Genomic DNA, 57671 nt, shown 5'->3' on the forward strand with positions numbered 1-57671 from the left:
GAGCCCGAGACATTCTCGAGCTTCTTGGCATTAACAACAAATTCCCGCGAAACCTGAAAGGCTAAAAGTCAATACCGAACTATTTCGCGGGAGTTTGGGTTTAGAAGTTCCAGTTTGCTCTTGCCATCAGGCCTGCATCGAGCTTGCCGTCACCTGTTGCTGCCGAAGCAGCAAGACTGCCTTCGAAGCGTCCTTTTTCCACAGAGACTGCCATGGTTCCGAAACCGTTCCAGCGGCGGAAATTTTTCTGGGAAATATCTTCTTTTGCCTCAGTTCCAACCGCAAACAAACGGGACTCCTTAGACAGCTTGCCGACTTTGACTGATCCGCCTAACTCTCCTTTAAGGCGGATTTTTGTGTCCGCCGCAGAAGAAACCATCCAGCTTCCTCTCAGACTCAACGGCACCTCTGCGAACACCTGAGCCTTATTCTTCAGCCTAAAGGCATCCTGAGAGCCGATAGATGTTTTCTCGGTTGCTTTCGGGAACACCCAAAGCTGCGGAGCTGCCGCGATCGAGAGTTCTTCTGTCAATGCATAGGCAACATCTCCTCCGACGTTAAATAACGTCTCCGGAACGCGCGTCTTCAGTTTGTCCATCTGCATCGAACCGGGCAAGGAAGAGGTAATTTTTCCTCTGGAGTGTCCGACGCCGCCGTTCAATGCAACGGAGATCTTCTCAAATCTCTTGCCGACAGAGAGAGACAGGCCAAAAATATTTTGTTTGCCGGACGCGTCCAAAACATTATGTCTGCTCTTTGAGGAAACGTGACCGCCGTCAAAAGATACAGACCAGCTTAAACCTGCCGCATTTTTCCCGGCGGCCCCTATTCGCACGGTTTCAGAGGTCGCACGGTACCTTGAAGAGCCGAGGTAGTCGCCAAGGTTATTTGAGAAGAACAAACCGCCTCCGACATCGCCAAACAGATAGATTCCAGACTCCCTCGTTTCCATAACGTTATGGAGCTCCCCGAGCGTCTTCTTCGTGCTTTCTCCTCGCACACGAAGCGTATTTAATCGAGTACCCAGCAGGGAGCCTAACTGCGTCGCTTCCTTAATCAGTTTATGAGACTGCTGAGGGTTGAAGTAGGCTTCGTTGTCCACGCGAGCAAAGAATTTTTGAGCCACATTCAAAGAGTCGACTGTAAAACCTTCCGGGTTGCCGTAGAGCCAGCCCTGAAGCTCCGGATAGACAAAGTTCTGAGAATTGATTTCTCCGCGCTTAATGAACCAACCTTCTCCTGCCACGTTTTCCAGTTTCAGGGAGAGATTAGCGTTAAGCGACACGAGGTTCACATCGGATCTTCCGTTGATTTCTGAAACAGTCGTATCCGTCAGCTGATTGGTTCCGAATGGATCCACTACAAAGATCGAGCTATTCGGCCGGAAGGAGAGAGAACCGTCTGAGACAGAAGTAAACGCAGGTACATCCGCACGACCGCGCATCAGCAACGCACTGCCCTCCCCAAACACGACACCGGCGTTTCCTGCTCTAGCAGCCGCATTACCAAGACGAATAATGTTCCCATTACCCAGAACCTGAGTTTCATTTACGACCAGAACAGCCTTTGAAGGATTACCAAATTGCTCCAGAATGGACAAAGTCTCAGAAGTTCCGTAGCCGTTCCCATCGCCTGATGCATCGTCTCCGAGAATCAGCACGCCTCCGTTAGCGACCTGAATCTGATTATCCTTTCCTTCCCATTTCTTAAGATACAAAGACGCCTTTTGCTGAGGCTCGGAACCGCCCTCGATGGAAATGACAGAAGCAAAAATTTCGGCCTGATCAAATTGTGCCTGACCGCCTTTTGTAAGGCTGAAGGTTGTCTGAGACAAACCTTTATTTTTTGTTCCAAGAGTTAAGGTACCTGCCTTCAGAGAACCTGCCACAATTGCTTCGGCATTCTGAACGACCAGCGTGTTAGAGGTAAGGGCGCCGGCAATATTCATCGATCCGCCAGTCACTTCAAGAGATTTTCCGCTCAGGACTTCTGCTCCGGCTGCAACGTTCAGCTTACCAGCCGTTTGATGGAAGGAGGCCTGAAGTTCGGTGTGAGAAAGTTCTTTGAAGTTGGTTTCGCCTTTATTAACGATCAGGGCATTTTCAAAGGTTAAAACCGAGCCGGAAAAATTCAGCTTGCTGTCCCCTTCAACGTAAACCGCAGCCGTTAAGTGTGCTTTTCCGGTCTTTCCTCTGCTTTCCTCTGTTATACCGTGAATCGTTAAGCTCGAAGAATCCGTTAAAACGACGGTCTGGATCTTCTCATCAATTGCAGCAACCGGTCCAGGAGCGTAGAGGGCAACATCCGAACGGTTGAGTGTTAATTGGTTTGTTTTATCAGACGTCAGCGAGCCAATACGGATTGTTTGGTCAGTCAGTTCTGTGCTGTCTTCCAAATCTAATCGCACGGAGGCCAGAGCTATATTCGGCTTATCTAGCAGACCATAGTGATTCTTAAGGGTAACTTTGTGAATGTACCCGCTGCTCTCGTCGATAAACACCTCTCCGGTAAAGATCAACTCGGCGCCCTTATAAGCATCGGAGGCTTTGTTGAGATACTCAAGAGAAGCTTTTTCATCGGTCAGAGTTATCTTTGAGAAAGGTTTGGACCATTTTTCAGTTATTTCTCCGGCTAACAATGTGCCGCCCACCGACATGTCGGATACAAAGTCTTTGGCAGATACCGTGAAAATATTTTTCGATTCTGAAGTGAGTTGAACAACTGAAAGATTCCAATTCGCCGGATTTAACTGTGTTTCAGAAACGATTTCAAGAGCTCCGCCTATCTGCTGATAAGATCCTCCGAAGCCGCTGAGATCCCCTTTTAAATAAACGTCTGCGCCATCAGCTATGACCTTTCCATTTCCTGTGAAAACTTTCCCGGCTTCAACATGAAACGAGGAAGATGCCTTCAGCACTAGCACTGCTGAGGATTCGAGATTGAAGGCCGTTCCAAGCGTCTTGAACGAAGAAGGGCCGCTCAATTGAAGGAGAGACTCATCGGCTCCCCGTGTGTTTCCTCCGACTTGAACCAGCAAAGCAGGAGTTTGACTGAAGTCTTTGACAGTAAGTTGGTCCAAAAAGTGAAGAGCCGTGCCCTCTGCAATACTTATTGCGAGAGATCCTGTGTCGTTCAACCTCTGAATTTCTAGATTAACGGCCTTCTCAAAATTTACTTGAAACTGGCTGTCAGGTATTGTCCAAATCCCTAGAACACGAGAGCCTTCGCGATTTGCATCCAATATTCTTAGGTCAAGTTCCCGATTTATCGTAATTGATTCTGGATTAGAAATTGACGCATGGATGGAGCTAAAAGTCAGGAGAGCTGATTCTGTCCCTGTATTGATAAAACCGTACTGTAGTTTTGGAAGAGCGGTAGACGCATCCTCTATCAGTCTGTCTGCAATATTCCACTCCATGTTTGTGAGGGCCGGTCTTCCCTCAGAAAATGCGAGAAGGAATTCATCGATCTCTTCGTCAGTGCTTTCCTCTGTCCACCAAGTCAGATCTTCCAATTCCCAAAAGTTAAACTTTTCAGGTTTGGTATTGGCCGCTTCTGCGGCTGCAAAATGGCAAATAGAAAAAAGAACTGCACCGGCAACAGACCGATGCAGCATGTCCGAAATATTTTTTCGCGGCATGTAGCTGCTCCGTATAGAGTCAGCCCCGCGTTCAATCTATATCGGGTTGTCGATGTTCACAAAGCTGACATTTAATTGTGGAAAACGAGAAGCTAACCATTGCGATAGTGCTCGAATCCCTAATGTCTCACTTGCGTGATGGCCGACCGCGAAATACGGAACCCCTAATTCCCTTGCTTCCAGAACTGTGCGCTCACTAATCTCGCCGCTCAGGTAGGCCTGAGCGCCTGCGTCTGCCGCTTTTTCGAGATAGTCTTGTGCCGCACCACTGCAAAAAGCAACTCTTCGTATTGAAGGGGGAGAGTCTACGGGCAAAACATAAGGCACCCTCCCGAGAACCTCGGTTAGTTTGTCAGTGAGTTTTTCAATTGTTACAGGTGAGTCAAACTCTCCCTGCAAGACAAGGGGCTCGTCCGGAAGAGGCGTTACATCTTTTATTTTTAGCAAGCGCCCGAGCTCGTGGTTATTACCTACCTTTTCATTGGCATCAAGAGGTAAGTGATAGGCAATGAGGTTAATATCGTGCTCAAGAAGCTTCTTAATTCGGACTCTTTTTATTCCGGTAATTCTCGGATTTTCATTCTTCCAGAAATAGCCGTGGTGAACAATAATTGTGTCTGCCCCCCTCTTCACGGCCTCATTGATGAGAGCCTCTGAGGCCGAGACGCCGCAGACGATATCCTTGACCTCTTTTTTGCCCTGGATCTGCAGTCCGTTGGGGCAGTAGTCTCGAAATTTTTCCGGCTCCAACAGTTCGTTGAGCGCCTCTAGAAGTTTTTGGATTTTCATCGAATTCTTCCCATATAAAGACTGCCGGGAATCCCGGCAGTCTTAAATATCACAAATAGCTTACGGCATGACTAAACCGCTGCCGCCGGCACCTTCAGGAGGCGTGAAGCCGGGCTGACCCGGAACCACAATCTTGCTTGCGGCTGCGCGGCGCAGTTCCTGCAGCTCTTTCATGGTCTTTTCAACGCCGGCCTTAGCGGCTTCGCGATAATTTGCGACAGCGGCTGCCAAGTTGTCGGCTTCGATATCAAAGGAGATCGGAAGAGCGCCCATCTGAGTCATGATCTGAGCTTCGCCGGTGTAAATAACCTTGCGGCTCTCGTCCACTTTGCCATCTGCTGTTACAGGCACCAGGCAGCGAATCACACCGATCTTTCTGTCGGTGTAAATTTCTTCGCGGAAAAGGTTGGCCGCATCCATCTGCTCCTGGCCCTTTTCGGCTTCAGTCTTAACTTCTTCAGTCATTTATCTATTACTCCTCAAATTTTGTTCTGTGTATTCTGACTCGAGATTTGACTCCGGATTTGCAAAGAGGCTCAAACAGAGCCTCTTTCCCGTAATCATCTGTAAACCATGACGGGAATCTTGGAATGAGTCAGAACTTTTTGAGTTTCACTGCCTAAAAGCACGGCTGCAAAGCCCTGTCTGCCGTGAGAGGCCATGAAAATCAAATCGCAGTTGTATTCATTGGCGGCGTCAATAATCGCTTCGGCCGGAGAGAAGGATTTGAAAGCCACAACTTCGCAGTTGATGTCTTTTTTCTCAACCAGTTCTCGAGCGATTTCCAGTCGTTCCTGAGCCATTTCCTTAACTCTGGAATCGTATTGATCAATACTTTCAGGTCTGTACTCAGAGAGATTGGTATAGCTGTAAGGCTCAATAACAGTAATGATGACAATAGAGGAACCCAGAGCCTTGGCAAAATCGGCCGCAGCTTCAAGCGCTTTATCAGAGAGTTCGGATCCGTCTGTCGGAACCAAAATACGGTTATACATAGCTGACCGTCCTTTTAAGAATTTTATTTGCCCATAAGTGTAATAGGATTTGTTACATTCCGTTAAGTTTTATTTAGTGTCGATCCCCGTAATGTGGTTGATCGCGACAGAGGCGGCGGCCAAGCCCAAAGCTGCTGTTACTACAACGGAAGATCCATAGCCGGCACAAGATAGGCCGGCGCCGACGTCACACACTCCTTCCGGACGTTTAACGGGGTCTGCGGTGTAAACACAAGGAATGCCGAACTTCTCAATTCTCTTTCCTGCTTTTAGTTTAGGAAACCCGTATTTTTTGCGAAGGTCGTAACGCATTCGGGATAAAAGAGGATCTCCGGTCGTTCGGGCTAAATCCTCGTGAATAATGTTCATGGCACTCGTCTTGCCACCGGCCGCGCCGCACGCAACCATGTATTGCTTTCTTTTTTTACAGACGGCCGCCATAGCTGCTTTAACTTTAACGTTGTCAATGCAGTCAAGAATGATGGCGTCTTCCGGCAGAAGCGATTCTGCGGTTTCTACTTCGATGAAATCTTCAATCTTCCTGCAGTCGCAGAGCGGATTGATCGCGTGGATTCTTTCTGCCGTCGCATCGACTTTCGGTTTACCATAAACCCCTGTCATCGCCTGCAACTGACGGTTCGTGTTGCTCTCTGCGACATTATCTAAGTCCACCAGCGTGATGCGGCCAACGGCCGTACGAGCTAAAGCTTCCGCTGCCCAAGAACCCACGCCTCCTAAACCGACCACACAGACATGAGCATTTTTTAAGCGTTCGGCACCGGCTTTGGTGTAGAGTTTTGCAACGCCGCCAAAGCGTCTTTCGTAATCGAGCGGATATTTGTTCTCTTCAGCCATTTTCAACTTCTATTCGTCAGACATCGTCCTCAAAAGAAACTTCGTCTTGCCCTAATGTTTCTTTGATAACTCTTTTAATTACAGATGGGATAATTCATAATGTCAACAAAGCTCGTGAAAGAAAAACAAGCTTACTAACAATGATTATCGGAGGTTAAATGAAGATTTTAGTTCCCATCGACGGAAGCGAGTTCAGTAAACACTCAATTGAATTTGTCACTTCACGTGCAACTCTCTTAGGACACAACCCTGAAATCGAACTGCTGAGCGTGCAAGCCCCCGTTCCCGCAAGAGCCTCCAAATTAATCGGCAATGGCTCCCTGAGCGGTTATTACGACGAGGAAGCCAACGTCATTCTTGAACCTGCAATCGAAGCACTGAAAGCCGCAGGCGTCAAAGCTACCGCCCGCTATGCTGTCGGCGAAGCCGCTCCGACAATCGCAAAAGTTGCTGAAGAATCCGGCGCCGATCTGATCATCATGGGTTCTCATGGCCGCTCTGCCTTGAAGGGCCTCCTGCTTGGTTCGGTTACCAATTCCGTCTTGGCGCTCTGCGACAAATCCGTCCTGATCCTGCGCAACAAACCGGCGCCCACTAATGACTCTCTGAAGGTCGGCGTTGCGATCGACGGCTCCAAGTACGGTGAAGCCGCTGTCGAACACATTCTTAAGAACCACGATATTTTCGGCGACCATCCGACGTTCTATCTGATGAACGTCGTCAGTGACTACGCCGGTGTCGTTATGCCGGATATGGCCGGTATGGCGCTCCCGACAATGAATGAATCCGAAGTTCGCGCCATGCAGCAGGAATCTTTTGATGAAGCCGTCGGTCCGAGCCGTAAAGCTTTCCAAGACAAAGGCTTCAAGACAGAAGAAATCTGCCTGGTCGGCAATCCCGGCGACGAAATCGCAGCTTTCGCTAAGAATGAAGGTTTAGATCTCATCGTCATGGGAACACGCGGCTACGGCGCTTTCAAAGCCGCCGTCCTCGGTTCGACCGCTACGCGTATTGCCGCGATCAGTGACACGCCTCTGTTGGTAATTCAGGCAAACTAACGCCGACGGACGTTTAGAACAAACCACACTTACTCAAGGGCGTCCATCGAGGCGCCCTTGTTCATTATAAAAATGACAAAAATCCTCAAAATCGTCGCCTTCATGGCCCTCCTGCACTGCGGTTTTACTTCTTCGCGCGTTATTTCCACCCTTTATGCCCTGCATTACGGGCAGCCTGCGTGGATGGTCGGCGTGATTTTGAGTACTTATGCGGCGATTCCGGCACTGATCTCAATTCATGTCGGGAAATTCATCGATAAAATCGGGGTTCGTATCCCGATCACGGTTTCTTTCCTGATGATCTCGGCGGCGTGCCTGATGCCGATTCTTTTCCCGTATGAGCAGTTTGGCTTTTGGCCTATCATCGTGACGTCTTTGCTTGCGGGTACAGGATTTGTTTTTACGCTCATCAGCGGCCAGGGCTTAATCGGACATCTCTCAAATAATAAAAATCGGGCAACGGCTTTTACCTATCAATCCATCGCCTTTTCAATTTCGGGGTCAACCGGACCGGTTGTAGCCGGCTACCTGATCGATCACGGAAGCTACTATTGGGCGTTCGGCGGCGCGCTGACTTTTGCGCTCCTCGGCGGCGGAATCTTTCTGCTCCAGGCACGCGGCCTACCCTCGGCCTTTAACAAATCTCAGGCTAAAGATAATCGGCATCACAGTGCCTTTGAATTATTCAAAGATGAGAAAGTCAGAAACGTTCTGCTTGCGTCTGCCTTCGTTTCTATGGCTTGGGATCTTCAGGCCTTCATGATTCCGGTTTACGGCACCGAAATCGGATTAGACGCCGTCGCCATCGGCTGGCTGTTAAGTACATTCTCCATCTGCACGTTTGCCGTCCGAGTTTTCATGCCGATCCTTTCTCAGATGTTCAAAGAATGGTCCATCATTATTTTCGTGATGATCTCAGCCGGTCTGACTTATATTGTTTTTCCTTTTACGACATCGCTCACGCTTCTCTTCCTACTTTGCGGATGGCTCGGCGCCTCTCTCGGAGCTTCTCAGCCGAACGTTCTCTCGCTGCTCCATCAGGTAACTCCTGACGGCCGCGTAGGCGAAGCGATCGGAATCCGAACCATGCTGATGAACGCCAGCCATGCGATTTTGCCCCTGCTCTTCGGTTTCGGCGGTTCGGTGATCGGAGCCGCATCGGCATTTTGGGCAACCGGGGCCTTAATGGTCGGAGCCGGTGCAAAAATCGGCTACTCCGTTAGAAATATGCGCGACCCCGCTGAGAAACTCGTGGAAGACAAGGCAATTGAGCAGGAAGAGAATATCGACTTCAAAAAAAATGACAAATAATCCCGTAGTTATTGCAAGGGGTAACATCAATAAAGTAATTACTTATGGTTATTTTTCCGTAGAATAATTACAATAAGGTAGAAGCTGCGAAAAACCCTGTTTCGATAGAGACAGCGGATTCGATTACACATTACAACAGCAAATAACACAAGCCGATTACGATTAAGTTGCCGGCGGGAGGGTAATTTTGAACACTGGGGAGACAACCGTTCTCGTTGTGGAGCCGGATCTTGACACACAGCGAGTTTATCGTCAGCGTCTTATTCATGATCCTGACATTAAACTGATTGGCATTTGTTCAAGCATTGCCTCTGCGACTGCATTGCTTGCTCAAACAAACTGCGACATCCTGTTCACGGAACTCAACCTTCCGGACGGGGACGGCTTGGATTTTATCCGCCGCGCCTCCGAAGATCTCGCGGTTCAAAATATCGTTGCCGTCACTTCCAAAAACTCAGCTGCCGATATTGCTGCTGCCGTCGAAAACGGCGCTGTCGGCTATATCACGAAGCAGGACTCCGACCTTCACGATGTCGGAAACTACATCCGCATTCTGCGTGCGCATGGAAGTCCGATCAGCCCAACCGCAGCGAGGGTCTTAGTTGATGCCCTACGCCGGAAGCCGGCCGTCAAGCCGGTCGTTTCCGTTGCGGCAAGTCGGCCTGCCGTTGCAAATCCCTTGTCACCAAGAGAAACCGAAGTTCTCAATCTTCTTGCCCGAGGCATGAGCTTCGCAGAGATCAGTTCGGTCTTAAACATCTCTTGTCACACGGTCACGGCGCACATCAAGAAGATTTACCGCAAGCTTCAAGTACATTCCCGAGGGGAAGCGGTTTACGAAGCCGCCCAGCTTGGAATTCTTCCGTCCATGTAAGACAAAAGCCGAAGGCTCGCACCTTCGGCTTTTTCTTTCAGCTGGTTTTCTATTTCTTCAGAACCCAGTCGCCGCTCTTGCCGCCGTGCTTTTCCAGCAAACGGATGTCGGTCATGCACATTCCGCGGTCTACAGCTTTAAGCATGTCGTAGATGGTCAGAAGGCCGACTTGGACAGCCGTTAGGGCTTCCATTTCAACGCCGGTTCTGCCTTTGGTTTCACAGGTCGCCACACAGCGCACTTTGCTTTCTTCCGGATAGAGTTCAAAGTCAACGTTCACATGCGTTAGGGCAATCGGATGGCAAAGAGGAATCAGATCCGGTGTCTTCTTCGAACCCATGATGGCAGCAATACGTGCAACCGCCAGAACGTCTCCTTTCTTAGCGTTCCCCTTTTCCACCAGGGCAAAAGTCTCCGGATGCATGCTGATCCAGCCCTCGGCGATACCGATGCGATGGGTTTGATCTTTATCGGCAATATCCACCATATGGGCTTCGCCCGCCTGGTTGAAATGAGTCAACTCGGACATATAAATACCTTTTTAGAATTAGTTACAGCAAAAAACAGGATTACTGTTATATTTTTCCTTACTGCTTGAATGATAAATATTATTGGATAAAAACGGAATGACTTTGAAACCGCTGCTCTCTCTGTGTCTCTCCTGTATTCTGGCTGCTGCGCCGATCGCGGGAACCTATGCACAGAACTACAATCTGCCGAACCTCGGTGCGGCAGGTGGTTCGGCCCTGTCTCCGATGCAGGAACGTCAGCTCGGCGAAGAGATCATGGTCGAAGTTCGCTCCGATCCTACCTATCTGAATGACCCGGAGACCATCGACTACTTGATGCGTCTCGGCTACAAACTCGTCTCTGCCGGTCCGGGTTCCAGCTATTCCTTCTTCTTTTTCCCGATTCGTGATCCTTCCATCAACGCGTTTGCGCTTCCCGGAGGTTTCATTGCCGTTCATACAGGACTTGTCACTGCAGCATCCAGCGAAAGCGAGCTCGCTTCCGTTCTTTCTCACGAAATCGGACACGTTGCGCAGCGCCATATTGCCCGAATGATTGAAAACCAAAAAGGCAATTGGGCTGCAACCCTAGGCTCTCTGCTGGTCGCCATTTTGGCGGCACGCGCCGGTTCGGCAGACGGCGCTGCAGCCTCGGTCATCGGCACCCAGGCCGCTCTTGCTCAGAATTATTTATCCTTCTCCCGCGACGCCGAACGCGAAGCAGACCGTGTGGGCTTTAATTCCTTAGTCCGTGCCGGTTTCGATCCGAAAGGCATGGAAAACTTCTTTGAACGCCTGGACTTCAATAACCGCGCTTATGAAGGCTCGCGCGCCGCACCGGCTTACCTGCGCACGCACCCGCTGACCATTGATCGTATGAGCGAAGCTCAGAACCGTTCCCGCATGGCCGGCAAAAGAAATCACAAAGACTCTCTGGACTTCTTTCTCATTCGTGCGCGTCTTCGCGTTCTTCAATCCAACCGTTATCAGGGCTGGTCGGATGCTGCGGACTACTTTAGAAATGAACTGAAAACTGCTACCGGTTATCAGGCGATCGGAGCCCACTACGGTTTAGCTGTAGCAGCTCAAAAAATGAAGAATAAAGCTGAGGCACTCAAGCAGATTGAAATCGCGCAAAAGATGGCCGGAGGAAACTCTGCCATCATCAACAAACTGCACTCGAATCTCGTGTTTGAATCTTCTCCGGCCAACCGAGCACGGGGACTGCAGCTTGCAAAGAGCGCTCAGCAAAAAGCACCTTTGTCCACAATGCTTGTCCTTAATTACGGCGATCTGCTGCTCAGGGACAAGAAATACAACGATCTTTTGAACTTCCTGCGCAAACAGCACGCGTTATCTAAGTCGACGGTGGAGTATCAGTCTTTCCTCGGGCAGGCCTATGAAGCATTGGGCAAAGTCAGCCAAAGTCACCAGGCGATCGGAGAAATGTACGCCCTGCAAGGTCAGCGCGTCGCCGCCATCCAGCAGCTCTCGCTTGCTCAAAAGGCCAATGACGGTGACTTCTACACCATGAGCGAAATTGACGCCCGCCTCAGAGAACTTCGTCGAGACGAAGACTTTGATCGTAAGCATTCCAATTAGTCAGAAAGCGGACCTTGCTAATCACGGAGGTCCGGCCTCTAAGGCGCCTCGTTGTCAAAAGTTACTTTTTTCGGGCTTAAAGCGCGCTCATTTAGTGAGAAAATTATCAGAATTAACTTTTTAAGACCTAAGGTTATAAATTGACTGAAGAAATAAAGATGAACAATCCGATTGAAACCGATGCCGTCATCATCGGCACCGGTCCCGTCGGACTTTTCCAGGTTTTTGAATTGGGCCTTCTGGAAATGAAAGCCCATGTTTTGGATTCTTTAAACCATCCGGGCGGTCAGTGCGTTGAGCTCTACCCCGACAAACCGATCTATGACATTCCGGCAGTTCCTGTCTGCACCGCCAAGGAGCTGACGGAAAACCTGCTCAAGCAAATTGAACCGTTCAAACCGACTTTCCACTACGGCGAAGAGGCTCAGGTTCTTAAAAAACTTGATGACGGACGTCTCTACGTTAAAACCTCCAAAGGCACCGAATTCTTAGCTAAGGCTGTCTTCATTGCAGCCGGTGTGGGCAGCTTCCAGTCTCGCACGCTCAAAGTTCCGCACATTGAACAGTTTGAAGGCAAACAGCTCCATTACCGCGTCAAAAATCCTGAAATTTTTGAAGGTAAGAACATCGTCATTTGCGGGGGCGGAGACTCAGCCCTTGACTGGTGTCTCAATCTTGTCGGTAAGGCCGAAAGCGTTGTTTTGGTTCACCGCAGAGAAGGTTTCAGAGCCGCTCCGGCATCTGTCAGCAAGATGAAAGAGCTTTGCGACAACTGGGAAATGCAGTTTGAAGTCGGTCAGGTCACGGGCTTCACAGAAGAAAACGGCCAAATGACCGAAGTTAAAGTCACCGGCGCCGACGGCGTTACCCGCCGTATTCCGGCCGAACATCTGCTGGTTTTCTTCGGCCTGCAGCCTAAACTCGGACCGATTGCAGATTGGGGCCTGACGCTCGAAAGAAAACAGATCGTTGTGGACACTGCCCGTTTCGAAACCAACATCCCTGGCGTCTTCGCTGTCGGCGACATCAACATTTATCCGGGTAAAAAGAAACTGATCCTTTCCGGTTTCCATGAATGCGCTTTGGCTGCTTTTGCCGCTTCCGAATATGTGTATCCGGAAAAACGCGTTCTCCTGCAGTACACGACCACGAGCCCGAAACTGCACAAAGTGCTCGGCGTTGAGACACCGCATTTTGACTAATTTCTCGGTTTACCGGATCTCGTAAAAACGAAAATCCGCCGAAAGCCCTGAGCTGACGGCGGATTTTCGTTTTTCGACCTTATTAGGTATCAGACACCTTAATGGAAGGCATCTTCGCGCTGTAGTCTTTGTTCTTCTTAGAGACTGCAACGGCTAATTTACGTGCAATTTCCCTGTAGGCTTGTGCGACTTTTCCGTCGGGATCTGAAATCACGATCGGTTCGCCCTTGTCCATGCTCAGACGAATGTTGATATCAAGCGGGAGTTCGCCTAAAAGTTCAACGCCGTACTGCTCAGCCATCTTGGCTGCGCCGCCTTCGCCGAAGATATGTTCTTCATGACCGCACTTCGAGCAAATATGGGTTGCCATATTTTCAATGATGCCAAGGATCGGAACATTCACTTTTTCGAACATCACGAGACCCTTGCGGGCATCCATCAAAGCGATGTCCTGAGGAGTCGTCACTACCACAGCACCGGTCAAAGGCACTTCCTGAGAAAGAGACAGCTGAATGTCGCCGGTTCCCGGGGGCATATCGACGATGAGGTAATCCAGGTCTTTCCAGTTGGTCTGTTTCAGAAGCTGCTGAAGCGCGGAAACTGCCAGCGGACCTCTCCAAATCATCGGCTGATCCGGATCGATAAGCACGCCAACGGAGGCAACCTGCAGGCCGTGAGCAATCATCGGCTCAAGAGTCTTACCGTCAACGGAATAAGGTTTATCGGTAATGCCAAGCATGGTCGGCTGGCTCGGACCGTAGACGTCGGCATCCAGCAAGCCGACTTTAGCGCCTTCCTGCTGAAGAGCGAGTGCTAAGTTGGCAGACACTGTGCTCTTTCCGACGCCGCCCTTGCCGCTGGAGACGGCAATGATGTTGCGGACGGAATCAAAAACCTTAACGCCTCTCTGAACTTCATGGGCGATGATGTTTTGGCTGATTTTGACATCGGCGGGAATACCGGCCTCGACCAGTTTGGCACGGACCATCTCTTCAATGACGGGGCCCTGTGTTTTGGCCGGGTAATCTAATTCGATTTGGACGGTTGTTTTTCCGTCTTCTGTAGTAACTTTCTTCAGAGCCTTAGAAGAAACTAAATCTTTGCCCGTGTTCGGGTCAATGACGCCAGAGAGAACCTCTCTGATTTTTTCCTGCATTGTGTTCTCCTTACTGTTGGACTCGGCAGGCGTGAAAGCCCCTTTCCAAGTTTGTCCTAGGATATCAGATACTTCGTAACTCCTGCTTACGAGTTCCTGATCCGCTAAAATTATTTCTTTTCAAAAGCATTCTAGAAAAAGTCATGACTAATCGCACTATCTTCTTGACGACGGCACTGCCGTACGCCAATGGAAATTTCCATTTCGGACACATCATGGAATACATCCAGGCCGACATTTGGGTCCGTCATCAGCGGATGTGCGGATCAACCGTTCACTTTGTCGGCGCAGATGATGCCCACGGTGCTCCGATCATGATCTCAGCTCAGAAAAAAGGCGTCACGCCTCAGGAATACGTGGCCGAAATCTCTGCCGGCCGCGCCAAGTACCTCAACGGATTCTTCATCCGTTTCGACCACTGGCACTCTACGGACAGCAAAGAAAATACTGAGCTGGCCCAAGACATCTACAAGCGCCTGAAAAAAGCCGGCCTGATTTATTCCAAGGAAATCGAACAGTATTACGACCCGGTCCGCGAGATGTTCCTTGCCGACCGTTTCATTAAAGGCACCTGCCCCAAGTGCGGCGCACCTGACCAGTACGGCGACTCCTGCGAAGTCTGTGCTTCCGTTTATCGCCCGACCGACTTGATTAACCCTTACTCCGCTCTGTCCGGAAGCAAGCTTGAACTGCGCAAGTCCAAACACTTTTTCTTCAAACTGTCCGATCCCAACTGCGTAGAATTCCTGCGTCAGTGGACCCGCGGCACTGCCCCGGACGGTACCCCTCGCCTGCAGTCTCAGATCGTCGCTAAAACAGCAGAATGGCTGGGTAAGGACGGAGACTTGAGCGACTGGGACATCTCTCGTGACGCCCCTTACTTCGGCATTGAAATTCCCGATGAACCGGGCAAGTTCTTCTATGTTTGGCTGGACGCCCCGATCGGCTACCTCGCCAGTCTGAAAGCCTACTGCGAATCCAAGGGCATCAATTTCGAAGCCCTGCTTGAGACCTCCACAACCGAACAGATTCACATCATCGGTAAGGACATCGCTTACTTCCATACGCTTTTCTGGCCTGCCATGCTGCACTTCTCCGGCAAACCTTTCCGTGTACCGGACCATGTCTGGGCGCACGGCTTCGTTACCGTAGACGGTCAAAAGATGAGTAAGAGCCGCGGCACCGGTCTTGATCCTCTGGTTTATCTTGAACTCGGCATGGATCCGGAATGGCTGCGCTACTACTTCGCCTACAAGCTCAATTCCAAGGTCGAAGACGTAGACTTTAGCTCCGCCGACTTCATTTCCCGCACTAATTCCGACTTGGTCGGCAAGTACGTCAACATTGCCAGCCGTTCTGCAGGCTTCCTTGTGAAGCGCTTCGAAGGCCGCGTCCTGGACCAGGCCATTGCGGAAAGCAGCCTGATTTCCGAAATCAAGGCCGCCGCTTCTGATATCAACGCTTCTTTCGAAGGATGTGAATACGGCAAGGCTCTTCGCGCCGTCATGGAGCTTGCCAACAAAGTCAATGAATTCGTTGATCAGAAACAGCCCTGGGAATTGGCCAAGCAGCCTGAAAAGGCCGCTGAACTGCACGCCGTCTGCTCCGTGACGCTTGAAGCCTTCCGTCTGCTGACGCTGTTCCTGAAACCGGTTCTCCCCCGCACTGCTGAAAATGTCGAAACTTTCCTCAACTGCGGTGAACTGACCTGGAAGTCCGTTGACAGTGCTTTGTCTTCCGACAAACCGATCAACCCCTTCAAGCACCTCATGAAGCGCGTTGAAGAAAAACAGGTTCAGCAGCTCTTTGAACTGAGCTCCAAGGCTGCCAAGGCAGCTTCCGAACCTGCCAAGGAAGAGAAGAAGGCAGAGGCCGAATCTGAAGAATTCGTATTCGAACCTTTAGCTCCGAATATCGCTTTTGATGACTTCGCCAAGGTTGACCTCAGAATCGGCAAGATCCTGGACTGCAAGAAAGTTGAAAAGAGCCGCAAGCTCCTTCAGCTTACGATTGATATCGGTGAAAAAGAACCACGCAACATCTTCTCCGGCATCGCCGCTTACTACAAACCGGAAGATCTGATCGGCAAGCTCACCGTGGTTGTCGCCAACTTAGAGCCGCGCAAGATGATGGGCAGTTTCTCTCAGGGCATGCTGCTTTCCGCCTCCGACGGAGCAGACACACCTTCGGGTCTTTATCTGCTTGAACCGTTCCCGGGTGCTAAGCCGGGTATGCGTCTGCACTAATCACGATCTTTAGTAAAACCCTCGGTCCGAACGCCGAGGGTTCTTTTTTTCAGCTACAGATAAACCTTTATTTTTGGAAAATAGTTGAAGCTTTACGCTCAAATGTGAGATATTGGGAGGATAATCTAGGCACTTAGCTTCAGAACCCAAGTTCTAAATAAGTTTATTTTTGCCTCGGCAGCCTTACTGCCGTAAGTTATCCACTGTATTCGATCCAAGATAAATGAGCGCGAGATCTCACATCGTAGAGGCCCTGCATCGTTTCCCGTTAGCACGATTCGAGCCAGCCTCTCTTTGCATTTTAAAAAATTATTCTTTCTCCACTTTCACAAGTGACCTCTCCGCAGGCCTCACTGTCGGTGTTGTGGCACTTCCTCTTGCGATGGCTTTTGCCATTGCTTCCGGCATGACGCCGGAATCCGGTATTTACACCGCCATCATTGCCGGATTTTTAATTTCTCTTTTAGGCGGATGCAAAGTTCAGATCGGCGGTCCGGCCGGCGCCTTCATTGTTATCGTTTACGGCATTATTGCTCAGTACGGCGTCGGCAACCTGCTCATCGCAACCTTTTTCTCGGGCATATTCCTATTCCTAATGGGGCTCTTTAAGATCGGGAGCTTCATTCGATTTATTCCGGTCTCGATCGTCATCGGCTTTACCAACGGTATCGCCGTACTCATCGGTCTTTCTCAGATCAAGGACTTCCTAGGCCTGAACATTGCCAAGATGCCTGCTGACTTTTTCCATCAGATCGAGACACTAGCCGGCGCTATCAATACCGTCAACCCTTACGCTGTCGGTTTAGGTCTTGCCTCCTTGATCATCGTCTTCGTCTGGCCTCGTTCCTGGACTATCGGCGGTGCGCCGTGGAGAAGATGGCTCGCCAGGATCCCGAGTACCGTTGTCGTACTGATCGTCATGACAGCACTGGTCTCTTTCTTTAACCTTCCCGTAGAAACCATCGGTTCAAAATTCGGCGGTATCCCGCAAGGACTCCCAAAATTCCAAATTCCTGACATTAGCTGGGGTAACGTAAAGCAGTTGCTCGGACCGGCCATCACATTGGCTCTTCTAGGATCTATCGAATCTTTGCTTTGCGCCCGTGTTGCCGACGCAATGACGGACGAACGCCATGACCCTAATCAGGAACTGATGGGCCAAGGCATCGCTAACTGTATCGTGCCTTTCTTCGGCGGACTGCCTTCTACAGGCACCATTGCTCGTACCGTCACCAACATCAAGAGCGGTGCCGTCACGCCTATGGCAGGCATGATCCACAGCCTGACCCTGCTTGTCATTATTCTTGTGGCCGCTCCGTTAGCAATGAACGTTCCGCTCTGTGCGCTTTCTGCCATCCTCCTGTTCATGGCCTTTAACATGGGCAACTGGCATGAATTTATTCGCCTGAGACAGTTCACCATGTCCTACAAGGCCACCTTGCTGGTGACATTCTTCCTGACGGTGATTTTCGATCTGACGGTTGCTGTTGAAATCGGCCTGCTCACTGCCGCAGTGTTCTTCCTCTATCGCATGAACACGCTCACTCGTGTAATCCCCAAGACACTGCCCTTTGATGCGCCGAAGCAAATCGAAGCGTGGGCCATGGAAGGTGCGCTTTTCTTCGGCTCGGTTTCCAAGCTGGAAATCGTCACAGACCCCAAACACATCACCGCGCCTGATGCACCTGATGTGGTTATTTTCGATTTCACTGATTTGCTCTCGATCGACAACAGTGCCCTCGACATTATTGAATCCTTCCAGCGGAACCTGGTGAAACACGGCAAGATTTTGATTGTCGTCGGCGCCAGTGAACACCCGCTTCGCCAGATGAGACGCTTAGGACTCGCTCAGCGGCTCGATAAATATATGTGCCCGGATATGGAAACAGCGCTTCAACTAGCCCGTGAAGCAATCTATAAAAAAGAAGAGCCTGACCCGAGTCCGAGAGAAGAAATCCGGATCATTGAACGAAAGTAGCTCGACTGCCAACAGAGCCCGTCCGAAAACGACGGGCCTTTTTTTGCGCCTAATCGCCCTGAATACGATATTGTCTGGACAAGAAGTCTTCTGTCGTGGTATACGTCTAAAAAACATTACAAAACATTACCCTCGGAGGGAAGAATGGGAAACGTATCCAATGAATGGTTGGCAGCAATCAGCACGGGACGCGACTACAGTATCGACGAAAAGAAAAGAGGCTGTGCTGTCCCTGTTACGCCTTGGCTGCATCCGCCCGTCGGTAAAAGACTCCGGGACTTGATTACCAAGCTTGGAACTGTTCGGGAATTGGAGCGGCAGGAGATTCTTTATCCGCAGGGCAGAAAAATTTCCGATATCGTTCTCGTTCAGCAGGGCGTGACAGCCCGCAACTTCGGCAATGCGGTTTCCGGCCCGAAAGCGGCTGCAATCTCCACTCCGGGCCACTTCGCCTGCGGAAATCTTAATTTTTTGACACGCCGACCTTCTCTCGGAACCTACTTCGCCTTGACAAAGGCCCAAGTCGTCGTATGCCCCAAGGATCTTTTACTGCCCGTCCTTACGACGGATCCGGAGCTATTTGCCTATACCATTCGATTACTAGAAAGCTGCACGCTCTCAGACCGTGTGGGTTTCGCACTGATGGCCTTCGCCCCCGTTGATCTTCGCCTAAAGGCTTTTGTCGTCACCTGGGCTATTCATTACGGCAAACTCACTGCCGACGGCTTGATCAAATGCCCTATTCCTCTGACACGGAACAACCGTTGTCTCGTCGCCAACGCCTCCCCTGTGTCCACAGACAATGCGTTAAAACGATGGAAAGAAGAAGGAGCCTGGATTCGGGACGGAGACTTCGTCACGTTCCCTGCCGCCTTCGTCGATGATGCTTACCAATGGATGCGCTCGGCCGAGGAAAGCAGCGAATACACATATCCAAATTCCTTCAGAGAACTCTTAGAAGCACTTCCTCCGCTAACCAATCCTTGGTATTAGTTTCCGGCTTTTTCTCTTGCCTCATTGGCCTCTAAGCCAAACGCTTCATGCGTTTTCATTAGTTTTTTCAAACTAAAAGCTGAGCCTTTGTCATTTTTTATATCCTCGTAAACCCTTTAACTATCCACCAAAGCCTTTGGGTAGTTAAGAAAATCTTCAGTTTTTAAACTTTTCTTATCGGTTATGAAGAGCCGACAACATCATCAAGGAGGATTTTTAAAATGACATTCACCCGCAGAACCTTCATGGAAACCACTTGCGCTCTGAGCGCCGGACTTGTTTTCGGAAGCGTTGCCCATGCCTCAACCAAAGTTCCTGAAAAATGGGACGAAACCTGCAGTCTTCTCGTTATCGGTACAGGCTTTGCCGGCCTGGGCGCTGCCCTTGAAAGCCACTATCTCGGTATGAAAGACATTCTTGTTGTTGACAAGATGCCTTCCGCCGGCGGCAACTCCATCATCAACGGGGGTGCCATCGCAGCTGCCGGAACAGATATGCAGGAAAAAGCCGGTATCAAAGACAATGCCGATCTTCTCTACTCCGACATTCTGAAAGCCGGCGGCGGTCTCGCCCATAAAGAACTCGCCAGAAGAATTGCAGACGAATCCGTCTCCAACTACAAGTGGCTTCGTGACGAAGTCGGCGTCAAGTTCAAAGCCGTCACTTATCACGGCGGTCACTCTGTTCCCCGCAGCCACGCTGTGATGGAAAACACCGGCGCCGGTTTCATCAATCCGATGCTCGCAAAATGCAAGGAATTCGGCATCAAAATTCAGCTGAGAACGATTGTGGATGACCTGATCGTCAACGATAGGGGCTGCGTCGTCGGTGTTAAAGCCCGCGTCAACCATCGCTTCAATCGTCCCGACAGCGGAAAAGTTGTCTACATTCGCGCAACCAAAGGTGTGCTGATTGCTTCCGGCGGCTTCAGCCAGAACGTCAAGATGCGCACCAGTCATGATCCGCGCTTAACCGATGCTTTCGGATCCACCAACCATCCCGGTGCAACCGGCGAAATGATTCAGGAAGCTCAGGCTTTAGGTGCCAATACCATCCACATGGACTGGATCCAGCTGGGCCCCTGGACTTCTCCCGACGAAAACGGCTTCGGTCTGGCTCCTCTTGCCGTGGAATCTATGGTCGGCTACGGCCCCATGATTAACCCGACAACCAGCAAGCGCTTCATTAAAGAAACCGGCAATCGTAAAGTTCGAGCTGATGCCATTGTTGCCCTTGGTAAACCGGCGATCATCTACACCTGCGAAGCCAACATGATGAACAAAGTCGTCGGCAAAAACATGAAGCCCGAACAGTTTGAAACCGCACTCAAGAACGGCGTTATTCGTAAATTCGACGACCTCAAATCTTTGGCGGAGTTCTACAAGCTGGACTATGCCACCCTTGAGAAAGAAAACGAAAAATTCAACGGCTATATGAAAGCCATGAAGGACCCGGAATTTAACTGCATGTTCTTCAAAGATGCCGTCCTCAACACCAAGGGACCTTTCTACGCTATTCGTCTGTGGCCGCGCGTTCACCACACCATGGGCGGTCTTGAAATCAACGAAAAAGCCCAGGTTCTCGACGTCAAGGGCAATCCGATTGCCGGTCTGTACGCAGCAGGCGAAGCGACCGGCGGCGTTCACGGCATGGTCCGTCTCGGTACCGTCGCCGTTGCCGACTGCATCATCTTCGGACGTATTGCTGCCCGCACTGCTAACGGCTGGGCAGGCTGCTAATTCTCTTGCTTAGTCTGAGGCCTCCTCCGGAGGCTTCAGATGGAGAACCGACATGACCTCATTGAATTCACTGACAAAACTACTCGGAATCGGTCTGCTCGCTGCGATGTTTTCCTATTCAGCCTTCGCTGCCGATGCACCGAAGATGGGTGCCGATAAACACGTTGCCAAGGGCGTAGCATGCCAGACCTGCCACGGAACCGACCTCAAGAATCCGAACCTTCCGACAGAAGAAACGTGTACACAGTGCCACCCGAAAGCGATGCTGATTGAAAAAACTAAAAATCTGCCTGGAGCCAATCCTCATAACGCACCTCACAACGGAGACTGCATCAACTGCCACTTGATGCACGAGCCGCCTGAAGACTATTGTGCACAGTGCCACAAATTCAACTTCAAAGTGAAATAGATCAAACGGCACTAAAACAAGGAGGGATATCTTATGAAATCTAAAAAAGTCATTGCAGCGATTGCTTGCTGCTTCTGCGGAAGCGTCTACGCCTCCGACGTCTCCGTCTACGGAATGGTGGACGCATATGTCCAGCTTTACAACGGCGGAAACGGCACCGTTGTCGACTTAGGAAGCGGTGGTAAAGGCGGATCTCGCATCGGCATTAAGGGGACGGAGGACTTAGGCGGAGGCACAAATGTGTTCTTCCGTTTGGAAAACGGCTTCTTTGTCGATAACGGCACCAATACCACCGCCGCTCAGCCGGAAGGATGGGCCTTCCAGCGAGAGGCGATCCTCGGAATCCGAAACACTGACTGGGGCACGTTTTCTTTCGGCCGTCAGTACACCCTGAACTTCGGCGGAATCGCCCAGTTTGACGCTTTTGCCTGCAGTTTAGGCAGCACGATTAACAACTTCATGGCTCCGGCGCCCTATCTTCCGAATACGCATATTCCCGGCATTAACGGAGCTTCAGGTGTCGACAATCTGACCCGCAGAGATAATTCCTTTGTCTATGAAAGCCCGGCTTTTGGCGGCTTAAAGCTCTCTGCTATGGTCTCTTTAGGTGAACAGAACAAACTGAATTCCGAATCCGAAATGTCGAATAAGTACGGCAACAGCTACGCTGCTCAAGCCGTCTATCGCAAGGGTGCTTTCGGTATCGGCTTCACTTACACCTACCAAAACCTGGCTGCAGAGGCTCCAAATAACCTCAAAAACCCGAATTCGCACGCTGCGCTGTATAACTTAGGTGCAAGCTACGACTTCGGATTCACCAGGCTCTACGGCAACTTGGTCTACAAGAACGGTTCCAAGGCAGCAGTCCGAGACACCAACCCGAACATCATGGTATACAGCGTATCGGCTAAGACTCCGTTATTCGGCGGCAACCTGTTAAACGGCTTTGCGTATTTGAAGAACAATACGACTGATTCGGCCAATGCGTGGAACGTCTCAGCTCGTTATGACTATCCGCTGAGTAAACGCACCACTCTCTACGCCGGTGCTGCCTATCTCAACAACGAGAAGAACGTGAATTACACAATCAACGGCGGTGGCGGTACTTCATCGGCACCGACCACGAACATGGGCAAAAACCCGTGGACCACATTCGTGGGTATGAACCACACGTTCTAATCAATTTTTCTTCTTTTGTGATCTGAGAGTACTTCTAAATCTTGGCCTTCAGGAATGCTGTTTCTCCTTCCGCAGTCCTGAAGGTTTTTCTTATTTAGTCAGATTTGATCGTAGACAGGTTTATACATCGCCGCCTGAATCGCTTCGGATAAATCGGCCTGATTCGATACTCCGGCAACACCTGTCGTGAAACATTCCTCGGCGACCGCAGCTGCAATGGATTGAGAGACTTCGCGAATCTTTGTCAGCGACGGGAACAAGCTGCCGTTTTCTAAGTCTTCATCCGAAACTTTCTTAGAGAGCGCTTCTGCCGCACTTAAAAACACACTTTGCGGTACAACGCGAGGCGAAGCAGTCACCAATCCGAGGCCGATTCCGGGGAAGACATACGAGTTGTTGCTCTGACGAGGAATGAACGTCTTTCCGTTCAGTTCAACCTGCGGGAAAGGACTTCCGGAGGCAAAGAGACATTTCCCTTCCGTGTAGGTGTAAGCCTCTCTTGCCGTACACTCCGAACGAGACGTCGGGTTCGATAACGCAAAGATGATCGGACGCTCATTGATTCTTGCCATTGCGCTGAGCACGTAAGCATTAAAGGATCCTGCCTGAGCAGCGCAGCCTACAATCGCGGTGGGCTTTACTTCACCGATGGCATCCAGGAACGTGCTCTGAGGTTCCAGTTCATGAGCAAATTTCTGCTTCAGCGGCGTCAGTCCTTCCCTGTCTTTTGTTACCAGACCGTGAGAGTCAAAGAGGAAAATCCTATTGATGGCTTCTTCCTGGCTCAGGCCTTCCTTCATCATGGCTTCAACCAGCAGATCGGCAATGCCGCCGGCGGCCTCTCCGGCGCCCAAGAAAAGAAATTTTTCCTCGGAAAGAGAACTTCCCTTTGCCCTTGCGGCAGCATAGAAACCGGCAACGGCTACAGCTGCCGTCCCTTGAATATCGTCGTTAAAACAAGCGGTCTTGTCCTTCCACTGATCTAACAGAGCGAAGGCATGGCGATTGGCAAAGTCTTCGAATTGGATAATCACCTGAGGCCAGCGTGCTTTGGCGGCTTCAATGAACTCTTGAACGAACGCGTAGTATTCCTCACCGTCGACTCTCGGCTGCTGAAGACCGAGATATAGCGGATCGTGCAGCAGACCTTGATTATTGGTACCGACATCCAAGAGCACGGGCAAGGAGCGCGCAGGATTGAGTCCTGCACAGGCTGTATAAAGAGAAAGTTTGCCGATCGGAATCCCCATTCCGCCGGCGCCGAGGTCGCCTAATCCGAGAATACGTTCGCCGTCCGTCACGACGATCATATCGACATCGTCATGCGGCCAATTATTGATCACCTCTTGAACGGATCCCTTATCTTCAATCGTGACATAAAGCCCTTCCGGTTCGGAATAAATTCGATCGAATTCCTGACAGGCTTTTCCGACCGTCGGCGTATAGACGATGGGCATCAGCTCCTCGATATTATTTTCAAGGAGGTAATAAAAGAGGGTTGCGTTTCTGTGTCGAATCAGCGAAAGGATTTCGTATTTCTGAAGCGGCTCTTCTGCCTGACGAATTCTTTCTAAAGCTCGCTTGGCCTGATGCTCCAGCGTCGTCACTCTCGGAGGAAGCAGTCCGCGGAGTTTCCGTTTTATTCTGGCTTCCCGACTAAAGGCTGTTCCTTGATTGACGAACGGATCATCCAGGGCTTCCGTTCCCACACTGATATTTTTCATTTATATTTTCCGAAAAACAGAAAGTTCGACAGAACGGAGCGAATAGCCGGTACCAGTCGCATCAGACTCCTGTCGAAAGAGAGAGACGAGCCCTCTCCCGAACCAGAGTACAGCTTATCAGGTCAAACAGCGCTACGACAACTTTTCAGGAATAGCAGGCGCCTGAAGCACATCGACGCCCTGCTGCTGCATTTGCTTGACTTCGGGAATCCGCAGGCGCAGAGCCGTGTAAATCGGCTGGCTCTTCAAAGCCTGAGCCGTAAAGAATGCCAAGGCCGACCCGATGAGCATCGGAAGTGTTAAATCCCAGCATGCGGTCATTTCAAGGATCAGTAGAACGCCGGTTATCGGAGCACAAATCGTGGAGGCAAAGAAGGCGCTCATCCCAACGGCGCAGAAAGCCATTGGGTTTAAATCAAATCCGATGAGATTCAGCGTCCATGCAAAAACGTGGCCTAAGATTCCGCCCATCAGAAGAAGCGGTGAGAAGAGACCGCCGGGAACCCCTGTGGCGTAGCAAAGAGGCGCAAAGAACCAGCGTATCAATCCGATGACTAAGACCGTTGCGATAGGGAACGTATAGTTCAGCATCTCGGTGCCCAGCTGATCTCCGCCGCCCGCAAGCCCCGGAGCAAAATAAACCAACAGGGCAACGACAACGCCGATGATCCCGGCCTTCACTTCGGGGAGGACTTTTTTGAAGTACGCATTCGTGTTCAGAAGAATGAGAACCATCTTGTTATAGAGCGGTCCCATCACTCCGATAAAGATGCCGAACAAAATGAAGGCGACAGATTCTTTGACACCCGGAATCATGAAAGATCGATTGATCACGTTGTAGTCAGGCTGCATGCCGAGAATCGTCATAGAGACCGTGCAGCCGGCAAAAACGCAGATCAGCGTCGGAATCACAAGGTTCATCCGGATATCTTTCGTGACTTCCTCGAAGGTGAACATCGCTCCGCCGAGCGGAGACGAAAAAGCCACACCCAAGCCGGTACCAGCAGACGCAATAGTGAGAAAACGAAGCTCTTCTTTCGAGAATTTCAGTATGCGGGCAATCGTCGCTCCGATAGAAGCACCCATTTGAACCGTCGGACCTTCACGGCCCAAAGCCATACCGCTGCCCAGCGTCAAAATACCGCCGAAGAACTTAACCAATAAGATCTTAAAGCGCGCCGGTTCAACCTCTTCTCTCCAGGCCGCTTCAACATATTGAATTCCACTGCCGCCGGCCGTCGGAGCAAAACGAACTAAGAATCGTCCGATGACGGCGCAGGCCACGCAAACAGCCACAACAGCTCCGAATCCTTCCCAAAAACTGACGGAATGGGCCCATGTCGTTAACTGCATCCGCAAATGGTCCGCTTTATGCAGGAAGTACTGGAAGTATCCGCCGACTGCCCCGGTACAAAGGCCGGCAAACAAGCATACTAAATAAAACCAACATTTACGCGTAAAGGACACGATCCCTCCTTTAGGGATACTCCGCCGAGTTCCGAATTTTTCTTGATGTTCTTTAGCTTAATAAGCTAAAAGGCAATAGTTTCTGAGGGATCACGAAATTGGGGAATTAAAAAAGGACCCGAAGGTCCTCGATCATCAATCTGCGATTGATTACATCTGCTTTTTAGCAAGTCCTGCCGCGCTGCTCTTCGGATAAAGCTTGATGAGCTTATTAAAAGTAGCCTTGGCTTCCGCGGGTTTCTTAGAATCCATCTGAGCCATACCGACAAGCAGATAGGCCTCAGGCACTTTAGCATGTTTGCTGTAGCCTGAAATCAGACGCTGCTCGGTGGCGATCGTCTGCGCAAAGTTGCCTTTCATGTAGTAGCTGCTGCCGAGCCAGTACAGAGCATCAGGATAAACCTTTGTCTTGCTGTACTTTTGTGTCATGCCTGAGAAGCATTTAATCGCTTGATTGGCGTCGCCCTTTTGAAAGACGGACAAGCAGCGGTCAAGTTCCTGCTTTGCGGAAATCTCCCGATCAGAAGCGGCTGCTGCTGCCTTGGCCTTAGGATCCATTTCATTCAGACGATTCGAAAGATCGTCATAAATGGTCTCGGCGTTTTGTTTTTCCTTACCGACGGAATTGGTCAGATCCTCTACTTTGCCGCGGAGCGTCTGAACTTCCTTCGTCAGTTTTTCCAGTCGGTCATACAGCGACATCTGCACTTCCTGCTGAGACTTCAGCTGATCGCGAAGCTCCAGAATTGCTTTGCGGGCTTCATCGTCTCCGAAGAGCGCCCATGCCGATGTATTGACGGACAACAGAACGGTGCCAAGGAGCACCAGCGCGATTCTTTTCATGTAAATTACTTATTGAGCATGTAGTGGATATCAACTCTGCGGTTTTCGTAGTAAGCCGCTTCGTCATGACCTTCGGCTTTGGGTTTTTCTTTACCGTAGCTGATCGTTTCGATTTGCTGAGGAGAAACGCCCAAGAGTGTCATACGTTCTTTGACGGCTTCAGCTCTCTTCTGACCCAGAGCCAGGTTGTATTCACGTCCGCCGCGTTCGTCGGTATTGCCTTCCAGACGAACGTTCAGGTTCTTGTGAGCAGCCAGGAACTGAGCGTGATTGGTCACGACCGGCATCTGGTCGGGAGAGACGGTATAGCTGTCAAAATCAAAGTGAACTTCGCGGTTAGCGAGCGGACCGGTCTTAGAGCTCAGAGCTTCTTCAACGGAAGTTCCGTCAGTGATAGAGCCGGCTTTATCCTTATCCAGATCTACTGTAGAGCAAGCCGAGAGCGAAAGAGCGACAGCTGCTGCGGCTGCGCAAATAGCAAATCTTGAAGAGATCATCTTCTTCGTCCTTTTATTTAATGGTGGGACCCCAGGAGGGTTCGCGAATGTCTCCACTGGTACCCGAGAGTCGGGAACGAGTGCTTCCGTCCGTGGAGACAGTGGACAGAACACCCTTACCTCCAACCTCGGAGGCATAAATAATCATGTTGCCGTTCGGCGAGTAGCTCGGCGATTCATTCTTTCCGATTTCGGAAAGCGGGATCACGTTGCCGGTCGCCAAATCCTGCTGCACGAGCTTAAAGTGACCGCCGGTACGAACAATGTAGGCGACCTGGTCGTTTTTCGGACTTACTGCCGGGCTAATAGCATAGGCATTGCCGAAGCTAATGCGTTCAGCAGAACCGCCTGCAACCGGCTTTCTGTAAATCTGCGGATTGCCGCCGCGGTCGCTTGTGAAGTAAATATATTTGCCGTCCGGCGAGAATGCGGGCTCTGTATCAATACTGCTGCCCGTCGTGAACTGTCTGAGATTCTGTCCGTTGGTATCCAGCAAATAAATCTTCGTGCCGCCGTCCTTCGACAGAGCCACGGCCAGCGTGCCGCCGTCAGGGCTAAAGGCCGGCGCACTGTTGTTGCCGCGGAAAGCAGCGACCTGACGACGTTTGCCCGTGCTCAAATCATGAATCCAAACGGTCGGCTTACCGGTCTCAAAGGAGGTATAAGCAATCTGTCTGCCGTTAGGAGACCAATCGATGGAAATGATCGGATGTCTGATGCGAAGGGCAACCTGAGGGTTGTAGCCGTCGCTGTCTGCGACCATGATGGCATAGTTGTTTTTGCCCTGTTGAGAAACATAAGCGATGCGTGTCGCAAAATCGCCTTTTTCTCCGGTCAGACGTTCAAAGATTCGGTCTGCAATCTTATGGGCATAAAGACGCAGGTCATCTTTCGGGGAAATATAGGAAGCCTCGTCGGTCTCCTGCTTTTTCACCGGGTCAAAGAGACGGAACTTGATTTCATAGCGTCCGTCGGCAGCGCGTGTCACGGAGCCGTCGGCAAATGCGCCGACGCCGGCTGTGCCTAAAGCTTTCCAATCGGGATCTTTGTCGAGTGCCGTAGCGGCATCACAGGAAACTAGTCGGAAAAAACCGCTGCGGACCAAATCGTTGCCGATAATTTCGGCAATATTTTCAGGCGCTTCGCTATTACCGAAAAACGGCTGAATAGCGATTGGAAATTGGTTTGCCCCGACACCTTGAATATTCACAAAAAGCTGTGCAAATGCCGGTTGGGCGGCTGCTATCCCCGCCAAGCCGACGGCTTGAAGAAAACCGCGTCGATTCAATCCCAAGTCACGTCTGACCATACGCTCCCTCATCTCCATAAAACTAACAAGCACATTGAGTTTATCTTAATGTGCTAAAAAGTCTCGGACCGCGATCCGATGACTAAATATCTTGAATTTTGTATCAATAATTGAGCCGAAATCGTATTTGCAGCGATTTCGGCTCGAATTAGGAAAATTTAATTAGTGGCGGAAGTGACGTTCACCGGTAAAGACCATGGTGATACCGCGTTCATTAGCCGCAGCAATCACTTCTTCATCACGGATAGATCCGCCCGGCTGGATGACCGCAGTGGCACCGGCGTCAATGATGACATCCAAACCGTCTCTGAACGGGAAGAAGGCGTCCGAAGCGGCAACGCTGCCTTCCAGCGAGAGTCCGGCTTCTTTTGCTTTGATCGCAGCGATTCTGGCAGAGTCAACACGGCTCATCTGGCCGGCGCCGACGCCTAAAGTCATACCGTCGCGGACAAAGACGATCGTATTGGACTTAATGAACTTAGCGATCTTCCAAGCAAACATCATGTCGGAAATCTGAGCGCTGGTCGGAGCGAGTTTCGTCACAACCTTGAGGTCCTTTTCGCTGACGCACTGTGTATCGGGTGTCTGAACCAGCAGACCGCCGCCGATGCGCTTCATATCCAAGTCGTTGCGGGCGTGGCCCATAGCAACGGTGAGCAGACGAAGGTTCTTCTTCTGCAGAAGAATGTCTAAAGCACCCTGAGAGAACTCAGGTGCAATGATGACTTCGGCGAACTGTTTGGCAATCTTTTCAGCAGCTTCCTTGGAAACTTCGCAGTTGAAGGCGATGATGCCGCCGAAGGCAGAGGTCGGGTCGCACTTGAATGCCTTGGTGTAGGCTTCTTCGGAATTCATACCGATAGCTGCGCCGCAGGGGTTAGCGTGTTTGATGATCACACAGGCGGGGCTGTCAAAGCTGCGGACGGCTTCCCAGGCAGCGTCGCTGTCGGCGATGTTGTTGTAGGAAAGTTCTTTGCCGTGCAGCTGGTGGTAGCCGGCCAAAAGTCCCGGTGCAACATTTCTTTCACGATAGAAGGCGGCTTCCTGGTGAGGATTTTCGCCGTAACGCATGTCCTGCACCTTGACCCACTGACGAGTCAGGCTTTCCGGGAACTTCGTACGTGTAGAGACGTCGTTGCCCTTCATGCTGGTCAGGTAGTTGGAAATCATGGCGTCATAGTGAGCGGTATGAACGAACACTTTCTTTGCCAGTTCCAGTCTGGTTTCAGGAGAAACGTTGCCCTTTTCTTTGATTTCTTCGATGACTTTTCTGTAGTCGCCGGGAGAAACAATAACGGTGACGCTTTCATGGTTCTTCGCAGCAGCGCGAATCATAGTGGGGCCGCCGATATCAATGTTTTCGATGGCGTTTTCGAAGGTGCAGTTCGGGTTGGCGATGGCCTGTTCGAACGGATACAGGTTCACTGCAACGATGTCGATGGGATCAATTTCAAACTGCTTCAACGCTTCCATATGTTCCGCAACGGGGCGGCGGGCAAGAATGCCGGCATGGATCTTCGGGTTCAGTGTTTTGACTCTTCCGTCGAGCATTTCCGGGAAGCCGGTGTAGTCGGCAACCTCTTGTACGGGAATGCCTGCCTGAGCGATGAGTTTTGCAGTTCCGCCGGTGGACAGAATGTGGTATCCGAGTTCTGTCAGGGCTTTTGCAAATTCAACGACGCCGGATTTATCCGAGCAGCTGATCAGCGCTTGTTTTTTCATGTTGTGCATTTCGTTAGAAACTTCCGTTGAGATTAAGTTTGAACCCGCCCGTTTCCCGCTTCCGGAGCGTTTTCTGTCGCGCTGCCGGGCCGCAGAATTCGAGCATTGCGTAAAAGCTAATCGAGATTATCCCGTAAGAGAAGCTCGACATTTTTTTCTAGTTGAATCGGATCCGTAACGGAGTACAAATCCGTCAATAGAGTCGGACATAAGTCTAAACGTTTAAAGTAGCCGCTGAGGTGTTTGCGGATTGTCTTTAGACCTTTTTCCTTCTCGTAAAAAGAAAAGTGTAACTGTAAGTGTTCGCCAATAGTTTCAATAAGTTGGCTCTTGCTCGGCGCCTGCGGAATTCTGCCGTCGAGTTTGTCATTTATCTGCGAAAAAATCCAAGGGTTTCCGATAGCCGCACGCCCGATCATGATGCCGTCGGCACCTGTCTGCGCAAGTACCGCTTCAGCCTTTTCTACGCTGTCAATATCGCCGTTGGCAATAACCGGGATATCGACCGACGCCTTCACTTCGGCGATCCTCTGGTAGTCAACTTCGCCTTTGAAACCTTGTTCTCGGGTACGGCCGTGGAGCACGAGCATTTTGATTCCGGCCTCTTGAGCGATTGCCGCAATGTTTAGCGCATTGATGTGCTCCGCATCCCAGCCGAGACGGTATTTGAGCGTCACGGGCACATCTACCGCTTCAGTCAGCGCCTTCAGCAATTTTTCTACGAGCGCCTCATCTTTTAACAGCGCCGAGCCGCACTCTACCGAACAAACTTTTTTCGCCGGACATCCGCAGTTGAAATCCACGATTTGTGCACCGCACTGAACCGCATAGCGGGCGGTGTCGGCCAAATCGACCGGATCGGAACCGAGCAGCTGGATCGCACGGGGATAGCTTTCACTTCCCAGGGAAAATCTTTCTTGCGACTTTCTCGACTCGCGCAAGTGTTTCTGCGAGGCAACCATTTCGGCCACGGCATAAGCCGCACCCAGCTTACGGCAAATTTGACGAAAAGGAAGATCGGTAAAACCTGCCAGCGGTGCTAAGAACACGCGTCCGGGAATTTCCACATTCCCGACTTGTACTGTTGCGCCGCTCATGAAATATCCGTCTCGTTAAAGAAGCAGCCCATTGATTCGCATTTTGCAAGCTCTTCGGGAGTGCCGACATTCGCCCAGGGGCCTTTGTAGATCTCGCCGCTGACTAATTGCTGATCGACAAATTGGTACAGCCAAGGGAAGAGCTTGGAAAACTCCGGCTTTTCTCCTGCGAAGATTTTCGGCGAGAAGACCGCAATATTCCCGTAGGTGTACTTCTTATCGGCTCTATTGATAAGACCGTCTTTGAGATCCATGTCACCGTCATGAAAAGAAGGATTGGGCACCAATACTAAGTGTCCGATGATTTCTCCTTTTCTGATTCGGTCGGCAGCCTTTTCCAGGGAGGCGTAATCAAAGGCCGTGACGATGTCTCCGGAAACCACAACAAAGGGTTCTTGCCCGTCGCTGAGCAAAGGAAGTGCTTTGACAATACCGCCTTTGGTTTCCAGCGCATCCGAGATCGAAGTACCCTCCTGAGAAATGGTCACCCTCATTCCCTCGACCGGATGTTCTGCAAAGTGCGAAGGATAGAGTTCTGCGTAATGGGCGGTATTAACTACCGCCTCGCGGATGCCGCCCTTTTTCAGACGATCAAGCTGCCAATCGACCATTGAGCGGCCCCACAGCTTGATCAGCGGTTTGGAATTATGCGCCGTGAGTTCGCGCATGCGTTTGCCTCTGCCGGCGCACAACACAATCGCCTTCAATCAGACACTCCCTAGAAAGAGTATCCGACGGTCTCTTCGATGCCGGAGATTTGGTTAATGAAACGAGACAACGGTCTTAACGCATCAAAGCGGGAGGCAGTCTTTTGAACGTAATTCAGGAATCGCGGCGTATCACCGAGATATTTCGTTTTTCCGTCGCGGTAATTGAGGCGGGCAAAGATACCCAAAACCTTGAGGTGACGCTGGAGAACCATCCATTCGACGTCTTCCCAGAACACGCCGAAGTCTGCCGGGACCGGGATGCCTTCTTTGCGGGCTTTATCCCAATAGCGAATGGTCCAATCTAAAACCTGAGCTTCGCTCCAGGAGATAAAGGCGTCTCGGCACAAGCAGGCAATGTCATAGCTGACCGGACCGTATACAGCGTCTTGGAAATCAATAACTCCGGGATTGTCCTTTTCTTCGAGCATCAAATTACGCGGCATGTAGTCTCGATGTACGTATACAAAGGACTGAGCAAGATTCTTTTTGATGATGAGATCAAACATCTTGTCGAACATGCTGCGCATCTGCGGCGTAATTTCCATATTCAGATGGCGTTTCACATACCACTCGGGGAAAAGTTCGAGTTCACGGCGAAGCAGTTCTTCGGAGTACTCAGGCAAGACACCCGGTTTGCTGTTCTTCTGGAGTTTGACAAGTGCGGTAGTGGCGTCATCCATTAGTCTAGAGGCGTTGTCCTCCGAAAGGACATCCAGATAAGTTTGAGTTCCCAAGTCTGACAGCAGCAGAAAACCTTGCTCTACGTCCTGAGCAAAGATTTTCGGAACGTTGATACCTTGTTTGGCAAACAGATCGTCGACAAAAATAAAAGGTTTGACGTTGCCGGTTTCGCCGGGAGAGTCCATGACGATGTAAGTCGTTCCGTCTCCGTCAATACGGAAATAGCTCCTAAAACCTGCGTCCGAAGATGCCGGGCGAAGCGTCTTCAGATTCAGCCCGAAAGACCCTCCGATTTTTTCCAGCCACTGCTTTAAGCAAACTTCACGCTCTGTCATTGTTTCTCTCCATCATCCGTTGATCGGAAAGAATATGCAGGTCCATTAAGCCTTTATAATCTTTCCACCTAATAGCGTGCAATTTTAATGTCTAGTTTTTCAATTCGTCGAAAAAGACCCATGGAAGCTTTTCGAGCCCTACCCGTTTTTGTGGCTGTGACTTTAGCTATGCCCTTGCTCGTCTCGGCGGCCGAGCGCGATCAAGATTCCGAAACGGCTACCCGACCTGAGTACGGACTGAAGCTGAACGCGGCACGCCGCTTAGACGAGAGTGCGCCTTCGGAAGAAGGCGATGCCCCGACTTATCTGACGGCGTTCGAAATGATCGGAACGCCCAACGAGAAAATCGAACTTATTGACAGCGCCGAGGTTCGGCGCGGCGGATCCGTACTTCGCGGCGACACCATCACCTATACGTTCGCCAACGACGAGGTTTATTCCAACGGAAACGCCTTAGTTGCCAGAAACGGTACGATTTTCAAGGGACCTGAGCTCACTTACCACCTCGATGCGGAAACCGGCGAAATGCCGAACGCAACGTTCCGATATCTGCCGACTCAGATGAGAGGCACATCCGACAAGATCGAACTTCTCGGCGAAGGCAAAGCCAAGATGTGCAATGCCATGGTCACAACCTGCCGCGAAGGTGAAGAAGCTTGGTGGATTAAAGCCTCTGACATTGATTACGACGAACTCGACGGATCTGCCGTCGGCAGGAACGCACGTCTGTACGTCGGCGGTATCCCGGTCTTTGCCTCGCCTTATTTCAGCTTCCCGGTCGGATCCGAGCGCAAGACGGGCTTTTTAACGCCGAGATTCGGCATGAGCTCCACGCTCGGCGTGAATATGGAAGTTCCGTTCTATTGGAACATTGCGCCGAACTACGACTACACGCTGACATTGAAGCCCATGTCTAAGCGCGGAGTGCTCTTCGGCAACGAATTCCGTTACCTGCAGCCGACTTTCTCCGGCCAGGTAGACTACAACGTCATCTTTAAAGATAAAGAAACGCACGAACGGCGCTACGGCGTAGCCTGGAAACATTATCAGCGTATCGGCGATGTTTCTCTCGGCGTCGATTACCAGAAGGTCTCCGATAACGATTACCTATCGGATTTCTCGACGACCATTCGTGAGTCCAGTGAAAACATCCTCAACCAGAACTTCTGGCTGAGCTACGGACAGACTTATTGGAGTACGTCTATCGGTGTCTACAAGAATCAGACGCTTCGCCCGAACAGAAACTGGGTTGAGAAGCCCTACGAAAAGGAACCGGAATTTAACCTCAGCGGTTACGTTGCAGATTTTCACGGTGCGGTCCTTGATTCTCGTTTGACGGCAACCCGCTTCCGCCGCGGCATCTCGACCTATAACGGTTTGCGAGGAACCAGCGGCGACGGTAACCGAACCTTATGGAACACCTCGATTTCCTATCCGCTGATGGGTTCTTATTGGTTCATCACGCCGAAGATCACGTACTCGCTCACGCACTACAACGATATCAAGCACGCCAGAGCCGAGATTGATAAATCTTCTACCCGCTCACTCCCGATCTATTCTCTTGATACAGGCTTGATCTTCGAGAGAAATTCGATGGTCTTCGGACGGGAAACCGAACAGACGCTGGAACCGCGTTTGTTCTACGCCTACATTCCTTATCGGAATCAGCGGCACATGCCGAACTTCGACAGCTCTTCGGCCGACTTGAACTTCGCCGAACTGTTTACGCCGAACAAATACACCGGTTATGACCGAATTGCGAACACCAACCAGCTGTCTGCGGTTTTGACAACGCGTTATATTGACTCCGGCACCGGCAAAGAATGGTTCTCCGCGACCGTTGGCCAGCGCTACTACTTCACGGATGAAAAGGTCGATCTTTATTGGTCCAATCCCGGCAAAACAAAGAACCGCAGTGATGTGTTGGCCGCATCTCAGTTCTCCTTGTTTGAAGGCTGGCGCTTGGAAGGCGCGATCCAGTACTCAACGGAATGGTCCAGAATCTCGAAGACAAGCGCAGGTATCCGCTATAACCCGCGTGATTTCTCAACGGTTGCCTTGTACTATCGCTACAACTACAACCCCAACGACACGCGGGATGCCTTCTATAACACCAACATCAAGCAGATCGACTTTTCGTTCCAGTGGCCGATCATGAAAGACCTCTACGGTCTCGGAAGGTACAATTATTCATTCAGAGACAAAAAAGTGGTTGACTCCCTCATGGGCCTCGAATATCGTGCGGGGTGTTGGATTCTTCGCGGCGCCGTACAGCGTTACATCCGAAGTGAAGGAAGATCGACAACGAACTTCTTCTTAGAACTTGAACTCGTCGGATTAGGCACCGTCGGATCGAGTCCGATCCAGGCCTTAAGCGAAGGCATTACCGGCTACAAACCGGTCGGGCCGAAACCTGTTGAAGTCGGCCGATATGATTACTACGAATAAAACTATGAAACTGACTCATCTTTACGCAGTATGTGCCTGCGCCCTCCTCTCCCTCGGCGCTGCCAATGCAGACAATGCGTACGCTCAGAAAGCGCAGGCTAAGAAAGAAGCGGCTGCGGCTCAGAAGAACGCACCCGTTCCGGTCGACCGTATCGCTGCTGTTGTCAACCATGATGTGATTACGGAGATTCAGCTGCAGCAGAGAATTCATCAAGTCGCACTGAATCTCCGCAGAAGAAACATTGCGCTGCCGCCGATGGAAAACCTTCGCGACCAGACGCTCGACCGCATGATTCTTGAACGTATCATCGAACAGAAAGCCCGCGATACCGGTATCCGTATCGATGACAACATGCTTAACGGCGCGATCGAACAGATTGCGACCAATAACGGTCTGACGGTTCCTCAGCTCGAAAAGAAACTGGCAGCCGACGGTATTTCCGTTCCGAGCTTCAAGAGCGAGATTCGTAGCGAACTGATTACCCAGCGCCTCCGTGAAAGAGATGTGGACGACAAGATCCAGATCCCGGAAAGTGAAATCGACCAGTATCTGAAAGACCAGAGCGGCCCCGGCAAACGCATGGAATATCGTTTGTCCCGCATCGTGATCAGCTTCCCGGAGAATCCCACCAAAGCAGAAGTGGAAGCTGCTCAGAGAACCGCTTCCCGTGCGCTTGAGCAGGCTCAGAGAGGCGCGGATTTCAGCCAGCTTGCTGCCAGATACTCCGTCACGCCTGAAGCCATGGAAGGCGGCGTCATGGGCTGGGTTCCTGCCGGAAAACTTCCTCCCTTTGTTGTGCAGGCGCTTCAGAATCACAAAGCCGGAGACATCATTCCTCTCCAGGCAGGAAACTCTTTCCAGATTCTCAAACTGACGGGCGTCCGCGATCCCGGTGAACAAGCTCAGCAAGGCGTTCGTCAGACGCATGTTCGCCACATCATGATGCGTCCCTCGAACGTGACCCCTGAAAAAGTCGTGATTCAGCGTTTAAACGAGATCAAGTCCCGCCTGGATAAAGGTGACGGAGACTTCCAGACGCTGGCCCGTCTGCATTCTGCAGACCCGTCCGGTACTCGAGGCGGAGACCTCGGCTGGCTCTATCCGGGCGACGTTCCTCCGGAAATGGAACAGCAGCTCGACAAGCTGAGCGTCGGTGAAATCAGCGAACCGATCCGCACGCCTTACGGCTGGCATATCTTCCAAGTGCTCGACCGCAGAACAAAGAGCGGCATTAACGAGCGCCAGCGTGAACAAGCCAGAGAGGCGCTACGTGAGCAGAAACTCGGCGACGCCGTCCTCGACTGGGAACGACGTCTGCGTTCGGAAGCCTATGTTGAGAAGCGAATCAACAAACCGACCGAATAACATCGTAAAGTCGAAAACGCTTAGGCCTCCTAAGCGTTTTTTCATGGAAACAGAAAATGGCTGAAGTACTCAAGCACCACAAAGCGCGCAAACGTTTCGGACAGAACTTTCTAAACGACGACTTCTGGATCAACAAAATTGCCGAGGCTGTCGATCCGAAAGAAGGTCAAAAAATCATTGAAATCGGACCGGGACAGGCCGCTTTAACTAAGGAATTAATTGCCGGCGCCAAACACATCTACTGTGTTGAGATTGACCGCGATCTCGCCGCTTGGCTGCGAACCAAATTCACACCTGAGCAATTAACCGTGCTTGAAGCCGACGCACTGAAATTCGACTGGAGAGACTTTGCCGCGGAAGAAAAGATTCGCGTAGTAGGCAACCTGCCCTACAACATCTCCTCCCCGCTCCTCTTCAAGCTCTCCGAAATCAGCGACCGCGTCGTAGACCAGCATTTCATGCTTCAGAAGGAAGTAGTCGACCGAATGGTCGCCGCTCCGGGAACAAAAGCTTACGGACGGCTTTCCGTCATGCTTCAAAGAAAGTACCGCATGGTAAAGCTCTTTGACGTGCCGCCGGAGGCCTTCACACCTGCGCCCAAGGTCATGTCTTCCGTGGTCCGCATGATCCCCGTTCAAAATCCGGCAGAAGTTGATGAAGAGACGTTCCATCAGGTTGTCGCGGCGTCTTTTGCTATGCGCCGTAAAACGTTGAAGAACAATTTCTCTAAGTGGATTTCCCCTGAAATGATGGAGGAGGCAGGAATTAAACCGGAGCAGCGCGCCGAAAGCGTGCCTCTTGAAAATTTCATTCGCCTTGCTCGCTTGGTTCATGCGGCAGGCATTTCGATTGTGCTCCCGGGCCAGGTTCAGCCAGACTAGAGAAACCCAAGCGTTCTTGAATGCAGCATTGCCTTAGCCCGCTTGTAATCGGGGCAATGCAGTTCAACCAACTGCCAGAAGCGTGCGGAATGATTCATCTCCGTCAGATGGGCCGCCTCATGCGTATAAAGATATTCCCTCTCGGCCTTCGTTACGAACACCGCATTCCAGTGAATACGAATGTGTCCCCGGCTGCTGCAGCTTCCCCAACGCGTTTTAGCTGACGTCAAAAAGAACTTTCGATAGGGATATCTAAATGGCCCCATCTGCGCGAGCTTCTGTTCAAATTCTTCCTGCAGGGCCGTAAGGGCCCACTTTTTGAGCGTCTTAACAAGAACTTCGAGAAACTGCTCTCGGCTGATGTTCGCGTCCCTTATCCACAGCACAACTTCATCGTCGAAGACGCCGGACTCTTTGCGTACACCCGACACTCGTACCTTTCTTTTGACGTCCAGCAAGACGATTTCTTGTTCGGAAAACAGTTTTTCAAAGAAAGCTCGATTGGAATCTTCCTTCCCTAAGCTTTTCTGCCGCTTCTTCTGAATCCATGCCTGCTGTGAGAGGACCCAGCCCATCACCTTTTCCCGTGAGCTGCGTGTCGGATACTTCACCAGCAGCTGCTCTGAGTTCGGCATTGAAATTGAAATGCTCTTGCGTTTCCCGGGCTGCCAAATGATTTGTATTTCCGCACCGTCTGCCAGCCGAATCGTGCTCACAGCCTTAGCCGGAGCCGGTTCTTTTTCTGCGGACGGAGAGCTGAGGCGCATCTTCTCCAGGAATTGAATAACTTTGCCCGCAGATTTCTGCAACTCAAGTTCCACTTCGAAGTCTGTGAGTCTCGTCGGACAGCGGACAACCAGAGTACCGCTTTCATAGGCGATTTGAGTGTTTTTGCGACGGCCGCTGCGGATAATGCGGTATCGGACGGGATAACTCCCTTCTAAAAGGGAACTGTGGACAAACTCAGAATCCTGTTGAGACAAACGCGCCGAAACATCCGGATAGGCCAAGGACGCCGCTTCAAAAAATTTAAAGTACGGCAGAAATTTCTTTTTTTGAAGTTTCAGCGCCCACTTAATTTGGAGCACCGAGGGGTAGCCTTTGGTGATATAAATGACACCTTCGGGTCCGGCGGTAATTTGTTCTTCCTGTCCTCCAAGTCGAATATGAACCCGCCGAACTTTGTCGGGATAGACGATTTCAGCCTCTGACGGAGATCCGTCTAAATAAAAATTGGTGATCTTTGGAAATATACGACCTAAAACCATTCAGCCTTTTATTTGTAATATTTAGGAGAAATTCGCTTCATCTCGCCTTCAATTTCGCTGCGGACTTCTTCATTAAGTTCGTGCGGAGTTTTCCCTTCGGGGCTGATCGGATCGCCGAACACTACTTTAATCACACCGGGATACAGAAGGAAGGAATGCTTCGGCCAGCATTCACCGGAATTCAAAGCAATCGGAACAATCGGAGCATTAGTAGCAATCGCCAAGCGAACGCCTCCGGTTTTATATTTAACGGAAGCGCCGGGTGCTGTACGCGTACCTTCAGGGAAGAGCACCAAAGCCCAGCCGTGCGCAAAAAAGTCCGGAACTTCGCGCTTCATGCGTTCAAAAGCAGTGCGTCCTTCGGATCTGTCCACGCTGAACATTCCTAAGGAGGCCAAGCCCCAGCCGAAGATCGGCAGGCGATGCAGTTCGCGTTTGTAGATATAACTCAATCGTCTCGGCACTAAGGCAAAAAAGGCGAGCGTCTCCCATCCCGATTGATGCTTAGAAAGCAAAATCACAGGACCGGTCGCCGGAACCTTATCCATGCCCGTTATCTCATAGCGAACACCGCAGATCGTACGCATTAAGCTGATCACTGTCCGGCACCATTTTTTTACGATGGCGTAACGACCTTCTTTCGAAGTAAACGGAATACAAACGAAAAGAACGATGCCGTAGCAGATGATAGTGATACAAAAGAGGAACCAAAAAATCAGGGCACGAAGCCAGAGCATAAGTTTCATAGCTATTGTTCGAAAAGGCCGCTCTGTGAGCGGCCTTTTGATCGGAAAGTTAAGAGGCTAAACACGAAAGTTTGGCGACTTGATTCATCGCTTTATGAAGCTCGTTGAGCAGTGTTAAGCGATTTCTTCTCAAGGCCTCGTCTTCGGCGTTCACCATCACTTTATCGAAGAACGCATCCACCGGTGCTTTCAGCGGAGCCAGGCTGCGAAGTTCATCTTCATAGCGGCCGGCCTTATAGTCAGCTTCAAGTTTGGGTTCCAGCGTACGAATGACTTCATACAGATCCTTCTCTTCTTTTTCTGTCAGGAGAGCCGGATCAACGGCGTCTGCCAGCGGCAGCGTGTTCTTCTTGAGGATGTTCTCAATACGTTTGTTAGCAGCTGCCAAAGATTCGGCTTCCGGCAGACTCATAAAGTCATGAACGGCCTTCAGGCGTTTCGGAACGTCCGCGAGGATAGCGGGTTCGGAACCGATCACGGATTCAACTTCATGAGCTGTAAAGCCTTGGTCCTTCTGCATGACGCGCAGGCGGTCGTGGAAGAACTGTTTGAGTTCTTCCGTGGCATCTTTAACGCCCGGCACCACAGACTCTTCTTCCGTACCGATAGCAATCAGATTGTCTAAAGAGAGAGGAAGTTCTTTTTCGATCAGCATGCGAAGAATGCCGAGTGCGTGTCTGCGCAGAGCGAACGGATCTTTTTCTCCGGTCGGCAGCTGTCCGATGCCGAAGAGGCCGGTTAGTGTCTCGATCTTATCGGCCAGCGCAACGGCCAGGCTTTCGGGTGTGGACGGAAGCTCGTCACCGGCATAACGAGGCTGGTAGTGCTCGCGGATAGCAAGAGCGACTTTGTCGTCTTCCTTATCGTGATGAGCGTAGTACTCACCCATAATGCCCTGCAGTTCGGGGAACTCTCCGACCATCAAAGTACGCAGATCGGCTTTTGCCAGCTTAGCTGCGCGGCGGGCCAGTGCGGGATCGGCACCGATCTGCTCAGCAATGCGAGAGGCGATCTTCTGAACGCGCTCGCTTCTTTCAAGCTGAGTACCGAGCTTGTTGTGGTAGACCACATGGGTCAAGCCGGGGACGCGGGATTCAAGTGTCTGGAGACGATCTTGATCATAGAAGAACTTCGCATCGGCCAAACGAGCGCGAACAACGCGGGCGTTGCCGGAACGAATCGCTTCGCCGCCGTCTTTGGCTTCGATCTGTGAAACCAGCAGGAAGCGGTTCATCAGTTTCTTGTTCTGATCCTTCAGCGCAAAGTATTTCTGATTCTGCTGCATCGTCAGAATCAGGCACTCGGCGGGGACCGTGAGGAATTCTTCGTCAAAGCCGGATTCGTAAACGATGGGCCATTCTGTCAAAGCGGTGACTTCATTAACGAGATCATCGGGCATGATGATTTCGGCGTGAAGTTTTTCAGCGGCAGACTTGAGCGCTCCGACCATCTTGTTCTTTCTCTCTTCGAAAGAAGCGACGATCTTGCCTTCTTTTTCCATCTGCTCGGCATACTTTTCTGCCTCTTTGATGGAAATCGGTTCATGGACGTGGAAACGGTGTCCCATCGTTTCACGGCCGGCTTTCAAGCCGAACAGTTCAACGGGAACAATTTCCTTGTCGAACAAGGCAACGAGATGCTTAACCGGGCGCACGAATTCAACGGTCTTGCCGTTTTCGAGCTGATAGCTCATCACTTTTGGAATCGGCAGACGGCGCACGGCGTGATCCAGAGCGATCTGCAAGCCGTCTTTTAAAGAAACACCGGCCTTAGTGCCTTCATATACCAGCTGATCCTGCTTGCCGTCATTGACGACTTTCAGCTCGGAAGGCTCGCACTCGATGCCGAGTGCCTTCATTTTTTTGCTTAGAGCCCGGGTAGCTTTGCCTTCAGCGTCCAGACCGACTTTTACCGGCACCAGTTTCTGACGGAAAGGTTTGTCGGGGGCCACTTCGGAGACATCCGAAATCAGAGCGGCGATACGGCGAGGAGAACCGTAAGCGGTAACCTGTGCGTTCGGAAGAGCTAAACCCTGCTCTTTAAGGCTGGAAGCCAGTTCTTTGGCAAATGCCTTGGATAAGTTGTCCAGTGCCTTCGGCGGCAGCTCTTCTGTTTGAATTTCAATCAATAATGAAGCCATTTTTCTAACCTCTTTATTCTTTTTTCTGGCACATCGGGAAGCCGAGGCGTTCACGAGAGTCGTAGTAACTTTGAGCAACGGCTCGGGAAATTTGACGAATGCGGCCGATATAAGCGGCACGTTCCGTCACACTGATGGCACCGCGTGCGTCGAGGAGGTTAAACGTGTGTCCGGCTTTTAGAACCATTTCATAGGCCGGAAGAGCAAGGTTCAGATCCATCAGGCGCTTGGCCTCGCTCTCGAAGTAGTCGAACTGCTTGAGAAGTTTTTCGGGGTCGCTCGCCTCGAAGTTGTAGTGGCTCTGCTCGACTTCGTTCTGATGGAAGACGTCACCGTAAGTGAGAATGTGTTCGCCGGAAGCGTCCTGCCACTTTGTGTAGACGAGATCGAAAACGTTGTCGCAGTTCTGAAGATACATCGTCAGACGTTCAAGACCGTAAGTGATTTCTCCGGTAATCGGCTTGCATTCCAGACCGCCGACCTGCTGGAAGTATGTAAACTGGGTGACTTCCATACCGTTCATCCAAACTTCCCAGCCTAAGCCCCAGGCGCCGAGAGTCGGGTTCTCCCAGTTGTCTTCGACAAAACGAATATCATTGACTTCGGTATCAATACCCAGCGCTCTCAAGGAGCCGAGGTAGCGGTCAACAATGTCGGTCGGAGCCGGTTTAAGAACCACCTGAAACTGGTGATGCTGATGCAAACGATTGGGGTTCTCGCCATAACGGGCGTCTTTCGGTCTTCTGGACGGCTGCACATACGCAGCTCTCCAAGGTTCAGGGCCTAAGGCTCTGAGAAATGTTGCGGTATGAGAGGTGCCGGCACCGACTTCAATGTCGATCGGCTGAAGCAAGGCGCAGCCCTGCCCGTTCCAATACTGCTGTAGACGCAGAATAACTTCCTGAAATGTAAGCATAATTTCGAACTTTTTTCTTCTCAGCAATGCTGAATTGAGAATAATCTTTTTATTTTAGCGGGAGACGGTGTCTTTTTCTGAACAACAGGGCAAGGATTGCACTGATAAGCAGCAAAACCATGGCTCCGAGCCAAGGAAGCGCCCCGAGCTTAACAAACGGCGTCGGTTCTCCCTGTGCCGCAGCCACTTCAACATCGAGCTTGCCCGGCTTCATGGCAGGAAGCTCGGCGGCGACTTCTCCTTTGCTTGTGACATAAGCCGTCATGCCGGTGTTGGTTGCGCGGATGACCGGTCGAGCAAATTCCATCGCACGCATCCTTGAAATATTGAGATGCTGAGGCAGCGCATGAGTATCTCCGAACCAGCCGAGGTTGGAGAGATTCACCAGAAGATTCGGAGCCTTACCGCCCTGCCACCACTCTCTGATTTCCGATGCAAAGAGATCTTCGTAACAAAGAAGCGGTGCGGCGGACACGCCGTCAATCTCGAAAGTTTTTTGGTCAGCCGACCCCTGCAGCAAGTCTCCCATTGGGATCTGCAGCATGTCGATAAACCACCTGAATCCGGCAGGAACGTACTCTCCGAAAGGAACCAAGTGCTTTTTGGTGTAAGACTGGACGATCTTTTCATGCTCGACCAGAACGGCCGTGTTGCGGTATCCGTCTTCTCCGCGCAAAAAGCCGCCGAACATCAAAGCGGCGTTGCCATTGGTGACGTGCGTAAATTTCCTCCAGATTTCCGGTTTCAGCTGCTGAAGCGGTATCGGAAAAATAGTTTCGGGCAAAACGATCAGTCCGCTTTCCGGCACCGGTTTTTCATTCATCAGCCGGACGTAACGCTCGAAGCTCGTGAGGCTGCCCATCGGAGAGAATTTTTCGTCCTGAGCAATCCCGCCTTGAACTAAACGGACGGAAAGCGTTTTGTACGGTTCACTCCAGCGAATGTCGGTCAGAGCAAATGCAAGAGAAAAAACGACCAGAAGTCCGGCACAGGAAACGGCAATGCCTTTGAGATTTTTACGCTCCAGCAGGAGGAGCGCCGCACATCCGGAAATAAAGGCAGCCAAGAAATTTATACCGTCTGCGCCGCAGATCGGAGCAAATGCAGAGAGGGAGCCGTCGACATGGGCGTAGGACACCGCGCTCCAGGGAAAGCCTGAAAAAAGCACGCCTCTGAGCCACTCCGTCAGCCCCCATGCGGCCGGCGCAATAGCCAAAAGCATGAGACCGGCACTCGAGCCGCGCTTCATGGACCATGCACAGAGCGCGCCGACAGCCGCCGGATAAAGAGCTAGGTAACAAGAGAAAATGAAGACAACGAAGGCGGCAAAGACCGGCGGCTGGTAGCCGTAGTCATGAACGGACACGTATAGCCAGGCAAGAGAAGTGACAAACCAGCCGATGCCAAAGAAAAGACCGGCGAGGAATCCTGCCTTAGCGGTGCGGAGGCCCGCAAAAATAAAAAACAGGACGGCTAAAGCCGCCAGCTGCAGCCACTCATTTGCCGGCGCCAGAGAATACCCTTGCGCAATGCCGGCAAATAGGGCGATTAAGAACGGAAGGAACTTCTTCACGTTATTGAGCGGTTATTAGGCTTTCGCCGGTTGCTGCTCTGTCTGCTCCGGCTCCAGCTTCTCAACCGTGAGCATCTTGACCTGACGAGCCAATGCCTTCGTCACGACAAATCGGAAACCCTGCAGGACAACGGACTCTCCGACCTGAGGAACGTGTTCCAGTTCATCGCTCACGAGGCCGCCCACACTTTCAAAGCGGTCATCAGAGAAATGTGTTCCGAACACGCGGTTGAATTCGTTGATATGAGTACTTGCCTTGACACGCCAGCGAGATCCGCCGATTGCGACGATGTCGGAAGCATCGTTAACAACGTCATACTCGTCGTCAATCTCTCCGACAATCTCTTCCAAGACGTCTTCAATCGTAATCAGACCGGAAACCGAACCGAATTCATCAACCACTAAAGCCATGTGGTTGCGTTTGAGACGGAATTCTTTCAGAAGGACATCGGCCGGTTTGCTTTCAGGCACGAACACGGCCTGTCTTAAATGCTGACGAATCTCGTACTCAGGATTGATGAAAAGGCGCAGCAAGTCTTTTGCCAGAAGAATTCCAAGAACGTTGTCTTTATCTCCGTCAATGACGGGAAAACGAGAGTGACCCGCTGCGATGACTTGTTTGATCCAATCCTGAGAGTTCTCGGAAATGTCGATCACAATCATCTGTGTCCGAGGAACCATCAAATCCTCTGCGCGCAGACTGTTGACGCGCATGACACCTTCAATCATGTGCATGCCGTCGTCTGTCAGAAGTTTTCTGTCGTGGGCAATATGAAGATCATCAAGGAGTTCTTTTTGAGTCTCAGGCGCGTCATCATGAAAAAATCGATCCGACAGCTTCTCAAAAAAATTCTTCTCTTTGGGTTCGTCAGTCTTGTGGTCCGCCATTTCTAAGTACAGATTTCGCTAAATTGATGAACCTAAGCCAGCGGCTGAGGCGTGTAGTTTCTGTCAGGATACGGAACATCAAAGCCCAGATCAACTAAAACGTCGGTTTCTCTCTGCTCCATAACCTCGGCTTCTTCGTCGTTCATGTGGTCATAGCCCTGCGCATGTAAGGTGCCGTGAACGAGAAGATGCGCCATGTGCTCTTCCAAGGTTTTATTTTGATCCTTGGATTCTTTTTCGAGCACGGGCACACAGATTACCAGGTCGGCCTCCACGACAGGCTCAACCTGATAATCGAATGTCAAAACGTTGGTGGCGTAATCCTTACCCCGGTATGTTTTGTTGAGCTCTCTGCCCTCTTCTTCTTCAACGAAACGGACGGTAATTTGTGCGTCGTTTTCCAAAGCTCGGCTGATCCAGCGCTGAATTTTGCTTCTGGACGGAAGCTGGGGAAAATGAGCAAGATTTTGAACGGAAAGGCTCAAAACATGGGGTTTACGCATGTTGGTATTCTCTCTTCTCGGCTTTTTGGTAGGCCTCAACAATACGAGCAACAAGGGGATGACGAACCACGTCGACCGAAGTGAAATAAGTCATAGAGACTCCTCGAACATCTTGAAGAATGTGCGAGGCTTCGATCAGCCCGCTTCTCTGACCTCTCGGCAAGTCGATCTGGGAGGCGTCTCCCGTAATGACTGCTTTGGAGCCGAAGCCGATACGCGTCAGAAACATTTTCATCTGTTCCGGAGTTGTATTTTGGGCTTCGTCAAGAATAACAAAAGAAGCATTCAAAGTACGGCCGCGCATGTAGGCTAAAGGCGCAATTTCAATTTTCTGCTTTTCAAGCAGGCGCTGTGTCTTTTCCGTGCCCAGCAAATCGAACAAAGCGTCATAGAGCGGGCGCAGGTAAGGGTCAACCTTCTGACTCAAATCTCCGGGAAGAAAACCTAACTTTTCTCCCGCTTCAACCGCCGGACGGGTCAATACGATTCTTTCGACCTCGCCTTTTTCAAATGCACTGACAGCGGCCGCAACGGCTAAGTAGGTCTTGCCGGTGCCGGCCGGTCCGATACCGAAGGAAACGTCGTGGGAAAGGATGTTGCGAATATAAGTCCGCTGCATCGGCGTGCGTCCCTGAAGTCCCTTACGGTTGGTGCGAAGCTCGGGAACAGGCTCTTCTGCAGCCAGCTCTTCAGCAGGCGCATTTTGACCCACAAGATAGAGCTGAATATCTTCTGCCGTCAGCTCATCACTTTTGCGCTCAGCGATGGCAGCCAAGTCCGTCAAAGCTTGAATGGCTTTGCGGCAATTTGCCTGTGTTCCCTTAATTCCGAAAGACGCGCCGCGGCGGGAAATTTCCACGTTAAGGAAATTTTCCAGCTGGGCCAAATTCGAATCCAACGGTCCGACCAAACTGGACAGATCACTGTTGTTGATCTGAAGATCTAAGCTTAGAGATGTCTGATCGGATTTCGTTTTAGCTTCAGTCATTTAAACTAATTCCCCTCCCAGGGTGTGCGGATAAACCTCATTAATTTTGAGGTTAACCATCTGACCGATTAAGTTTTCGGGCCCATTAAAGGTAACGATACGATTGTTATCCGTACGGGCAGAGAGCTTTCCTTCGCCCTTCTTCGCTTCTCCGACAACCAGGCAGCGCTGTACGCTTCCGACCATGGACTGCGAAATTTCCTGGGCATGCTGCGTGTTCAGCGCCTGAAGTCTCTGAAGTCTTTCGAGCTTGACGGACTGAGGTGTGTCATCGGGCAGCTCAGCGGCAGGAGTACCGGGGCGCTTGGAGTACACGAAAGAGAAACTGGCATCAAACTTGATCTCTTTGATGAGATTCATTGTTTTTTCAAAATCTTCTTCCGTTTCGTTCGGGAATCCGACAATGAAGTCCGTTGCAATGCTGATGTCCGGACGAATCGCACGAAGCTTGCGAATGATGGACTTGTACTCAAGGATCGTATAACCGCGTTTCATGCCGGCCAAGACGCGGTCGCTCCCGGCTTGAACAGGCAGGTGGACGTGGTTGGCCAGAATCGGGATCTTGCGATAAGCCTCGATCAGACGATTTGTAAATTCTTTCGGGTGAGACGTTGTGTAGCGGATTCTCTCAATGCCGTCGATTTCTGCCACATATTCAAGCAGCAGGGCAAAGTCGACGATTTCGCCGTCAGGACCTTCTCCGCGATAAGCGTTAACGTTCTGTCCCAGCAAAGTGACTTCCTTTACGCCCTGAGCAGCAAGCTGCGCGATTTCAACGAGGACGTCTTCGACGGGACGAGAGAACTCTTCACCGCGTGTATAAGGCACGACACAGTAGGAGCAGTACTTGCTGCAGCCTTCCATAATGGAAACGAATGCTGTAGCTGCATCGGCATGCGGAGTCGGCAGATGGTCAAATTTTTCGATTTCCGGGAAACTGATATCGACCTGAGGACGATGCTCTTTTTCGTTCTTTTCCAAGAGTTCCGGAAGACGATGGAGGGTCTGCGGTCCGAAGACCACGTCGACGTAGGGAGCACGGCGAACGATGTTGCCGCCTTCCTGGCTGGCGACACAGCCGCCCACAGCAATCTTAAGATTCGGCTTTGTCTTTTTCAGTTCTCTGACTCGTCCGAGGTCGGAAAATACTTTTTCCTGAGCCTTTTCTCGAATAGAGCATGTATTAAAAACAACTAAATCGGCTTCGTTGATGTCGTCGGTTACCTCGTAACCGGCTGCTGCCTTAGCAATATCTGCGATCTTGCCGGAATCATATTCATTCATCTGGCAGCCAAAAGTCTTCAAGTAAATTTTTTTCGCGTTCACGGTTTATGTCCGGTGGCGGTTAATACAAACTTTCAAAAACTGAAAGTCACTCAAAAAGAACAATGCTCCCGCATAAGGGAGCGCATCTCCCGAAATTAAAGATTTCGCTTTTCTCCGGGAATACGGTAAATCGGTGCTTTCACACTGAATGTTTCACGATGACGCCCCAGCCGTCTTGCGGTCAGAGCGCCGCCCCAAAGGCAGGCGGTATCCAGCGGGAAAACATTAGGCACATCGGTCACGGGGCCGAGTGTGGACCAGTGTCCGAAGGCAACAGGCGTCTTTGCCGTTTTGCGGCCGGGAAACTTAAACCAGGGAATGTATTCAACAGGCGTATCGGCAGGAGACAGTTTCTGTTTGAAATCCATCGTACCGTCAGCGTTGAGATAACGAGTACGCGTCAGCACGTTGACCACAGCGCGCAAACGATCTTTGCCGCGAAGATCCGGGCTCCACTGCTGCTTGCCGAAGAGTTCTCCGATCTGGCTCAATCCTTTGTCGGAGCGGATAAATTTTTCGACTCTGGAAGCCTGCTTCAGTGTTTCTTCAACAGACCAGGACCAGTGGGTCGCCGCATGGACGCATAAAAAACCGTGATCAACCAGCGCCAAGGGTCGGTTTCTCAGCCATTGAATGATGTCCTCGCAATCCGGTGCGTTGAGAATTTCAGAAATCGTATCTTCCGGCGACATCGCTCTCTGACCGGCATAAACGGCTAAAAGATGGAACTCGTGGTTCCCGAGCAGACACTCAGCGCGGTCTCCCATACGCATGACGGTACGGATGGTTTCAAGAGATTTCGGGCCGCGGTTGACGATATCGCCAATAAAAACCAAACGGCTTTTGTTCGGGATCTGTTGGAGAAGCTGTTCCAGGGTATCAAAACACCCGTGGACGTCGCCTATGGCATAGGTTTTCATAGCGGGCCTACCACATGAAAATGCCCGGAAGCTTTAGTAGCTCCCGGGCGGAATCTTGGTGGCGAATCACGGACTCGAACCGCGGACACAAGGATTATGATTCCTCTGCTCTAACCGACTGAGCTAATTCGCCATCTGACGACCAAGTCATCAGGGAAGTTGAATATTACACAGCTATTTCAATCTGTGCAAGTTCATCAACCCATAAACAGGTGTAATAGTTTGTAAATCAATACCACTGAGCATAGAAATGGTGCACAGGACCGTGGCCTTTTCCGATTTGAAGTTCATCTGCGTGAATGATCGCCTGCGTGATGTAACGCTTGGCTTCTCTGGCTGCCATCGGAATATCCGTAGAAGACGGAAGCAGAGTTGCCAGAGCAGAAGACAGCGCACAGCCGGTGCCGTGTGTGTTCTTTGTCATCGTTCTTTCGGCACGGTAGCGAATCATGTGGCGGCCGTCGTAAAGCAAGTCTTCAGAGTAATCCACGCCTTCCATATGACCGCCTTTGAGATAGACCCAGCCGTGACAGCCTTTGAGTTTCCAAAGGTCATTAGCAGCCGCTTCCATCTGCTCATCGTCCGTAATGTCGACAGATTCAAGCAGTCGAGCAGCCTCGGGCAAATTAGGCGTTATCACGGTAGCCAGCGGAAGAAGTTCGTCGCGCAGTGTGGCTACGGCATCGTCGGTAAGCAGCGCATCACCGCTCTTTGCGACCATAACCGGGTCCAGAACGATGTAGCGAGGATTCCAATAACGCAGGCGTTCGGCAACACCCTTAATGAGATTTGAGTCAAACAGCATTCCGATTTTGACAGAATCAATGCGGACGTCTTCGAAAAGAACATCAATCTGCTTTTTGACAAAATCTGTCGGAATGGGAATCACGCCGAAAACGCCTTGCGTATTCTGTGCGGTTGCAGCGGTCACGACACCCGTTGCATATCCGCCCAACGAACTAATCGTTTTGACGTCTGCCAGGAGACCGGCGCCGCCCGAAGGGTCAATGCCGGCAATGGAAAGTACATTAGGATGCTTGATCTGCATTCGTATCACCTTTCAACAACATATCGATAACTTGGATTGTCCGCTCGGTAGCTCCGCGCTGCTCCTGCGCAAACTTCGCGGCTTTCTCTCCGATTTCGGCTCGTTTTGCAGGATCGCTAAGCACTTCGTCGGCAATTCGCAAAGCTTCCGTGAAACCGGCAGCACGAAGCAGAGCCCCCTCGGACTCAGCCTTTTTCACAATAAAGTCAAAATTAAAGATGCTCGGACCCACAATCACGGGAAGCCCGATGGCGCAAGGCTCAATCACACTTTGACAGCCGTAATTCTCGAAACTGCCGCCCATGATGACAAGCGAAGAAAGTGCATAGTAAAAGCCCATCTCGCCCATACTGTCACCTAAGACAATCTGAGGACCCTGCTTGGACAGCACAGTCTTCCAATCTCGGATTTGCGAGCGCTTGATGTAAGTAAAACCGCTCTTTTCGATAAGTTTGGCAACTTCTTCGAATCGCTGCGGATGACGCGGAACAATCAGAATCAGACGGTCCTCTAGAACGCCTGCAGCCTGCGCTTTCTTCAGCGCTTCCAAGAATTTCTGTTCTTCGCCTTCTCGGGAACTGGCCAGGCAGATGATGTCTCGTTCGGCATACTTCAAAATTTCCCGACCCGTCCTCAGCTGAATCGCGTTGGGCGTGAAATCAAATTTCAAGTTGCCTAGAACCTTCACATCGTGAGCACCGGCCGCCTTAAGACGCTCGGCGTCTTCTTCATATTGCGCCAGCGCCATCGTCAGACGTCCGAAAGCATCCTTGATCAGCGAACCGGCTTTTTGGCCTTGCTTAAAGGATTTTTCAGAGAGGCGCCCGTTGACCAAGACGGTCGGGATCCCCAACTTCTTGGTGAAGTACGTGAGGTTCGGCCAGACTTCCGTCTCCATCAGCAGGCAGAGGTCCGGCTGAGTAGCTTTCAAAAACTTTTTGACTGCCCTCGGCGTGTCGTAAGGCAAATAACACTGAGCAATTCGGTTTCCGAATTTCTGAGCGAATTTAGCCCCGACCTCACGACCCGTCGGCGTCATATGCGTATAAAGAATTTCGGTGTTGGGCCAGCGTTTAAGGATCGACTCGACCAAAGAAAATGTGGCTCGGGTCTCTCCGACGGAAACCGCATGTATCCAAATCCGGGTTCTTCCTTTAGTTCGCGGCGGATAGTGAGCCGTCCCGAATCGCTCGGACCAATGCTCCAGGTACTGCGGCTGTTTTCGCGAACGCTTATATAAATAGAGCATGGCTGCCGGCACCGCGGCGTAAAGCAAACCACTGTAAATCGGACGGGGAAGAATCATTCAATTACCTTTTCATAAGCGCTAAGCACTTCCTGAACTTGAGGACAGCATCCTACTCCGCCGAGAGCTTTCTTTTTGCCCTCTCCGACCAACGGAACCAGTTCGATCGGGTAGTCTCGAAAAATCCCGACGGTCGGCCGCCCCATTGCTGCGGACAGATGCGTCATACCGGTGTCCAAACCGATCACGGCGTCAGCAGAGGAAATCTTTTCCATCAGCTGTCCGATCGGCATACGCTCGGGAACCTCGGCAGCTGCGCCGAGTCTTGCCTGAATGCGCAGAACTCGCTCTTTTTCTTCCGGAGAGCCCCAGGGGAGCACGACCTTCTTGCCTCGGCGAATGAGTTCGCCTCCGAGTTCAATCCATTTTTCTTCAGGCCAAAGTTTCGTCTCGCGGCTAGTATTGCAGAAAAAGAAAACGCTGCCTGCAGATTCCGGAGAACCTTCAAACTGAAAGTTAAATTGAGGTTTTGTTGAACCGAGATCGTAGCCCAGACTTTTAGCCGCCAGTTCACGACAGCGGTCAACCGCGGATTTCTGCCGATCGACCGAAGACTTAACGGAATAAAGAATCGTAGCCAAAGGCTCCTTCCCCGAACGGCGATCGTATCCGGCCACAGGCGCATTTGTCCATGAAGCCAAGACCGCGCTTTTAATCAGTCCTTGAAGATCAATGACTAAATCGTAGTGTTTGCCGCGAAGCTTCTCGCGAAGAGCCTTGATCTGATCTCGTGTCGACTTTTCAAAAATTCGTTTTTTCCATTTTCTTACCGAGCACTCGATGACCTCGGCAACGCCCGCGACATGCCTGGGAATATCGGCAAACGAATCTTCGACCAGCCAGTCGATTTCGGCATCGGAAATAAAACGTTTGATATCCTCGACGACAGGGACGGCATGGACGACGTCCCCCATCGAAGTCGTTTTAACGATCAATATTCGCATTCGCTGCAAATTAGAACGGAAGTTTTGCTTCAGGTGCGACTTTCAAAATCTCTTCTTTGAAGCGATTCTGGATACGGGCCAAGGCTTCAGGCGTGTCTGCCTCAAAACGCAGAACAACTACGGGTGTGGTGTTGGATGGACGAGCCAGAGCAAAACCGTCCTTCCATTCAACACGAATACCGTCAATCGTAATAATGTCCTGAGCATCCTCAAACTTGGCATTTTCCTTCAAACGCTCGACCAGTTTGACGTTTTCACCTTCTTCGGTCGGAATCTGCAGTTCAGGAGTCGAGACTGCATTCGGGAGTGCTTTGAGAGGAACATTCGCATCGGCGCTTCGGGTCAAAATTTCCAACAAGCGGGTGGACGCGTAGACACCGTCATCAAAGCCGGGCCAGCGGTCATGGAAGAAAATGTGACCGCTCATTTCTCCGGCAAAGTCAGCATTGACTTCTTTCATCTTCGCCTTAATCAGCGAGTGACCGGTACGCGACATCACGCAGACGCCGCCGCGGGATTCGACGTACGGACGAATGTTGCGAGTGCATTTGACGTCATGAACAATAACTGCGCCGGGTTTATGAGCAAGAATGTCGCCGGCAAAGAGCATTGCCTGACGGTCCGGGAAAATGACTTCACCGTCCTTAGTCACAACACCCAAGCGGTCACCGTCGCCGTCATAGGCAATACCGATTTCGGCATCGCCTTCACGCAGAGCTTCCTTTATGTCTTCCAAATTTTCCAGTTTGGAGGGATCCGGATGATGATTCGGGAAGTGTCCGTCCACATTCGTAAACAAACCTTGTACTTCGACGCCGAGACGAGTCAGCAGGTCAACCGCCAAGGGGCCGGCAATACCGTTGCCCGCATCGACAACTGCCTTAATCGGTCGGGAAAGTTTGACGTCGGAAAGAATCTTTTCCATATAAGCAGGTACGACATCAACCTGTTCATAAGGCCCTTCTTTTTCAGCGGTGTAGAGTTCGTTGTTAACGATCATCTCGTAAATGTGCTGAATGGCAGGGCCGTAGAGCGTCTCATCCGCAAGCATCATCTTCAAACCGTTGTAGTCAGGAGGATTGTGGCTTCCGGTGACGGCAACGCCGCTTCCTGTTTTAAGGTAGACCGTACTGAAATAGAGCACCGGGGTCGGAACCGCACCGATGTCATAAACGCCGACTCCGGCCTTACGGATGCCTTTCATTAAAGCAGCCTGCAGACGAGGACCGCTCAGACGACCGTCTCTGCCCACACAGATGTGAGAAACATTTTTCTTTTGGGCCAGTGTGCCCAGTGCCATGCCGACTTTTTCGCAGACCTCTTCGGTCAGCGTCTTATCAACTATTCCGCGAATGTCATAAGCCTTAAAAATTGAACGGGAAATCGTTTCAGCCATCGTTTTCATCCAAAGAAAGAATAGTTACCGATTTTAACGGCTTTAGCGTCCGATGAACTACCGCAAAATGATGGCGGTAAAATTTGGAGAACATTCAATTGGGTCTTTAAAATGAACATTCTCAAACCCTCCATGGAGGCCATTCGCAACGCCTCTGTTCTTGTTGTCGGGGATGCGATGCTGGATCGATACTGGTTCGGCGATGCTTCCCGCATTTCTCCGGAAGCGCCCGTTCCCGTCGTTAAGGTAACCCGTACAGAAGACCGTCTCGGAGGCGCAGCCAACGTGGCTCGCAACTCAGCCAGCTTAGAAGCCCGTACTTCTCTGCTTGCGATCATCGGCGATGACGAAGCCGGCACCAAAATCATGGACCTCCTTGAGGCCTCCAAAGTTCGTCCGTGCCTTTACCGCGCTGAAAATTTCACTACAACACTCAAACTTCGTATTCTTGCGCGCAACCAGCAGATGCTGAGAACTGATTTTGAATCCTCCGTCGCAGGAACAGTCCTTGATCAGCACTCTCACCGCTTCACCTCTCTGCTGCCTGATCATGATGTCGTCATTCTTTCCGATTACGGCAAGGGCGGTTTGGACCGCATCGAAAATATGATCCAAGAGGGCCGCACTTTCGGCCGTCCGATCCTGATCGATCCGAAGGGAGACGACTACTCCCGATATAAAGACGCCACGGTGATCACGCCTAACCGCAACGAATTGGCCCAAGTTGTCGGAAAATGGAACAGTGAAGCCGACCTTTTCAACCGCGCACAAAACCTGCGAAAAGAATTAAATTTGGAGAAAATCCTTCTGACGCGAAGCGAAGAAGGCATGACCTTATTTGATGACGACGGTGCTTGGACCGTCCCCGCGCACGCCCGTGAGGTCTACGATGTGTCCGGCGCCGGTGATACGGTCATTTCCGTACTCGGTGTGATGCTCTCGGCCGGCTGCGACTGGCACACTGCCGTTTACATCGCCAACCAGGCCGGCGGCATCGTCGTCGGCAAACTCGGTACCGCAACTGTTACCCCGGAAGAACTCTTTAATACGCTTTAACTTGAGGAACTAGGAATGAGCTTTATTGTTACCGGTGCTGCCGGCTTTATCGGCGCCAATATCGTCAAAGGTCTCAACAACAGAGGCTGCAATGATGTCATCGCTGTCGACAACCTCACTCAGGCAGACAAGTTTGTCAATTTGGCCGACCACCACATCATCGATTATTTCGATAAGGTCGACTTCATTGAAAAAGTTAAAGCCCGCAAGATCGCAAAGCCCGAAGCCATTTTCCACGAAGGCGCCTGCTCCGACACCATGGAGCACAACGGCCACTACATGATGGAAAACAACTACCGCTATACGCTCGAGCTTTTCCGCTGGTGCCAGGAAGAAAAGATCCCCTTCATCTATGCTTCATCAGCCGCAACTTATGGCGCTTCCAATGTCTTTAAAGAAGACATTCGCTACGAAAAACCTTTGAACGTTTACGGTTATTCCAAATATCTGTTCGATCAGGTTCTGCGTAAAGAAATGCAGAAGGGTCTTACGGCTCCTGTCGCCGGACTTCGCTACTTCAATGTTTACGGTCCGCATGAACAGCACAAAGGCCGCATGGCTTCCGTGGCATACCACCAGTTCCACCAGTTCCGTAAGGACGGAAAGGTCAAACTTTTCGAGGGCTGCTTAGGTTATACAAACGGCGCCCAGATGCGTGACTTCGTTTACGTGGACGATGTCGTCGATGTGAACTTCTTCTGCTTAGATAAGTCCGTTTCCGGTATCTACAATTGCGGCACCGGAAAGGCTCAGCAGTTTAATGACGTCGCGCTGACCGTTGTTAATACACTGCGTGAACAGGAAGGCAAAGCCGCCTTGTCGCTTACCGAGGCTGTCAATCAGGGCTTCATCGAATACATTCCGTTCCCCGAAGCATTGGTCGGCAAGTATCAAGCCTATACACAGGCGGACCTCACTGAGCTCAGAAAAGCCGGATGCGAAGTTAAGTTTAAGAGCGTCCAGGAAGGTACCCGCCTCTACATGCTCGAACTTCTTAAAAAATTCGCATGAGATTTTGCTTTACCTTCACACCTCGGTTCAGCAGCGCGGTAAAAGCCGCGTTTCTGGATCGAGACGGCGTCATCAATGTCGACTACGCCTATGTCCACAGGCGGGAAAATTTCCATTTCATTCCCGGCGCGCTTGAGGGCGCTGCCGAGCTTGTCCGAAAAGGCTATCAGCCGGTTATCGTGACAAACCAGAGCGGCATCGGACGCGGCAAATACAGTATTGAAGAGTTTCGCGAGCTGAGCTTTTGGCTTGCCGGTGTTTTCGAGCGGCACAACGCTCCGCTCTCGGCCCTGTATTTTTGCCCTCACCATCCGACGCATGCTTTTGCTCCTTACCTGAAAGACTGCGATTGTCGAAAACCCAACCCCGGGATGCTGCTTCAAGCCGCGCAGGATCTCAATATTAACCTGACGCAAAGCGTTCTCATCGGTGATAAACCTTCCGACATACAAGCCGCCAAAGCCGCCGGCCTCTCCGAGGCTGTTTTAGTTCAGTCTGACGGCACAAAACCTTTAACCGAGTGCACCGTTCCGCACTTACAAGCGAAAGACCTTCTCGCCGCCGCTAAATTACTATGAGTCAGCATCTTCCTCCTCCTTCTTTCGAGAAAAAGATTGTTCCCTTCGAAGAGCTCGAAGAATTCGTAAGCAAGCTCCCGCATCCGATCGTCCTGACGAACGGCGTCTTTGACATCCTGCACCGCGGTCATGTGACTTACCTGGCACAAGCCGCTTCTCTAGGTGCCAGCTTGGTCGTCGCCGTCAACAGTGACGAATCCGTGCGGATGCTCGGCAAAGGACCGGACCGTCCGATTAATTCGGAAAACGACAGAGCCGCTGTCCTTGCCGCATTGGAAAGTACTGCCTGTGTTGTGATTTTCAAAGATAAGGTTCCGCTAGAAGTTGTAAAAAAAGTCCGCCCCGACATTTACGTCAAGGGCGGAGATTATGAGATCTCTCAGCTTCCTGAAGCCGAGATCGTTCACTCATACGGCGGAAAAGTTGTGACGGTCGCTTTTGACTACGACCGCAGCACAACCAAACTCCTCAATAAGGTCAGATCTAAATAATTCTGTAGCCTTCTTTACGGGCGTAGTGAACGGTTGCGTTCAGGAAGCCTTGTTTGGAGCCGCAGTCAAAGCGCTCTCCGTCGTACTTGCAGGCGATCGTTTTGCCTTTAGGAATTTCACGGGCGATCGCATCGGTCAGCTGGATTTCTCCTCCGGCACCGCGGTCGATCTTGCGAAGACTGTCAAAGATTTCAGGTTCAAGAACATAGCGTCCGATCACTGCCATGGTCGAGGGTGCAACCTGAGGATCAGGTTTCTCAACAATAGAGCGGATCGTCGGACACTTCTCGTGTTCACCGTTAACTTCGACAATACCGTATTGTTTGGTCAGTTCACGAGGAACGGTTTGTACAGCAAGTACGTTGCCGCCGTCATTCTCTTCACGGGCCTTGATCAGCTGGGCAATCGCAGGCTGTTTGGCATCAATCAGGTCATCAGCCAGTAAAACGGCAAACGGCTCTTCCCCGACAACGGGCTGTGCGCAGAGAACTGCGTGTCCCAGGCCAAGCGGTTCAGGCTGACGGATAAAAATGAAATTAATTCCGGGCGGCACAACTGCTTTCAATGTAGCCAAAAGGGCATTCTTATTTTTGCTCTTTAAGTCGCGCTCAAGCTCGGGCGCGCTGTCAAAGTGGTCTTCAATGGCGCGTTTATGGCGGCCGGTAATGAAGATCATATCTGTAATACCGGCAGCTGCTGCCTCTTCAACTGCGTACTGGATCAAAGGTTTATCCACCACGGGAAGCATCTCTTTCGGCATCGCTTTCGTTGCGGGAAGGAAACGAGTGCCGAGTCCGGCAACCGGGAATACTGCTTTTCTAACAGGTTTCATTTTCGTCATTTGAGTACAAAACACTACTGCGGTAAGTTTAATCGTCTTCTCAAAAAATTCGAACCTTAGCCGTTTGCGATCGCTTTGGCCAAAGCCTCCGCCGCATTCGCATCGTTAGCTATATAT

The 57671-nt window shown here is 51.1% G+C and carries 50 protein-coding genes and 1 tRNA gene (1 of these 51 running past the window's edge); 18 read left to right on the forward strand and 33 right to left on the reverse strand.

The window, feature by feature from the left end; all coding sequences use genetic code 11:
- Positions 1 to 100: 100 nt before the first annotated feature.
- The 5 genes from ACZND6_RS02295 to ACZND6_RS02315 all read right to left on the reverse strand — a co-directional run bounded on the left by ACZND6_RS02295 (position 101) and on the right by ACZND6_RS02315 (position 6279).
- Positions 101 to 3640 (reverse strand): hypothetical protein, encoded by a 3540-nt coding sequence (locus tag ACZND6_RS02295; protein WP_293738624.1) that lies wholly within the window; start codon positions 3638 to 3640, stop codon positions 101 to 103.
- 36 nt (positions 3641 to 3676) lie between these two features.
- Entirely contained in the window at positions 3677 to 4429 is a 753-nt protein-coding gene (locus ACZND6_RS02300; RefSeq protein WP_022100551.1) for a Nif3-like dinuclear metal center hexameric protein, read from the reverse strand.
- Positions 4430 to 4489: 60 nt separating this feature from the next.
- Positions 4490 to 4894 carry a hypothetical protein gene (locus ACZND6_RS02305; RefSeq protein ID WP_046447604.1) on the reverse strand — a complete coding sequence of 135 codons (405 nt, stop codon included), beginning with the start codon at positions 4892 to 4894 and terminating at the stop codon, positions 4490 to 4492.
- Positions 4895 to 4989: 95 nt separating this feature from the next.
- On the reverse strand, positions 4990 to 5424 hold the full coding sequence (locus ACZND6_RS02310; protein ID WP_008810143.1) for a universal stress protein: 435 nt from the start codon (positions 5422 to 5424) through the stop codon (positions 4990 to 4992).
- A 69-nt stretch (positions 5425 to 5493) separates the two neighbouring features.
- Positions 5494 to 6279: a tRNA threonylcarbamoyladenosine dehydratase gene (locus ACZND6_RS02315; RefSeq protein WP_293737049.1), complete on the reverse strand. Its 786-nt coding sequence runs from the start codon at positions 6277 to 6279 to the stop codon at positions 5494 to 5496.
- Positions 6280 to 6437: 158 nt separating this feature from the next.
- Between ACZND6_RS02315 and ACZND6_RS02320 the strand changes: the two genes are divergently transcribed.
- The 3 genes from ACZND6_RS02320 (at position 6438) to ACZND6_RS02330 (ending at position 9522) form a co-directional block, all read left to right on the forward strand.
- Entirely contained in the window at positions 6438 to 7337 is a 900-nt protein-coding gene (locus ACZND6_RS02320) for a universal stress protein (RefSeq protein ID WP_293737050.1), read from the forward strand.
- A 72-nt stretch (positions 7338 to 7409) separates the two neighbouring features.
- Positions 7410 to 8648, forward strand: a complete 1239-nt coding sequence (locus ACZND6_RS02325) for an MFS transporter (protein WP_293737051.1) — start codon at positions 7410 to 7412, stop codon at positions 8646 to 8648.
- A gap of 187 nt (positions 8649 to 8835) precedes the next feature.
- The gene (locus ACZND6_RS02330) at positions 8836 to 9522 is read left to right on the forward strand and encodes a LuxR C-terminal-related transcriptional regulator (protein WP_293737052.1); all 687 of its coding nucleotides are present in this window, start codon (positions 8836 to 8838) and stop codon (positions 9520 to 9522) included.
- A gap of 49 nt (positions 9523 to 9571) precedes the next feature.
- Here the strand turns inward: ACZND6_RS02330 and moaC are convergent, their stop codons facing one another.
- A complete protein-coding gene (gene moaC, locus ACZND6_RS02335) occupies positions 9572 to 10051 on the reverse strand; it encodes a cyclic pyranopterin monophosphate synthase MoaC (protein ID WP_008810148.1) in 480 nt (159 codons plus the stop codon).
- Positions 10052 to 10148: 97 nt separating this feature from the next.
- Here moaC and ACZND6_RS02340 point away from each other — a divergent pair, with 97 nt between their 5' ends.
- Both ACZND6_RS02340 and ACZND6_RS02345 read left to right on the forward strand, forming a co-directional pair.
- Positions 10149 to 11633: a M48 family metalloprotease gene (locus ACZND6_RS02340; RefSeq protein ID WP_489524354.1), complete on the forward strand. Its 1485-nt coding sequence runs from the start codon at positions 10149 to 10151 to the stop codon at positions 11631 to 11633.
- Between the two features lie 158 nt (positions 11634 to 11791).
- A complete protein-coding gene (locus ACZND6_RS02345; protein WP_300874263.1) occupies positions 11792 to 12835 on the forward strand; it encodes an NAD(P)/FAD-dependent oxidoreductase in 1044 nt (347 codons plus the stop codon).
- Positions 12836 to 12917: 82 nt separating this feature from the next.
- Here ACZND6_RS02345 and apbC read toward each other — a convergent pair whose 3' ends face one another.
- A complete protein-coding gene (apbC, locus tag ACZND6_RS02350) occupies positions 12918 to 14105 on the reverse strand; it encodes an iron-sulfur cluster carrier protein ApbC (RefSeq protein ID WP_489524371.1) in 1188 nt (395 codons plus the stop codon).
- 14 nt (positions 14106 to 14119) lie between these two features.
- Here apbC and metG point away from each other — a divergent pair, with 14 nt between their 5' ends.
- The 6 genes from metG (at position 14120) to ACZND6_RS02380 (ending at position 22535) form a co-directional block, all read left to right on the forward strand.
- Positions 14120 to 16237 (forward strand): methionine--tRNA ligase, encoded by a 2118-nt coding sequence (metG, locus tag ACZND6_RS02355; RefSeq protein WP_293737110.1) that lies wholly within the window; start codon positions 14120 to 14122, stop codon positions 16235 to 16237.
- Positions 16238 to 16460: 223 nt separating this feature from the next.
- Positions 16461 to 18215, forward strand: a complete 1755-nt coding sequence (locus ACZND6_RS02360) for a SulP family inorganic anion transporter (protein ID WP_489524355.1) — start codon at positions 16461 to 16463, stop codon at positions 18213 to 18215.
- Between the two features lie 144 nt (positions 18216 to 18359).
- Positions 18360 to 19208 (forward strand): Crp/Fnr family transcriptional regulator, encoded by an 849-nt coding sequence (locus ACZND6_RS02365; RefSeq protein ID WP_489524356.1) that lies wholly within the window; start codon positions 18360 to 18362, stop codon positions 19206 to 19208.
- Positions 19209 to 19429: 221 nt separating this feature from the next.
- Positions 19430 to 20947, forward strand: a complete 1518-nt coding sequence (locus ACZND6_RS02370; RefSeq protein WP_489524357.1) for a flavocytochrome c — start codon at positions 19430 to 19432, stop codon at positions 20945 to 20947.
- A gap of 52 nt (positions 20948 to 20999) precedes the next feature.
- Positions 21000 to 21356, forward strand: a complete 357-nt coding sequence (locus ACZND6_RS02375) for a cytochrome c3 family protein (RefSeq protein WP_489524358.1) — start codon at positions 21000 to 21002, stop codon at positions 21354 to 21356.
- A 33-nt stretch (positions 21357 to 21389) separates the two neighbouring features.
- A complete protein-coding gene (locus ACZND6_RS02380; protein ID WP_489524359.1) occupies positions 21390 to 22535 on the forward strand; it encodes a porin in 1146 nt (381 codons plus the stop codon).
- A gap of 98 nt (positions 22536 to 22633) precedes the next feature.
- On the opposite strand, the gene ACZND6_RS02385 is transcribed toward ACZND6_RS02380, so the two are convergent.
- The 9 genes from ACZND6_RS02385 to ACZND6_RS02425 form a co-directional block, all read right to left on the reverse strand.
- Positions 22634 to 24259, reverse strand: coding sequence for an NAD-dependent malic enzyme (locus ACZND6_RS02385; protein WP_489524360.1), 1626 nt, complete (start codon positions 24257 to 24259; stop codon positions 22634 to 22636).
- Between the two features lie 132 nt (positions 24260 to 24391).
- Positions 24392 to 25726, reverse strand: a complete 1335-nt coding sequence (locus tag ACZND6_RS02390; RefSeq protein WP_281536479.1) for a ClC family H(+)/Cl(-) exchange transporter — start codon at positions 25724 to 25726, stop codon at positions 24392 to 24394.
- 150 nt (positions 25727 to 25876) lie between these two features.
- On the reverse strand, positions 25877 to 26569 hold the full coding sequence (gene ybgF, locus ACZND6_RS02395; protein ID WP_278384351.1) for a tol-pal system protein YbgF: 693 nt from the start codon (positions 26567 to 26569) through the stop codon (positions 25877 to 25879).
- 5 nt (positions 26570 to 26574) lie between these two features.
- A complete protein-coding gene (gene pal, locus ACZND6_RS02400) occupies positions 26575 to 27063 on the reverse strand; it encodes a peptidoglycan-associated lipoprotein Pal (protein ID WP_369975244.1) in 489 nt (162 codons plus the stop codon).
- Between the two features lie 16 nt (positions 27064 to 27079).
- Positions 27080 to 28393, reverse strand: a complete 1314-nt coding sequence (tolB, locus tag ACZND6_RS02405) for a Tol-Pal system beta propeller repeat protein TolB (protein WP_370648966.1) — start codon at positions 28391 to 28393, stop codon at positions 27080 to 27082.
- A gap of 144 nt (positions 28394 to 28537) precedes the next feature.
- Positions 28538 to 30097: a bifunctional phosphoribosylaminoimidazolecarboxamide formyltransferase/IMP cyclohydrolase gene (gene purH, locus ACZND6_RS02410; RefSeq protein ID WP_278417722.1), complete on the reverse strand. Its 1560-nt coding sequence runs from the start codon at positions 30095 to 30097 to the stop codon at positions 28538 to 28540.
- A 116-nt stretch (positions 30098 to 30213) separates the two neighbouring features.
- Entirely contained in the window at positions 30214 to 31194 is a 981-nt protein-coding gene (dusB, locus tag ACZND6_RS02415) for a tRNA dihydrouridine synthase DusB (RefSeq protein ID WP_278384348.1), read from the reverse strand.
- The gene (locus ACZND6_RS02420; RefSeq protein ID WP_489524361.1) at positions 31191 to 31901 is read right to left on the reverse strand and encodes a nucleotidyltransferase family protein; all 711 of its coding nucleotides are present in this window, start codon (positions 31899 to 31901) and stop codon (positions 31191 to 31193) included. The genes dusB and ACZND6_RS02420 overlap by 4 nt, the downstream gene beginning before the upstream one ends.
- An 11-nt stretch (positions 31902 to 31912) precedes the next feature.
- Positions 31913 to 32920, reverse strand: coding sequence for an aminoglycoside phosphotransferase family protein (locus tag ACZND6_RS02425; RefSeq protein ID WP_370748144.1), 1008 nt, complete (start codon positions 32918 to 32920; stop codon positions 31913 to 31915).
- 120 nt (positions 32921 to 33040) lie between these two features.
- Here ACZND6_RS02425 and ACZND6_RS02430 point away from each other — a divergent pair, with 120 nt between their 5' ends.
- The 3 genes from ACZND6_RS02430 to rsmA are packed head-to-tail and all read left to right on the forward strand — an operon-like array spanning position 33041 to position 37615.
- Positions 33041 to 35368: an LPS-assembly protein LptD gene (locus tag ACZND6_RS02430; RefSeq protein WP_370748145.1), complete on the forward strand. Its 2328-nt coding sequence runs from the start codon at positions 33041 to 33043 to the stop codon at positions 35366 to 35368.
- Between the two features lie 4 nt (positions 35369 to 35372).
- Complete coding sequence (locus ACZND6_RS02435; protein ID WP_300874252.1) at positions 35373 to 36734, forward strand: peptidylprolyl isomerase; 1362 nt, start codon at positions 35373 to 35375, stop codon at positions 36732 to 36734.
- Positions 36735 to 36790: 56 nt separating this feature from the next.
- Positions 36791 to 37615 carry a 16S rRNA (adenine(1518)-N(6)/adenine(1519)-N(6))-dimethyltransferase RsmA gene (rsmA, locus tag ACZND6_RS02440; protein WP_300874249.1) on the forward strand — a complete coding sequence of 275 codons (825 nt, stop codon included), beginning with the start codon at positions 36791 to 36793 and terminating at the stop codon, positions 37613 to 37615.
- Here rsmA and ACZND6_RS02445 read toward each other — a convergent pair.
- The 15 genes from ACZND6_RS02445 to ACZND6_RS02515 all read right to left on the reverse strand — a co-directional run bounded on the left by ACZND6_RS02445 (position 37612) and on the right by ACZND6_RS02515 (position 53586).
- Positions 37612 to 38883 (reverse strand): M48 family metallopeptidase, encoded by a 1272-nt coding sequence (locus ACZND6_RS02445; protein ID WP_300874246.1) that lies wholly within the window; start codon positions 38881 to 38883, stop codon positions 37612 to 37614. The genes rsmA and ACZND6_RS02445 overlap by 4 nt on opposite strands.
- Positions 38884 to 38891: 8 nt before the next feature.
- A complete protein-coding gene (locus tag ACZND6_RS02450; protein WP_300874244.1) occupies positions 38892 to 39629 on the reverse strand; it encodes a lysophospholipid acyltransferase family protein in 738 nt (245 codons plus the stop codon).
- A 49-nt stretch (positions 39630 to 39678) separates the two neighbouring features.
- The gene (gene glyS / locus ACZND6_RS02455; RefSeq protein WP_300874241.1) at positions 39679 to 41769 is read right to left on the reverse strand and encodes a glycine--tRNA ligase subunit beta; all 2091 of its coding nucleotides are present in this window, start codon (positions 41767 to 41769) and stop codon (positions 39679 to 39681) included.
- Between the two features lie 13 nt (positions 41770 to 41782).
- A complete protein-coding gene (gene glyQ, locus ACZND6_RS02460; RefSeq protein WP_008810173.1) occupies positions 41783 to 42685 on the reverse strand; it encodes a glycine--tRNA ligase subunit alpha in 903 nt (300 codons plus the stop codon).
- Between the two features lie 49 nt (positions 42686 to 42734).
- Positions 42735 to 44258, reverse strand: coding sequence for an apolipoprotein N-acyltransferase (gene lnt / locus ACZND6_RS02465; protein ID WP_489524362.1), 1524 nt, complete (start codon positions 44256 to 44258; stop codon positions 42735 to 42737).
- A 15-nt stretch (positions 44259 to 44273) separates the two neighbouring features.
- On the reverse strand, positions 44274 to 45146 hold the full coding sequence (locus ACZND6_RS02470; protein ID WP_489524363.1) for a CorC family transporter: 873 nt from the start codon (positions 45144 to 45146) through the stop codon (positions 44274 to 44276).
- 32 nt (positions 45147 to 45178) lie between these two features.
- A complete protein-coding gene (ybeY, locus tag ACZND6_RS02475; protein WP_489524364.1) occupies positions 45179 to 45649 on the reverse strand; it encodes an rRNA maturation RNase YbeY in 471 nt (156 codons plus the stop codon).
- On the reverse strand, positions 45642 to 46637 hold the full coding sequence (locus ACZND6_RS02480) for a PhoH family protein (protein WP_489524365.1): 996 nt from the start codon (positions 46635 to 46637) through the stop codon (positions 45642 to 45644). Before ACZND6_RS02480 ends, ybeY begins: the two co-directional genes overlap by 8 nt.
- Positions 46638 to 47963 carry a tRNA (N6-isopentenyl adenosine(37)-C2)-methylthiotransferase MiaB gene (gene miaB / locus ACZND6_RS02485; protein ID WP_008810178.1) on the reverse strand — a complete coding sequence of 442 codons (1326 nt, stop codon included), beginning with the start codon at positions 47961 to 47963 and terminating at the stop codon, positions 46638 to 46640.
- Between the two features lie 95 nt (positions 47964 to 48058).
- A complete protein-coding gene (locus tag ACZND6_RS02490) occupies positions 48059 to 48883 on the reverse strand; it encodes a symmetrical bis(5'-nucleosyl)-tetraphosphatase (RefSeq protein ID WP_489524366.1) in 825 nt (274 codons plus the stop codon).
- A 56-nt stretch (positions 48884 to 48939) separates the two neighbouring features.
- Positions 48940 to 49016 (reverse strand) — tRNA-Met (locus tag ACZND6_RS02495).
- Between the two features lie 96 nt (positions 49017 to 49112).
- The gene (gene thiD / locus ACZND6_RS02500; protein WP_489524367.1) at positions 49113 to 49931 is read right to left on the reverse strand and encodes a bifunctional hydroxymethylpyrimidine kinase/phosphomethylpyrimidine kinase; all 819 of its coding nucleotides are present in this window, start codon (positions 49929 to 49931) and stop codon (positions 49113 to 49115) included.
- Positions 49912 to 51237: a 3-deoxy-D-manno-octulosonic acid transferase gene (locus tag ACZND6_RS02505; RefSeq protein WP_293737066.1), complete on the reverse strand. Its 1326-nt coding sequence runs from the start codon at positions 51235 to 51237 to the stop codon at positions 49912 to 49914. The genes thiD and ACZND6_RS02505 overlap by 20 nt, the downstream gene beginning before the upstream one ends.
- Entirely contained in the window at positions 51234 to 52181 is a 948-nt protein-coding gene (waaC, locus tag ACZND6_RS02510) for a lipopolysaccharide heptosyltransferase I (RefSeq protein WP_293737067.1), read from the reverse strand. The genes ACZND6_RS02505 and waaC overlap by 4 nt, the downstream gene beginning before the upstream one ends.
- Before the next feature lie 10 nt (positions 52182 to 52191).
- On the reverse strand, positions 52192 to 53586 hold the full coding sequence (locus ACZND6_RS02515; RefSeq protein ID WP_279175515.1) for a phosphomannomutase/phosphoglucomutase: 1395 nt from the start codon (positions 53584 to 53586) through the stop codon (positions 52192 to 52194).
- 102 nt (positions 53587 to 53688) lie between these two features.
- Here ACZND6_RS02515 and rfaE1 point away from each other — a divergent pair, with 102 nt between their 5' ends.
- From rfaE1 to rfaE2, 4 genes are read left to right on the forward strand one after another with little or no spacing between them, the layout of a single operon-like run.
- Entirely contained in the window at positions 53689 to 54633 is a 945-nt protein-coding gene (gene rfaE1 / locus ACZND6_RS02520; RefSeq protein WP_293704459.1) for a D-glycero-beta-D-manno-heptose-7-phosphate kinase, read from the forward strand.
- A 15-nt stretch (positions 54634 to 54648) separates the two neighbouring features.
- A complete protein-coding gene (rfaD, locus tag ACZND6_RS02525) occupies positions 54649 to 55644 on the forward strand; it encodes an ADP-glyceromanno-heptose 6-epimerase (protein WP_022100590.1) in 996 nt (331 codons plus the stop codon).
- Positions 55641 to 56222: a D-glycero-beta-D-manno-heptose 1,7-bisphosphate 7-phosphatase gene (gene gmhB / locus ACZND6_RS02530; protein ID WP_293737069.1), complete on the forward strand. Its 582-nt coding sequence runs from the start codon at positions 55641 to 55643 to the stop codon at positions 56220 to 56222. Before rfaD ends, gmhB begins: the two co-directional genes overlap by 4 nt.
- Positions 56219 to 56713, forward strand: a complete 495-nt coding sequence (rfaE2, locus tag ACZND6_RS02535) for a D-glycero-beta-D-manno-heptose 1-phosphate adenylyltransferase (RefSeq protein WP_022100592.1) — start codon at positions 56219 to 56221, stop codon at positions 56711 to 56713. The genes gmhB and rfaE2 overlap by 4 nt, the downstream gene beginning before the upstream one ends.
- Here rfaE2 and galU read toward each other — a convergent pair.
- Entirely contained in the window at positions 56706 to 57545 is an 840-nt protein-coding gene (gene galU, locus ACZND6_RS02540; protein WP_046447634.1) for a UTP--glucose-1-phosphate uridylyltransferase GalU, read from the reverse strand. The genes rfaE2 and galU overlap by 8 nt on opposite strands.
- Positions 57546 to 57610: 65 nt before the next feature.
- A protein-coding gene (locus ACZND6_RS02545) for a lysophospholipid acyltransferase family protein (protein WP_293737070.1) crosses the window boundary here: on the reverse strand, positions 57611 to 57671 show its final stretch. 776 nt of this gene lie beyond the right edge of the window; the window shows 61 of its 837 coding nt (coding positions 777–837); the start codon falls outside the window, past its right edge — the gene reads right to left on this strand; the stop codon is at positions 57611 to 57613.

The sequence above is a fragment of the Parasutterella sp. genome (assembly GCF_057870745.1).

What these genes read in the sequence shown, in the direction of transcription:
- ACZND6_RS02295 (WP_293738624.1), bottom strand. Translation starts at nt 3,640, where the DNA reads ATGCCGCGAAAAAATATTTCGGACATGCTGCATCGGTCTGTTGCCGGT.
- ACZND6_RS02300 (WP_022100551.1), bottom strand. Translation starts at nt 4,429, where the DNA reads ATGAAAATCCAAAAACTTCTAGAGGCGCTCAACGAACTGTTGGAGCCG.
- ACZND6_RS02305 (WP_046447604.1), bottom strand. Translation starts at nt 4,894, where the DNA reads ATGACTGAAGAAGTTAAGACTGAAGCCGAAAAGGGCCAGGAGCAGATG.
- ACZND6_RS02310 (WP_008810143.1), bottom strand. Translation starts at nt 5,424, where the DNA reads ATGTATAACCGTATTTTGGTTCCGACAGACGGATCCGAACTCTCTGAT.
- ACZND6_RS02315 (WP_293737049.1), bottom strand. Translation starts at nt 6,279, where the DNA reads ATGGCTGAAGAGAACAAATATCCGCTCGATTACGAAAGACGCTTTGGC.
- ACZND6_RS02320 (WP_293737050.1), top strand. Translation starts at nt 6,438, where the DNA reads ATGAAGATTTTAGTTCCCATCGACGGAAGCGAGTTCAGTAAACACTCA.
- ACZND6_RS02325 (WP_293737051.1), top strand. Translation starts at nt 7,410, where the DNA reads ATGACAAAAATCCTCAAAATCGTCGCCTTCATGGCCCTCCTGCACTGC.
- moaC (WP_008810148.1), bottom strand. Translation starts at nt 10,051, where the DNA reads ATGTCCGAGTTGACTCATTTCAACCAGGCGGGCGAAGCCCATATGGTG.
- ACZND6_RS02340 (WP_489524354.1), top strand. Translation starts at nt 10,149, where the DNA reads ATGACTTTGAAACCGCTGCTCTCTCTGTGTCTCTCCTGTATTCTGGCT.
- ACZND6_RS02345 (WP_300874263.1), top strand. Translation starts at nt 11,792, where the DNA reads ATGAACAATCCGATTGAAACCGATGCCGTCATCATCGGCACCGGTCCC.
- ACZND6_RS02360 (WP_489524355.1), top strand. Translation starts at nt 16,461, where the DNA reads ATGAGCGCGAGATCTCACATCGTAGAGGCCCTGCATCGTTTCCCGTTA.
- ACZND6_RS02365 (WP_489524356.1), top strand. Translation starts at nt 18,360, where the DNA reads ATGGGAAACGTATCCAATGAATGGTTGGCAGCAATCAGCACGGGACGC.
- ACZND6_RS02370 (WP_489524357.1), top strand. Translation starts at nt 19,430, where the DNA reads ATGACATTCACCCGCAGAACCTTCATGGAAACCACTTGCGCTCTGAGC.
- ACZND6_RS02375 (WP_489524358.1), top strand. Translation starts at nt 21,000, where the DNA reads ATGACCTCATTGAATTCACTGACAAAACTACTCGGAATCGGTCTGCTC.
- ACZND6_RS02380 (WP_489524359.1), top strand. Translation starts at nt 21,390, where the DNA reads ATGAAATCTAAAAAAGTCATTGCAGCGATTGCTTGCTGCTTCTGCGGA.
- ACZND6_RS02385 (WP_489524360.1), bottom strand. Translation starts at nt 24,259, where the DNA reads ATGAAAAATATCAGTGTGGGAACGGAAGCCCTGGATGATCCGTTCGTC.
- ybgF (WP_278384351.1), bottom strand. Translation starts at nt 26,569, where the DNA reads ATGAAAAGAATCGCGCTGGTGCTCCTTGGCACCGTTCTGTTGTCCGTC.
- tolB (WP_370648966.1), bottom strand. Translation starts at nt 28,393, where the DNA reads ATGGAGATGAGGGAGCGTATGGTCAGACGTGACTTGGGATTGAATCGA.
- purH (WP_278417722.1), bottom strand. Translation starts at nt 30,097, where the DNA reads ATGAAAAAACAAGCGCTGATCAGCTGCTCGGATAAATCCGGCGTCGTT.
- dusB (WP_278384348.1), bottom strand. Translation starts at nt 31,194, where the DNA reads ATGAGCGGCGCAACAGTACAAGTCGGGAATGTGGAAATTCCCGGACGC.
- ACZND6_RS02425 (WP_370748144.1), bottom strand. Translation starts at nt 32,920, where the DNA reads ATGACAGAGCGTGAAGTTTGCTTAAAGCAGTGGCTGGAAAAAATCGGA.
- ACZND6_RS02430 (WP_370748145.1), top strand. Translation starts at nt 33,041, where the DNA reads ATGGAAGCTTTTCGAGCCCTACCCGTTTTTGTGGCTGTGACTTTAGCT.
- ACZND6_RS02435 (WP_300874252.1), top strand. Translation starts at nt 35,373, where the DNA reads ATGAAACTGACTCATCTTTACGCAGTATGTGCCTGCGCCCTCCTCTCC.
- rsmA (WP_300874249.1), top strand. Translation starts at nt 36,791, where the DNA reads ATGGCTGAAGTACTCAAGCACCACAAAGCGCGCAAACGTTTCGGACAG.
- ACZND6_RS02445 (WP_300874246.1), bottom strand. Translation starts at nt 38,883, where the DNA reads ATGGTTTTAGGTCGTATATTTCCAAAGATCACCAATTTTTATTTAGAC.
- ACZND6_RS02450 (WP_300874244.1), bottom strand. Translation starts at nt 39,629, where the DNA reads ATGAAACTTATGCTCTGGCTTCGTGCCCTGATTTTTTGGTTCCTCTTT.
- glyS (WP_300874241.1), bottom strand. Translation starts at nt 41,769, where the DNA reads ATGGCTTCATTATTGATTGAAATTCAAACAGAAGAGCTGCCGCCGAAG.
- glyQ (WP_008810173.1), bottom strand. Translation starts at nt 42,685, where the DNA reads ATGCTTACATTTCAGGAAGTTATTCTGCGTCTACAGCAGTATTGGAAC.
- ACZND6_RS02470 (WP_489524363.1), bottom strand. Translation starts at nt 45,146, where the DNA reads ATGGCGGACCACAAGACTGACGAACCCAAAGAGAAGAATTTTTTTGAG.
- ybeY (WP_489524364.1), bottom strand. Translation starts at nt 45,649, where the DNA reads ATGCGTAAACCCCATGTTTTGAGCCTTTCCGTTCAAAATCTTGCTCAT.
- ACZND6_RS02480 (WP_489524365.1), bottom strand. Translation starts at nt 46,637, where the DNA reads ATGACTGAAGCTAAAACGAAATCCGATCAGACATCTCTAAGCTTAGAT.
- ACZND6_RS02490 (WP_489524366.1), bottom strand. Translation starts at nt 48,883, where the DNA reads ATGAAAACCTATGCCATAGGCGACGTCCACGGGTGTTTTGATACCCTG.
- thiD (WP_489524367.1), bottom strand. Translation starts at nt 49,931, where the DNA reads ATGCAGATCAAGCATCCTAATGTACTTTCCATTGCCGGCATTGACCCT.
- ACZND6_RS02505 (WP_293737066.1), bottom strand. Translation starts at nt 51,237, where the DNA reads ATGATTCTTCCCCGTCCGATTTACAGTGGTTTGCTTTACGCCGCGGTG.
- waaC (WP_293737067.1), bottom strand. Translation starts at nt 52,181, where the DNA reads ATGCGAATATTGATCGTTAAAACGACTTCGATGGGGGACGTCGTCCAT.
- ACZND6_RS02515 (WP_279175515.1), bottom strand. Translation starts at nt 53,586, where the DNA reads ATGAAAACGATGGCTGAAACGATTTCCCGTTCAATTTTTAAGGCTTAT.
- rfaE1 (WP_293704459.1), top strand. Translation starts at nt 53,689, where the DNA reads ATGAACATTCTCAAACCCTCCATGGAGGCCATTCGCAACGCCTCTGTT.
- rfaD (WP_022100590.1), top strand. Translation starts at nt 54,649, where the DNA reads ATGAGCTTTATTGTTACCGGTGCTGCCGGCTTTATCGGCGCCAATATC.
- gmhB (WP_293737069.1), top strand. Translation starts at nt 55,641, where the DNA reads ATGAGATTTTGCTTTACCTTCACACCTCGGTTCAGCAGCGCGGTAAAA.
- rfaE2 (WP_022100592.1), top strand. Translation starts at nt 56,219, where the DNA reads ATGAGTCAGCATCTTCCTCCTCCTTCTTTCGAGAAAAAGATTGTTCCC.
- galU (WP_046447634.1), bottom strand. Translation starts at nt 57,545, where the DNA reads ATGAAACCTGTTAGAAAAGCAGTATTCCCGGTTGCCGGACTCGGCACT.